The following is a 56763-nucleotide window of genomic DNA, read 5'->3' on the forward strand; positions in this document are numbered from 1 at the left end:
CAAGCATGGCCGCATCGTGCACCTGGTCCATCCGGCGCACACCACCATGGACTGCGCAACATGCGGAGCGAGAACCAAGCACGCTCCCCCACTGCCTTAAAGGCGTGGGGGGACCCCCAGCCGCTGTCCGAACGCACCTACACCTGCACCGCATGCGGAACCGTGTCCCCTCGGGACAAGAACTCCGCCCGCGTGATGCTCCTCCGGGCTGGTCTCAACCCGGCTGGTGTCGAGGGCGTAAGACCTCCGGGAGCGCTGCTCCCTGAGGCAGCCTGAGCCAGGAATCCCCGTCCCTTCAGGAGGGGAGGATTCAAAGCGTGAGCGACATGAGCAGCCGGTGTTCGCCGGGGCCGAAGTAGTCCTTGCGGGGGCCGCCGGGGTCCGGGACGAAGCCCAGGGAGAGGTAGAGGGCGACGGCCGACTCGTTTCCGGGTTCCACGGAGAGCCAGACGGAGTGGGTGCCCTTGGCGCGCAGATGGCTGAGGATCCCCGTCATGAGCAGCCGGCCCAGGCCCTGTCCGCGCATGGTGGGGGCGATGGCGAGGCTGAGGACCCAGCTCTGCGCCTCGTGCGGCGAGGCGGCGAGCACATAGCCGTGCAGCTCGCTGCCCTCCTCCACGAGGAGCAGGAAGTCGGGGAACGCGGTGAGGAGTTGACGCAGGACGAAGAACGGGTATGGACCGTGTGGGAAGGCCTCCTCGTCCAGGCGTGCGAGCTGCGGCAGATCGGCCTCGGTGGCCCTTCGGATCCGTAACCGCGTCGTTCCGGGTATCTGGCCGACTGTCGGACCGGCTGTCGGACCGACCGCCGGACCGGTGGCCGACCGGAAGTGATCTCCGGGAGGTGGAGTCATACCGTCCCCTTGTGAATGTCGACAAATCGAATTGGGGCCTTGTGTGATTTCCGTACCTGATCTCCATCATTGGCCAGGTGTAACCAGCCCTTCAAGACCCCCGCGCCCGGTGCGCCTACGGTAAGGTGAACCATGACTTCTGGAACCACCGCCGACGCGAAACTGAATGCCGACGCACGCTGGGACGACTTCGACCCGGAGGCGTACATCAGGCGCAACTACCTCCACATGCAGGCGGTGGACAAGGAGATCATCTCTCGGGTGCGGGACCACTTCAGTGATCATTTCCGGGGGAGCGGCAGAGTCCCCTCCGGTATTGACGTCGGCGCCGGTCCCAATCTCTATCCCGCTCTCGCCATGCTTCCCTGGTGCGACCGGATCACGCTCCTGGAGCGGTCCGCCGGCAATCTCGCCTACCTCGGCAGCCAGGTCGCCGAGTACGACCAGCACTGGGACCAGTTCTGGGACGTCCTGTGCGAGGACCCGGCATATGCCGAACTCGACGTCACACCAAGGGTCCGCTTCAAGGAAGCCGTCCAGCAGCCCGAGCCCGGCAGCCTCTTCGACCTCTGCTCCGACACCCGCCGCTGGGATCTCGGCACCATGTTCTTCGTCGCCGAGTCCATCACCACCTCGCTCGACGAGTTCCAGCGCGGCGTGGGCTGTTTCATGAGCGCGCTGAATCCGGGCGCGCCTTTCGCCGCCGCGTTCATGGAGCATTCCGAGGGATATCGCGTCGGCGAGGTCGATTTTCCGGCCACCCGGGAAATCGACGAGGAAAAGGTCGAGGAATCGCTCGGTAATTTCGCCCAGGACATGAAGATGTACCGTCTGGACGATCCGCACGATCTCGTGCGCGACGGATACAGCGGAATGATCCTGGTCTGCGGTCGACGGAAAGAATGACCTCGAAATATCGGGAACATCGGAATCCGTGAAGACCGGCCTGTGCGAGGGGAATGGGCATGCAGATCAAGCCGAGACAGAATCTGCTCGAAGTGTGGCAGGCCATCGCCCGCCATTCCTTCGACGACGGCACCTGGGACTGGGGCGAATGGGGCGGCCGCAGCAGCGTCGCCGACGCCGAGCGTCTGCTCTGCCTTCTCTACCCGGCCACCGAAATCGAGCCGTTCCGCCTGGACGACCCCGACACCACCGAGCTCGACGTCGAAAGGGCCCTGCGGAACGCGGGTGACTCCAGCGAGATTCCCGCGAACCTCGTGGAGATCCTCGGCGACTTCATGCAGCAGCACCGCGGCGAGGAGGGCCCCACCTTCGCGGGCGGCTACTACTTCGCACCCGAGGACCCCGAGCACGAACTCTCCAAGGAGCAGCGGCAGGTCGGCGTCGTCGACTCCTACTCCATGTCGATCACGCTGTGCCTGGCCACCCTCGGCTTCCTCAAGGTGTACCGCGGCAAGACCCTGCGCGCCTCCACCCTCGCCCGCATCGACAAGCTACGCGAGGAGACCAGCAACCGGCTCACCGCCGCCATGGTCAGCCTGCTGCGCTCCTTCACGGTCAACGTCGTCGACATCAACTCCGACCAGGGCCAGGCACTCGCCCGGCTCCTCGGCCGCGGCCGGCTCTCCGACCGGCAGGTCCTCGCCCGCTTCCAGGACCGCTTCAAGTCGCTGCGCGCCCTCATCACCGAGAGCGTCACCCTCGGCCTCGACGGCGACGTCACCGACGAACTCCGCAACGAGAACCGCCTCTTCGAGTGCGGCTGGGCCTGGAGCCTGGTGAAGGGCGCCCCCGAGGTCGAGGTCGAACCGGCCACCGCCGAGGGCATCGGCAAACAGCACGAGGGCGTCGCCCGCGCCGTGCCCTACCTGTACTTCACCGTCGTCGCCCTCGACGGCATCCCCGACCTGTCCTCCGAGCGCACCCTCGTCCTCGGTCTGCTCACCGCCGAACAGCAGAAGCTGGCCGACGCGCTGCGGCTGCGCTGGGAGATCACCCAGCAGTACTGGTCCGCCATCGCCCGCTTCGACGACGCGACCTGGCCGCTGGAGGAGATCCCCTGGCGCACCACGCTCCAGCAGCTGGAGTCCGAGTACTTCTCCCTCTCCGTGGCCTCCATCCTCGTCCACGACCTGGTCCGCCGGCGCGCCACCGACGACGACCTCACCCGCACCGTCGCCGTGATGGAACGCCTCGCCGACCGCGGCCGCATCACCAGCCGCCCCACCCGTGAGGACCCGGCGGTCGGCCTGCACAACCCCGGCGTCAGCCTGCCGCTGCTGGGCAGCGAGAAGATCGGCCCCGCCATGAGGTGGACCATGGGCGACTTCTCCGCACAGCTGCTCAAGCGAACCCTGCAACTGTGCGCGCTGTCGCGGAACATCGCCTCGCAGGACCGGCTGCTCAGGCTCGCCGAGGACATCCTCGACCACCTCTGGGCCCGCCGGATCACCGACGGCGAGGGCGTCGGCCTCTGGGACAACGTGCACGCCGTGTACCCCGAATTCCCGGTCCGCGAAGGGCCGTTGTCCTGGAGCATCACCGAGCGCGTCACCGAGTGCATGGTCGTCGCCCGCGGCCTCTACACCCAGAACCCCATCCGCAGCGCCGAGATGTCCACGCTCGCCCAGGCCGCCATCAGCGAGGCCGCCCATCTCTTCGGCAAGGAGCAGCTGGAGCAGCCCGCCCCCGCCCCGAGAAGCTCCCAGGGCGAACAGGTCCGGGCCATCGAGGCCGATCTGCGCCGCGCCCGGCAACTGGTCGACAAACAGCCCGGCACCGCCCACTCCCTGGCCCTCGGCGTCCTCGCCCGGCTCTACGAACTCGACCGCGCCCGGGGCGACTCCGGCCCCCGGGGGGTGTGATCCGTGCTCGTGTTCGCCGCCTCCGACAAGGGAGGCACGGGCCGCTCCGTGACGAGCGCCAACCTCGCCTACCATCTGGCGCTGGGCGGCGACGACGTCTGCTACCTGGACTTCGACTTCGGTTCGCCCACCGCGGCCGCCGTGTTCGACCTGCCCGACGTCCTCACCGAGGCCGAGGGGCACGGGCTGCACTCGTACCTCCAGGGCAAGACCGGCAAACCCTTTCGGGTCGACGTCTGGGCCCGCACCGAACACCCCGACCTGCGCAACCGGCCCGGCGGCTCCGGCCGGCTCGTCCTGCTGCCCGGCGACCGCACCGGCGGGGAATTCGTCACCGACGAGGAGAACCTCCACCGCTGCGTCGATCTCGTCCTCGGCCTGAAACGCGAATTCGACGTCATCATCGTCGACCTGAGCGCCGGACGCAGTTATGCGATGGACCTCGCACTCGTCGCCACCTCGCCCCGCGGCGGGCTCGGCCGGCTCAAAACGCGATGGCTCGTCTATCACCGCTGGACCCGCCAGCATGTGATGGCCGCCGCCGAACTCGTGTACGGGAAACAGGGAATCGCACAGGCCGGTATAGGCATGGGGCACCGGCCCGACGCGCTCAACGGATCGATCCGCTTCGTCCGGGCCGCCGTACCCGATCTCGAGGCACCCCCGTGGTCACAGGTGTCGCCCTCGCAGTACGCGTGGATGCGCAAGTGCGACAAGGAACTCGAACAACTCGCCGCCGGCCGCGGTATCGGCAAGACACGGGTGCTGACCTCCATTCCGCTGGAACCCGTCCTGCAATGGCAGGAACGCCTCATCACCAACGAGGACGTGCACGACCGAAGGATCGCCAACAACGACACCTGGCAGGCCATGGGAGATCTCGCCCAACGGGTGACCGACGACAAGTTCTGGGGGGAGTTGTGAACCAGTCCGCGGCCGTGTTCCGGGAGACCAGCGCCGAACCGCGCACGGAATCCGTTCCGTTCTCCCATCTCTCCCTGGAATTAGGCCACTTGTACATGGAGGACTTCGTCGAGGGGCCCGCCCGGCTGCGCCGGCACTTCACCGCCGTACGGCCCTGGGTCGACGCCGCCCGGGCCGGCCTCGGCCCACTGCTCGCAGGCCGGCGCCCCCGGATCAGCACCTGCTTCCTCATCGACGACTACTTCTCCCGGCTCTCCACCCCCGCCGAGCTGATCCCGCCCCTGCTCCAGGCCGCCGCCGACGCCGGACTCACCATCGACTACCTCGCCCGTGAGTCGGGCTGCGCCGTGGCCGACCCCGCCCACCGGGACCGGGCCGAACTCGCCGAGTCCGTCCTGCACCGGCTCGTGGAGTCACCCCCGCCCGGCAGCAACGGCTTCCGCCCGCCCGTCAGCCGCACCGGCTGGCTCACCAACGGCCGCCGCGCCCCCGCACAGCGCACCTCCGCCGCCCTCGACTCCACCGGCACCGTCTGGCAGCCGCCCAGCGAGACCGGCGCCCGCGGCCACTCCGTCTTCATGGACGTCGAACTGTGGAACGGCCCCGACGACGACCGCACCTGGTCCTGCGCGTTCCTCGCCTCCGTCTGGCAACTGGTCCGCCTCGGCCTCCTCCGCGACAACGGCCGCGCCGTGCTCACCCCCACCCCCTGGGACGACAAGGACTTCCCCGCCGAGTGGGACGAGCTGCCGCCCGTCCTGCGCCTCAACCCGAAGGCCACACCCTTCACCGCGTACGTCACCTGCAGCGTCCTGCCCGCCCGCTTCCTGCCCGTCGAGCACGCCGTACGCGTCATCCTCGACCAGGTCCACGTCGAGGCCCAGACGCTTCTCCAGGTCACCGAGCGGTCCGAGGCGGAGGGCTTCGCCGTACCCGCCGGAGTGGTGGACCGCACCTCCTACGTGTTCCCGCCGGGCCTGTGATGGGCCGCCTGGGCACAGCCGCGGGTCCCGTTCTCGTCTGCGGCGAGGTGCGCACCTGCCTGCTGCCCACCCGGGACGCCGTCGACGAGCGGGCCGCCGTGGCACTGCTGCGGCTGCGTGCCGACGAACGCGTACGGGTCTCCCGGCACCCCAACCGGCACGCCGTCTCCCCGGACGTCCTCACCGGCGTCGACTGCCGGCTGCCCACCGCCACCGGCGCCCGCAGCCGCGCCGTCGGCACGGTCACCGCCCGGGCGGCGCTCACCGAGGGCCGGGTCCTGCAGTCCACGGCGTACTTCTCCGCCGCCGCCTCAGGCCCCGACCGGCGCCGGCCCTGGGGCTACTACCTGGTCCGCCCCGGCACCCTGGTTCCGGTCGGCCGGCTCCCCGAGAAGTCCCTCAACGAGGGCTTCCTGAGCGGCCATCAGCCCGGCGAGCTGGACGTCGGCTCCATCGCCGACAGCCTGCTGGCGAGGATCTCCCGCGAGGACCGGATCCTCGACTACGACCCCCCGCTCACCACCGCCGACACCAGCCTGCGCTGGACGGCGGCCGCGACGGCCGACGGCGAGGAGACGTCCCTGCGGTTCACCAAGGCCGAGGACGGCCTGCGGATCGTCGAACTGCGACTGCCGCCCGGCACCGCGCCCGCCGCCGCGGCCGGACTGTGCGAGGACCTCGCGCTGCACGACTGGCTGCTCACCACCGTCGCCGACAAACTCGACGGACTGCGCGTCGGCTCCGAGGACGGCCGGGCCGTCCTGAAGGTGCTGCGCCCGCTCGTCGACCACCTGCTGCACCTGTGGATGCCGCAGGCCCGCGTCGACGGCACCCTGTACACCGCCTGGCGGGAACTGGAGCAGACCCCGGGCTACAGCCGGCAGTGGAACGCCCTCGCCCAGCGCATCCGCGACCAACTCGTCCTGCAGAACCTCACCGTCCCACGGCAGGCGCTGCCGACACCCTGACGCACGATCCCGACGGCACGATCCCAACGGGGGGAGAAAGAGAGATGCACGCACGGCATGTAACACAGAAGCTCCTGGTCACGGTGGTGGTGGGTGGAGTCGTCTACCTGCTGACCAACGTGATCTCGTCCGACGACGACGGCCCCTGGCAGCTCGTGCTCTCCGTGCTGTGCGGCGGCATAGTGCTGATCGTTCAGTTCCTGGTCTCGTTCGTGAACCAGATGCAGGCCGTGAAGGGCTCCGTCGACCAGCGCTTCGCCGACATCGGCAAGGCCACCAAGCTCTTCAACGAGGTGGAGAAGCTCCGCGACGACGGCGTGCCCCGACTCGCCGAGAACGCCACCAAGGTCGTCTCCACCGGGCCGAGGATCCTGCACGACTTCGCGAACGAGGAGATCAACCGGCTCGCCGGAGTGATGGAGGACCTCGCCGCCCTCACCGCGGAGACGCCGGGCGAGAACCACGACTGGCTCATGACGCTGACCAAATGCACCCACCTCAGCATCGACGCCATCAGCACCAACCTCGTCGACGAGGACTTCTGGTCCACCGAGCCGGCGAACCGCTATCTGACGGCCCAGCGCGACGGGATCAACGAACGGGGCGTCACGGTCAGGCGCCTGTTCATCGTCAAGGAGAACCAGGAGCGAGCCGCGCTGGATCCCATCTGCGAGGAGCAGCGCTACATGGGCATCAAGGTCCGCGTCGTGGCCCTCGACCAGCTTCCGGCACACCTCCGCCGGGGCAAGATGATCGACTTCATCCTCTTCGACAAGGCGCTCTCCTACGAGATCCACCCCGACCAGCTGGGGCTGAACTCGTCGACGGCGGTGAACGCCCGGCCCGAACTCGTACAGCCCCTGTCACGCCGGTTCGAGCAACTGTGGGAGGCGGCCGGTGACCTGCAGCCGCCGCCGAACGGACTCCCCGCCCCGGGCAGCATCCGTTCCCTGACCGGCAGCGGCGACGGGGCCGACACCTGATCCCTCGGACCCCGCCGCATGGGCCAGAATGGGTGCCATGAGCCAGTCCCGCCCCCAGCGGTGCCGCGGCGGTGTGCGATGAGTCTCTTCCGGGACGACGGCATCGTCCTGCGGACCCAGAAGCTCGGCGAAGCCGACCGCATCATCACGCTGCTCACACGCGGACACGGCCGGGTGCGGGCGGTGGCCCGAGGGGTGCGGCGGACGAAGTCCAAGTTCGGCGCCCGCCTGGAACCCTTCTCCCACGTCGACGTGCAGTTCTTCGCCCGCGGCAGCGAACTGGTCGGACGCGGGCTGCCCCTGTGCACCCAGAGCGAGACCATCGCCCCGTACGGCGGCGGCATCGTGAGCGACTACGCGCGCTACACCGCCGGGACGGCCATGCTGGAGACCGCCGAGCGGTTCACGGATCACGAGGGCGAGCCCGCCGTACAGCAGTATCTTCTGCTCGTCGGGGCGCTGCGGACTCTCGCCCGGGGCGAGCACGCCCCGCATCTCGTCCTCGACGCCTTCCTGCTGCGCTCCCTCGCCGTCAACGGCTACGCGCCCAGCTTCGACGCCTGCGCGAAGTGCGGCCTGCCCGGCCCGAACCGCTTCTTCTCGGTCGCCTCCGGCGGCAGCGTCTGCGTCGACTGCCGGGTGCCCGGCAGCGTCGTACCCTCACCGCAGACCCTGGTCCTCCTGGGCGCGCTGCTTACGGGAGACTGGGAGACGGCGGACGCGGCGGAGGCCCGGTACGTGCGTGAGGGCAGCGGGCTGGTGTCCGCGTACTTGCACTGGCACCTGGAGCGTGGACTGCGCTCGCTCAGGTATGTAGAGAAGAGCTAGAGGGAGACGAGAGGCACATGGTCGTACGCGGGTTCCTGGGGCGGCAGCGTCGGGAGTACAAGGCACCGGAGCCGCACCCCTCCGGCGCCCGCGCCCCGAAGCTGCCCGGCGAGCTGGTCCCCGAGCACGTGGCGATCGTCATGGACGGCAACGGCCGCTGGGCCAAGGAGCGCGGGCTTCCCCGCACCGAGGGCCACAAGGTCGGCGCCGAGCGCGTTCTCGACGTCCTCCAGGGCGGTGTGGAGATCGGCGTGAAGAACATCTCGCTGTACGCCTTCTCCACCGAGAACTGGAAGCGCTCGCCCGACGAGGTCCGCTTCCTGATGAACTTCAACCGCGACTTCATCCGCAAGACCCGCGACCAGCTCGACGACCTGGGCGTCCGGGTGCGCTGGGTGGGCCGGATGCCCCGGATGTGGAAGTCGGTCGCGAAGGAGCTCCAGGTCGCCCAGGAGCAGACCAAGGGCAACGACCGTCTCACGCTCTACTTCTGCATGAACTACGGCGGTCGCGCCGAGATCGCCGACGCCGCGAAGGCCCTCGCCGAGGACGTGAAGGCGGGCCGCGTCGACCCGGCCAAGGTCACGGAGAAGACGCTCCAGAAGTACATGTACTACCCGGACATGCCGGACGTGGACCTGTTCCTGCGCCCCAGTGGCGAGCAGCGCACCTCCAACTACCTGATCTGGCAGAGCGCGTACGCCGAGATGGTCTTCCAGGACGTGCTGTGGCCGGACTTCGACCGTCGTGACCTGTGGCGGGCGTGCGTCGAGTTCGCCTCCCGGGACCGCCGCTTCGGCGGCGCGATCCCGAACGAGGAACTGTTGGCCATGGAAGGACGGGACTCAAGCGCCCCGTAAGGGGCGCGGGGCTGTGTTCGATATGCGGCTCCGCCGCGTGGGCGCGACTAGGGCGTGTTTCGAAAGTCCCGCCTGCCCGGCGACGCCTGGCACGCACGCTCGCCGCGTTGTCGGGATCACCCCGATACATCCAGTATCGGGGCGACCCTCCGCCTTGCGATCGCACGCACCAGACGCCGCCGGGCCCGCCCTACGGGCGGACGACGCTACTTTCGAAACACGCCCTAACCCCCACCGGCCCGCAGCCGTACGAGACCTCAGCCCGCCGAGCTCTCCGCACAGTCCGCGCACGTACCGAAAATTTCCACGGTATGCGCCACGTTGACGTACCCGTGCTCCGCGGCAATCGCCTCCGCCCACTTCTCGACGGCCGGCCCCTCCACCTCCACCGCCTTGCCGCAGACTCTGCAGACGAGGTGGTGATGGTGGTCGCCGGTGGAGCAGCGGCGGTACACCGACTCGCCCTCGGACGTGCGCAGGACGTCCACCTCACCGGCGTCGGCGAGGGACTGGAGGGTGCGGTACACGGTGGTCAGGCCGACCGAGTCGCCCTTGTGTTTGAGCATGTCGTGGAGGTCCTGCGCGCTGCGGAACTCGTCGACCTCGTCCAGTGCCGCCGCGACGGCGGCGCGCTGCCGGGTGGCGCGGCCCTTAACGGGCGGTCCAGCGGTCGTCACCGTTGCCTCCTCACGTCTGCGGCTTGCCGGGCCATTGTGCCAGCCCGTGCTGTGCCGGGTCAGACGCCAACTCCGTCGCCGGCCCCTCTTGTGGCCGGAACAGCGCACTCCGCCGGGTCTCCGGCCGGGTGGGCGGCGGCTGCCGCGCGGGCGCGGCGGCGGGCCAGCGGCGCGGCCAGCACGCTGAGCGCGACGAACGCGGCGATGGTCAGCAGCACGATCGTCGCGCCGGGCGGGACGTCCTGGTAGTACGAGGTGACCGTGCCGCCGATGGTCACGCTCACGCCGATCGCGACGGCGATCGCGAAGGTCGCGGCGAAGCTGCGGCTGAGCTGCTGGGCCGCGGCCACCGGGACCACCATCAGGGCGGACACCAGCAGCAGGCCGACCACGCGCATCGCGACCGTCACGGTCACCGCGGCGGTGACCGCGGTGAGGAGGTTCAGGGCGCGGACCGGGAGACCGGTGACACGCGCGAACTCCTCGTCCTGGCTGACCGCGAACAGCTGGCGGCGCAGGCCGACGGTGACGAGGACGACGAAGCCGGCCAGCAGGCAGATCGACGTCACGTCGGACTCGCTCACCGTCGAGAGGGAGCCGAAGAGGTACGAGGTCAGGTTGGCGTTGGAGCCGCCCGGCGCGAGGTTGATGAACATCACGCCGCCGGCCATGCCGCCGTAGAAGAGCATGGCGAGGGCGATGTCGCCGCGGGTGCGGCCGTACCAGCGGATCAGTTCCATCAGCACCGCGCCGAGGACGGAGACCGCGGTCGCCATCCAGACCGGGGACGCGGAGAGCAGGAAGCCGAGGCCGACGCCGGTCATCGCGACATGGCCGATGCCGTCGCCCATCAGGGCCTGGCGGCGCTGGACGAGGTAGATGCCGACGGCGGGGGCGGTGATGCCGACCAGGACGGCGGCGAGCAGCGCCCGCTGCATGAAGGCGTAGTCGAGGAAGTCCATCAGCTCAGCAGTCCTGTGCGCATCGGTTCGGCACCCGCCGGGGCGTGCGGGTGTACGTGGTCGTGGCCGGGTAGCGCGTGCTGGCCGACGGCCTTCGGGGGCGGGCCGTCGTGCTGCACACAGCCGTCGCGCAGGACGACCGCCCGGTCGATCAGCGGCTCCAGGGGGCCGAGCTCGTGCAGCACGAGGAGGACCGTCGTACCGGCCGCGACCTGGTCCTTCAGGGTCCGCGCCAGGACCTCCTGGCTGGCCAGGTCGACGCCCGCCATCGGCTCGTCCATGATCAGCAGCTCGGGCTCGCAGGCCAGGGCGCGGGCGATCAGGACGCGCTGGTGCTGGCCGCCGGAGAGCGCGTCGACGTTGTCCTTCGACCGGTCCGCCATGCCGACGAGGTCCAGGGCGTGCCGTACGGCCTCCCGGTCGTCCTTGCGGAAGACGCCGAAGCGGGTGCGGGAGAGGCGGCCGGAGGAGACGACCTCGGTCACGGTGGCCGGGACGCCGCCGGCGGCGGTGGTGCGCTGGGGGACGTAACCGATCCGCGCCCAGTCCCGGAACCGCCGGCGCGGGGTGCCGAACAGCTCGATCTCGCCGGAGCCGACCGGCACCTGTCCGATGATCGTCCGCACGGCCGTCGACTTGCCGGAGCCGTTGGCGCCGAGCAGCGCGACGACCTCACCGCGGTGCACGGTGAGGTCGATGCCCCGCAGGACGGGGCGCGATCCGAGATCGGCGCGGACGTTCCGCAGGGAAATGACGGGCTCGGTCATGCCGCTCTCCGATCGGCTGGTCACTTGGCTCCCAGGGCCGTCTGCAGCGCCTTGAGATTCGCCCTCTGGACCGAGAAGTAGTTGTTGCCCCGGGACTTGTCCGTGATGCCCTCGATCGGGTCGAGGACGTCCGTCTTCAGTCCGGCGTCGGAGGCGATGGTCTTCGCGGTCTTGTCGCTGACGAGCGTCTCGTAGAACACGGTGGTGACGCCGTCGGCCTTCGCCATCTTCTCAAGCTCCTTCACGCGCGCGGCGCTGGGCTCCGACTCGGGGTCGAGGCCGTTGATGGCCTCCTCGGTCAGGCCGTAGCGCTCGGCGAGGTAGCCGAAGGCGGCGTGGGTGGTGACGAAGACCTTGGTCTTCGTGTCCGCGAGCCCGTCCTCGAACTCGGTGTTCAGGGCGTCGAGCTCCTTCACGAGGGCCGCGGTGTTGGCCTTGTAGTCGGCCGCGTGGTCCGGGTCGGCCTTCTCGAAGGCCTTGCCGACGCCCTCGGCGACCTGGGCGTAGCGCACCGGGTCGAGCCAGATGTGGGGATCGAGGCCGGAGGACTCCTCGTCCTCGTGGTCGTCGTGCTCGGCCGCGTGGCCGCCGACCTCGTTGCCGTGCTTCTCCAGGGAGGTGAGGGAAGCGGCGTCGATCTTGGTCTTGATCTCGGACTGGGCCACCGCGTCGTCGACGGAGGGCTGGAGGTTCTTCAGGTAGAGCACCGCGTCGGACTCCTGGAGCTGCGCGGTCTGCTTCGCGCTGATCTCCAGGTCGTGCGGCTCCTGGCCGGGCTGGGTGAGACTGGTGACGTGGACGTGGTCCCCGCCTATCTCCTCGGCGAGGAAGGCCATCGGGTAGAAGGACGCGACGACGTCGAACCTGTCCGTGTTGCCGGCGGCACTGGCCCCCGAGCACGCGGTGAGAGTGCCGAGCCCGAGAGCGGCGGTGGCCGCCATGGCTATGCCGGATATGCGCTGTCGCCGTACGTTCATGACAGTCATTTTCAACAAATATGGAAACCGTTGTCAACAAGCCGGGTCAGGGCCGGTAAGAGGGCTGGGCAAGGGAACCGATTTGGTTCAGGGGGAGCCCCCGCCGGTACCCTGAATCATTCGCTGGAAGCATCTCGCTTCGTCGCCCGTCGTCGTTATGAAGAGAGCACCGTGGCCGCCGACAAGATCGACACCATCGTCAGCCTGAGCAAGCGCCGTGGCTTTGTATTCCCCTGCAGTGAGATCTACGGCGGCCAGCGTGCCGCCTGGGACTACGGACCGCTGGGTGTCGAGCTCAAGGAGAACCTGAAGCGCCAGTGGTGGCGCTACATGGTGACGTCGCGCGAGGACGTGGTCGGCATCGACTCGTCCGTCATCCTGGCCCCCGAGGTCTGGGTCGCCTCCGGTCACGTCGCCACCTTCACCGACCCGCTGACCGAGTGCACCTCCTGCCACAAGCGGTTCCGCGCGGACCACCTGGAGGAGGCCTACGAGGCCAAGCACAACCGCCTTCCGGAGAACGGCCTGGCGGACGTGAACTGCCCCAACTGCGGCAACAAGGGCCAGTTCACCGAGCCCAAGCAGTTCTCCGGCCTGCTCTCCACCCACCTCGGCCCGACCCAGGACAGCGGCTCCATCGCCTACCTGCGCCCCGAGACCGCCCAGGGCATCTTCACCAACTTCGCCCTGGTGCACACCGCTTCCCGCAAGAAGCCCCCGTTCGGCATCGCGCAGGTGGGCAAGTCCTTCCGCAACGAGATCACGCCCGGCAACTTCATCTTCCGCACCCGCGAGTTCGAGCAGATGGAGATGGAGTTCTTCGTCAAGCCGGGCGAGGACGAGACGTGGCAGGAGTACTGGATGGAGCAGCGCTGGAACTGGTACACCGGCCTGGGCCTGCGCGAGGAGAACATGCGGTGGTACGAGCACCCCAAGGAGAAGCTCTCCCACTACTCCAAGCGCACCGCTGACATCGAGTACCGCTTCCAGTTCGGCGGCAACGAGTGGGGCGAGCTGGAGGGTGTCGCCAACCGCACCGACTACGACCTCGGCGCCCACTCCAAGGCCTCCGGCCAGGACCTCTCCTACTTCGACCAGGAGGCCGGCGAGCGCTGGACGCCGTACGTCATCGAGCCCGCGGCCGGTGTCGGCCGCGCGATGCTGGCGTTCCTCCTCGACGCCTACGTCGAGGACGAGGCCCCCAACGCCAAGGGCAAGCTGGAGAAGCGCACGGTCCTGCGCCTCGACCACCGCCTCGCCCCGGTGAAGGTCGCGGTCCTGCCGCTCTCCCGCAACGCGGAGCTGTCCCCGAAGGCCAAGGGCCTCGCCGCCGCGCTGCGCCAGCACTGGAACATCGAGTTCGACGACGCGGGCGCCATCGGCCGCCGCTACCGCCGCCAGGACGAGATCGGCACGCCGTACTGCGTCACCGTCGACTTCGACACCCTCGACGACAACGCCGTCACCGTGCGCGAGCGCGACTCCATGAAGCAGGAGCGCGTGTCCCTCGACCAGATCGAGGGCTACCTGGCGGGCCGCCTGATCGGCTGCTAGGCGCTTTCCGTACGCGCGAGGCCGGTTCCGGCGGGGAGACCCACCGGAACCGGCCTCGCGCTATGAGGTGGCGTGCTGCTGCCGCTGGTGGCTGCGCAGCATGACGTTGGCGTCGGTCTCCGCGCTGTAGTCGTGCGCGGCCCGTGCCTTCTCGCGGCGCGCCGCCAGTTCGTCGCACTCGGCGCAGTCCGGCACCGGCGCGGGCGGGCGGGGAAGGCCGACCATGAACGGCCCGTCGGTCCGCGCGAGCCCGTTCGCCGCGCGCACGCGGGCGCGGAGCCGTTCCCGGTCGGTGGCCGGCCGCAGCGCCGCCGGATCGGCCTGCCATTCCCGGCCCCCGCCGACGGGGCGGAGCATCGCGTAGGGGCCGGAGCGGTCCTGGTACTCGCCGACCTTGTCCGTGGCGGGGTCGTAGAGGAGGGCGCCGGGCTCGTGGTGCATGTTCATTCGCTCCTTTCACCCAACTTCCATACTAAATGTGAGGGTTGGGCTACTCTGGGTGGTGGGGGCTGTCGTCAGGATGTCCCTGGAGCGGGGTCGGCACGCCGTTGGCGAGGGGTTTTTCGTCGTCGGGCGCCGTAAATTCCACAAATTCCACGGAGGGACGCGATGCGATGCCGCCGAGGCGAGTGATCACGGGACGGAGCCAGGAGCCGCGGCAGCGGTTCGCGGAGGAGCTGCGGTTACTGCGGCAGGAGAAGGGGGTGAGCCTGCAAAAGCTGGCGGAGGTGGTCGGCTGGGATCCCTCCCAGTTCGGGAAGCTGGAGACCGGGCGCACGCTGGGCAGCCCAGAGGTCGCCCAGGCGCTCGACCAGTACTACGGGACGCCGGGGCTGCTGCTGGCGCTGTGGGAGTTGGCGGTCGCCGACACGTCGCAGTTCAAGGAGCAGTATCGGCGGTACATGACGTTGGAGGCCGAGGCGGTGGGGCTGTGGCAGTACTCGGTGAGCGCGCCGCCGGGTCTGCTCCAGACGGACGGGTACGCGTGCGAAGCGCTCACGGCGGGTGGGCTCAGGGGTGAGGAGCTGAACCAGCAGGTCGAGGCGCGTACGAGTCGGCGGAAGCTGCTGGAAGGGCAGGATGCGCCCCCGTTCCGGGCGATCCTCTCCGAGGCCGTGCTGCGGACAGCGATGCGCGACGCTCAGGAATGGCGGCGGCAGTTGGAGTACCTCTTGGAGGCGGCGGAGCGCCCGAACACCACCCTCCATGTGCTGCCGTTCGGCGCTGGTCCGCATGGCCTGATGAACACCGACACGATGTTCCTGCGGCTGCTGGATGGCCGTACCGTGGCCTATACCGAAAACGACGTACGAGGTGAACTGGTCGAGGAGACAAGCAGGGTTGAGCGCCTACATCGCACATATGATGCGGTACGTGACCTGGCGCTGAAGCCTGCTGAGTCGCGAACGTTCATCTTGCGTATGTTGGAGGAAGTGCCGTGCGAGCCATCGACTTGAGCAACGTGACGTGGCGCAAGAGCAGTTACAGCAACACGGATGGCGGCAACTGCGTCGAAGTCTCCGACGACCTCCTCGGCGCCGCCGCCTGGCGCAAGAGCAGCTACAGCAACCAGGACGGCGGCGCCTGCCTCGAAGTCGCCGACAACGTAACCGCCCTCGTCCCCGTCCGGGACAGCAAGGCCCCCGCCCTCGGCGTGCTCGTCTTCGAGGCGGCTGCCTGGGAGGACTTCGTGGGTGCCGTGAAGCACGCACGCTTCTCCGCCTGAACTGACCCACCCTCCTCGACAGTTCGTCCGCGCTGTTCACCCGTTCGGCGCTCACGCGGATGCCGACCGCCGGCGTCCGTGTGAGCCTGAAGGCCGGTACGTAGGAGGAGGAACAGCAACGATGGCAACAGCGAAGACCGCACGCTCCGACCAGGATGCCGCCCCGTTCCATGGGTGGGTCACCCAGCCGCCGTCCCGGGCGGCCCTGCTGTTCAACGACGGTTATCCGTCCAACGCGCTGGAGGCGGGCAAGTTCTTCCCCGCGACGCAGGCGGGCCTGACCGACCCCCTGCAGCCCTCCGACGTCGCCAGCGCCACGCCGCCGCCGGACGGGAAGATCGCCAGTGCGGGCTACACCGATGGTGGTGCCCCTCGGCTGGACGAGGTGCGGGACTGGCGGAAGGTCGATCTCGCGTCGGGTGCGCAGCAGAAGGTCGTCTGGAACTTCTCGATGCGGCACAAGACGCGTCGCTACAACTACTTCGTCACGAAGAACGGCTGGGATCCGTCGCAGCCGCTGTCGCGGGCGCAGTTCGAGGCCGAGCCGTTCGCGCGGCTGGAGCCGAACGGGGACACGCCGTACTGGGACCTGCCGGATCCCCCGCAGGTTCCGGTGGAGCACACGATCACGCTGCCGCAGCGCGAGGGCTATCACGTCGTTCTCGGCGTATGGGAGGTGGCGGACACCGGTAACGCCTTCTACCAGGTGATCGACGTGAACTTCACGTAGTGCGCCCAGGGCAGTGAAGGGTAGCGGCCTGACGACTGACAGATATTGAAATCTGTCAGTCGTCATGCCATGCTTCCTCGTATGACGATGCGAACCCGTTCCCTCGGCACCACCGGCCCCCAGGTCTCCGCCCTCGGCCTCGGCTGCATGGGCATGACCGCGCTGTACGGCGACGCGGACCGGGGCGAGTCGATCGCGACCCTCCACGCCGCCCTGGAGGCGGGCGTGACCCTGCTCGACACCGGCGACTTCTACGGCATGGGCAGCAACGAGCTGCTGATCGGGGAGGCCCTGCGCAGCGCGCCCGCCGCCCGCCGCGAGCAGGCGCTGCTCAGCGTCAAGTTCGGCGCCCTGCGCGGCCCCGACGGCACCTGGGCGGGCTACGACGGCCGCCCGGCCGCCGTGAAGAACTTCGCTTCCTACTCCCTCCAGCGCCTCGGCGTCGACCACATCGACGTCTACCGGATCGCCCGGCTCGACCCGGACGTACCGATCGAGGAGACGGTCGGCGCGATCGCCGAGCTGGTCGAGCAGGGGCACGTCCGGCACATCGGCCTCAGCGAGGTCGGCGCCGAGACGATCCGCAGGGCCGCCGCGACCGCCCCGATCGCCGACCTCCAGATCGAGTACTCGCTGATCAGCCGAGGCATCGAGAGGTCGATCCTGCCGACCACCCGGGAGCTGGGCATCTCCATCACGGCGTACGGCGTGCTGGCGCGGGGCCTGATCTCCGGGCACTTCACGGCCGACCGGCAGCTCGCGGCGAACGACTTCCGGGCCTACTCGCCCCGCTTCCAGGGCGAGAACCTCCAGCACAACCTGACCCTGGTGGAGGCCCTGCGGAAGATCGCCGAGCAGAAGGGCGTCTCCGTCGCCCAGACCGTGATCGCCTGGGTGCTGGCCCAGGGCGAGGACATCGTCCCGCTGATCGGCGCCCGCACCCGGGAGCGGCTCACGGAGTCGCTGGGCGCCCTGGACGTCGTACTCGACAAGGCGGACCTCGCGGCGATCGAGGAGGCCGTACCGGACGGCTCGGCGGCCGGTGAGCGCTATGCGCCGGCGGCGATGGAACACCTCGACAGCGAGCGCTGACCCCCCTCCCGGGTACCGTCTGACCATGGCCCCGCCGCAGACCTCCGAGATCCTGACCCCCGAGCGCATCCTCGAAGCGACCGAGGAGGTGCTGCGGCGCCACGGCCCGGCCAAGGCCACCGTGGTCGACGTGGCCCGTGCGCTCGGGGTCAGCCACGGCAGCGTCTACCGGCACTTCCGTACCAAGGCGGCGCTGCGCGCGGCGGTCACCAAGCGGTGGCTGGACCGTACGTCCGAGGCTCTCGCGGGCATCGCCGCCGACGAGACGCGCCCACCGGAGGCCCGGCTGCGGGACTGGCTCGCCGCCCTCTTCGAGGCCAAGCGGCGCAAGGCGGGCGACGATCCGGAGCTGTTCGCCACCTACATCGTGCTGACCAAGGAGAGCGGCGAGGTCGTCGGCGAGCACGTCGCCGACCTGACCGGCCAGCTCGCGACGGTCATCACGGCGGGCGTCGCCTCCGGCACCTTCACCGTCCCCGACCCGGCCGTCGCCGCCCGCGCCGTCTTCCAGGCCACCGGCCGCTTCCACGACCCCGACTACGTCACCGTGTGGGAGCGGCCCGAGGCACAAGAGGACTTCGCGGCGCTGGTCGACCTGGTGGTGAGGGGGCTGGGCACCGGACAGACAGCCGTCACCCCGGCGGACTAGAGTGTGCGGCCGACCACGCGCGACACCGACACGAACCGGGAGAGACCCAGATGCCTCCGACGATCCGCAGGGCCGTGATCCCCGCCGCCGGACTCGGCTCCCGTCTGCTGCCGCTGACCAAGGCGACCCCGAAGGAGATGCTCCCGGTCGGCGACAAGCCGGTGATCGAGCACACCGTGCGCGAGCTGGTGGACTCCGGCATCACCGACATCACCATCGTCGTCTCCGGCGGCAAGTCCCTCATCCAGGACCACTTCCGCCCCAACCCCGCCCTCGTCGACCAACTGCGCGCCGACGGCAAGCCCGCCTATGCGGACGCCGTCGAGGAGATCGCCGAGCTGGCCCGCAAGGGCCACATCACCTACCTCGACCAGCGCGGCCCCTACGGCAACGGCACCCCCGTCCTCAACGCGGCCCGCTCCTTCGGTGACGAGCCGGTACTGGTCCTGTGGCCCGACGACGTGTTCGTCGCCGAGGTCCCCCGCGCCCAGCAGCTGATCCGCGCCTACGAGCAGACCGGCTGCCCCGTCCTCGCCCTCATGCCGATGGACCCCGCAGACTCCCAGCGCTACGGCGTCCCCATCGTCAAGGAGGACCTCGGCGCCGGCACCCTGCGCATCACGGGCCTGGTCGAGAAGCCCGACCCCGCCGCCGCGCCCTCCTCCTACGCGGCCATCGGCGGCTATGTCATCACCCCCGGCATCGTCGACGAACTGCGCGAACAGACCCGCCGGTGGTACGAGCACCGCACCGGCGAGATCTACCTGACCGACGCCATCAACGCCTACGCGTCGACCCGGGCGGTGTACGGGCAGGTCATCCAGGGCCGCTGGTACGACACCGGCAACCCCGCCGACTACCTGGTCGCCCAGATGGCCCACGCCCTCGCCCACCCCGAGTACGGCCCGCTCCTGCGCGGCCTGGTCAGCGACCTCGACGCGGCGGGCTGAGCCGGAGCGTTCCGAGCGAACCGCAGGCCCCGTACCCGGTCGGCGAACCGGCCACCGGCTACTGAGCCCGGTCAGGCCCCGGCGAACTCATCGCTGCGGCGCGCCCTCCGACGGATCCACCGTCGCCTGATGAGCCTCCGCCAGATGCTCGGCCGCCTTCAGCCAGGGCAGGAACTGGGCGCCCTTGCGCCAGCCACAGGTGTCGCAACTGAGGGTGCGCTGCACTCCCGTCCGCTGCACCCGGACGACGTGCTCACGCCCGTGCTGGTCCCAGCGGCTCACCTTGCTCGAGTCGATCGACGGCACGATGCCTCCCCTTCCCCGTCCGTCCCTTCCCTTACCCCGGCAGGCATGGAGTGTGCCGCAAGAACAACATCAACGGGGGATTCTCACCCCACCTTGCGAGGCAGCCGCAGGCCGCACGGTGGCCGGCACTTTGGCGGTCAGGCGTTCACGCCCGCTGCCGCCTCCCTGACGTCCGTCGTCTCCTCCTCCAGGCGGCGGGCCGTCCGCTCCGCCGTGCGGCGGGCCCAGGGGCCGGTCGTCAGGGTGCCGAGGACGAGGACGAGGAGGCCGCAGGCGGTGAGGATCCACCAGCCGGGGACGGCCGCGGGGACGAAGGTCTCGCGGTACGACGTCACGCTCACGCCCGCCGCCAGCACCGCGCCGACCACCGCGACGCCGAGGGTCTGGCCCAGCTGCCGGCTGGTGGAGGCGACCGCCGCCGCCACCCCGGCCTGGCTGCGGGGCATCCCGGAGACCGCCGTGTTGGTGATCGGCGCGTTCACGAAGCCGAAGCCGATCCCGAAGAGGGTGTAGCCGAGGAGCAGCGTGACGTTCGAGGTCTCCGCGTCGAAGACCGCGAACAGCAGGGCGCTCGCCGTCATCGCGAGGCCCGCGATCACCAACGGCAGCCGGGGGCCTCGGCTGCCCACCAGGCGGCCGGACAGCGGCGCGCACAGGAACGTCGGCAACGCCATCGGCAGCATCCACAGGCCCGCGTGCAGCGCGTCCAGACCCCGTACGTTCTGGAGGTAGAGGGTGGAGAGGAACAGGAAGCCGCCCAGCGCGGCGAACGCGCTCACCGCCACCACCGTCGCCCCGCTGAACGGCGCCGAGCGGAAGAAGCGCAGGTCGATGAGGGGTTCGGCGCGGCGCGGCTCGTAGAGGAGGAGTCCGGTCAGGGCGGCGAGGGCGAGGGCCGCGAACGGGCCGCTGGTCGCCGGGCCCGCCCCCGGCGCCTCGATGATCGCGTACGTCAGGGAGCCGAAGAGCGTGATGACCAGCAGCTGGCCGACCGGGTCGGGGCGGCGGGCCTTCGGGGCGCGGGACTCGGGGACGAACCGGAGGGTGAGGAGCAGCGCGGCGAGGCCGACCGGGAGGTTGACCCAGAAGATCGCACGCCAGCCCACCGCCTCCACCAGCAGTCCGCCCAGCAGCGGACCGGCCGCCATCGAGATGCCCACGACCGCGCCCCACACGCCGATCGCCCGGGCCCGCTCGCGTGGGTCGGTGAAGGTGTTGGTGATGATCGACATGGCGACCGGGTTCAGCATCGAGCCGCCGACCGCCTGCACCATCCGGGCCGCGATCAGCAGGTCCAGGCTCGGGGCGAGGGAGCACAGCAGCGACCCGAGCGAGAACACCACGAGGCCCGCCATGAAGACCTTGCGGCGGCCGATCCGGTCGGCCGTGGAGCCCGCGAGCATCAGCAGCGCGGCCAGCACCACCGTGTAGGCGTCGATGGTCCACTGCAGTCCGGCGGTGGAGGCGTGCAGATCGCGCTCCATCGCGGGCAGGGCGACGTTCAGCGCGGTGGTGTCGAGGCTCACGATCAGCAGGCTCATGCAGCAGATCGCGAGGACGAGCCGACGGCGGTGCGGGCTGAGCTCGGGCATGCGTTAATAGTACGCCTAACTAATGAATATGGCTCGTGTGCCGTGGCGTACGTGAGAATGGGGGGATGCCCACGACCGCGCCCACACAGAACACGACCCTGCGGATCGGCCCGCACGCCGTGCAGCCGCCCGTCGTCCTGGCCCCCATGGCCGGGATCACCAACGCGCCCTTCCGCACCCTGTGCAGGTCCTTCGCCGCAGGCGAAGCCTTCGCCGGAGGCGAAGCAAAGGATGGAGCCAGTGGTGGCAAGGGCCTGTTCGTGAGCGAGATGATCACCACCCGGGCGCTGGTCGAGCGCAACGAGAAGACCATGCAGCTGATCCACTTCGACGAGAGTGAGAAGCCCCGGTCCATTCAGCTGTACGGCGTCGACCCGGCGACCGTCGGCAAGGCCGTCCGCATGATCGCGGAGGAGGACCTCGCCGACCACATCGACCTGAACTTCGGCTGCCCGGTCCCGAAGGTGACGAGGAAGGGCGGCGGCTCGGCGCTGCCGTACAAGCGCAACCTGCTCCGCGCCATCCTGCGGGAGGCGGTCGGCGGCGCCGGGGACCTCCCGGTGACGATGAAGATGCGCAAGGGCATCGACGACGACCACATCACCTACCTCGACGCCGGCCGCATCGCCGTCGAGGAGGGCGTCACCGCCATCGCGCTCCACGGCCGCACCGCCGCCCAGCACTACGGCGGCACCGCGGACTGGGACGCCATCGCCCGCCTCAAGGAGCACGTCCCGGAGATCCCGGTCCTCGGCAACGGGGACATCTGGTCCGCCGAGGACGCGCTGCGGATGGTGCGGGAGACCGGCTGCGACGGAGTGGTCGTCGGGCGCGGGTGCCTCGGGCGGCCGTGGCTGTTCGCGGACCTGGTGGCGGCCTTCGAGGGGCGTACGGCCGACATCGCGCGGCCGTCCCTTCGTGAGGTCGCCGAGGTGATGGTCCGTCATGCCACGCTGCTCGGCGAGTGGATCGGCGATGAGTCGCGCGGTGTCATCGACTTCCGCAAGCACGTCGCCTGGTACCTCAAGGGGTTCGCGGTCGGCTCCGAGATGCGCAAGCGGCTCGCCATCACCTCCTCGCTGGAGGAACTCCGGTCCGGGCTCGACGAGTTGGACCTCGACCAGCCCTGGCCCGTGGGCGCCGACGGGCCCCGCGGCCGTACGTCCGGCAACAACCGGGTGGTGCTGCCGGACGGCTGGCTGAAGGACCCGTACGACTGCGCGGGCGTGAGCGAGGAAGCGGAGCTGGACACCTCCGGCGGCTGAACTTCCCGCTCAACTCCCTTGCGCGGATCAGCCGTTCTTGGGGTGCGGGGTCGAGCCGTAGGCCGTCAGAAAGCGGTCGCGGAACGAACTCATCTTCCACACCGGTGCGTTGTCGGCGGGCTTGAGACCGTCGGTCCAGTTCCAGCTCGCGATGCTGTCGAGGACCTTCGGGTCCTTCGCGACGATCGAGATCGGCACGTCCCGGCTGGCGTTCTGGCCGCTGACCCGGGAGATCGGCTGGTGGTCGCCGAGGAAGACGAGGACGGTGTCGTCGGTGCCGTAGCGCTCCAGCCACTCGGTCAGCGCGGTCACCGAGTACTGGATCGACTTGCCGTACTCCTGCTTGGACTTGGTGGAGTCGGCGATGATGTCGGACGCCTTCTTGCCGGCCGCCTCGATGCCGTTGAAGATCGAGCCGTCGCCGAGCTCGTCCCAGCCGACCATCGTCGGGATCGGCGCCCACGGCTGGTGGCTGGAGGTCAGGATGATCTCCGACATCAGCGGCTTGTCGCGCTTCTTGCCGTGCTCCAGCTTCTGGAACGCCTCCAGCGTGTACTGGTCCGGCATGGTCGACCAGCTGAACTTCGGTCCCTGGTACCCCATCTTGAAGGCGTTGTACACCTTGTCCAGGCCGTAGTACTTCGCCTCCGGCCAGCCCTTCTGCACACCCGGCATGACGCCGACGGTGTCCCAGGCGCCCGTCTTCTGGAACACCTTGGTGAGGGAGAGATGGTCGCTGGCCATCACCGTGCGGTAGCGCTGCTGGTTGTCGACCCACAGCCCGGACAGGGTGGTGGAGTGGCCGAGCCAGCTGCTGCCGCCGTACGTCGCCGAGGTCAGCCAGCCGCTCTTCGCGTGGAAGCCGGCCTTCGCGAGGGCCTCGGTGCGGGCCTGAAGGGTCGCGTCGACGCCGGGCGCCACGACCGGGTCCTCGATGGCGCTGCGGCCGTAGCTCTCGATGAACGTGAAGATCATGTCCTTGCCGCGCAGATCGGGCACGAGCTGGTCGGCCGGGGTGTTGCCGAACGTGTCGTTCCGGGCCTCCTTGCGGAACGCGGCCTCGTCCCGGATCGTCGCCCGCACCTGCCGCGCCTCGGACTGAAGCCGGTTCGCCACCCGGTCCGAGGCGACCGGGATACCGGCGTACTGGAAGCCCAGCACCGAGCACGTGATCCAGGCGGTGCCCGCGATCAGCGTGCCGCGGGTGGCCCGCCGGGTGTCGCGCACCAGGATGTTGCTCAGCCGGACCGTCGCCAGCGCCATCACCGTGATCACGAGGACGACGAGCAGGACCACGCCGATCGCCGCCGCGAGGGCGACGGTCTTCCCCAGGGTGTCCGCGAGGTACGACTGAGCGTCGTCCAGCAGGCCCCAGTCGAGGACGAGGTTGAAGTCCCGGCCCAGGTACTCCATGAAGTAGATGTCGAGCACGTTCAGCACGGTCAGCGCACCCAGCGCCGCCCCGCCGAGCGCCGCCAGCACGATCCGCGCCCGGCGCGGCAGCGCCAGCAGCACCGCCGCCCCGATGATCGCCTCACCCGGCAGCCTGACGAACCGGTTGGCCTGCAGCGCGGCCATCCGGTTCGGCAGCAGCAGCGCCCCGATCACCAGCACGAGCGACAGCACGGTCACCGTCCACCACACCACCCGAGCGGCTTCGGGGTGCCGGGTACGCCAGGCGCGCAGGTACGCGAGACGGGACAGGGGCTTGGCGGCGGACTCCTCCACGGCGGCCTCGGCGTCAGGATCCGGGGCGTCCGCGGGGTCCTCCGGGGCCTCCTTCACGGAACCCTCGACGGGCTCCGACTCCACCGGCTTCTCGGCCCCTGCCGACTCTCCGGCCCCTGCCGACTCTCCGGCCCCTGCCGACTCCCCGGCCCCGGCCCTCACCCGCTCCTGATCACCCGTCAATTCATCGGCGGACGTGCGTTCCTCGGGCGCGGGGGAGGTCACCCCGGTGTCCTCGGGTTCTTTCGGAGCCGGTGGCTGGGTGGAGCGAGTGGAGACAGGCACCCGAGGGTCCTTCCGTACGAAGCCCGGTGGTTCGGCGGACCCGGCGCGGGAAGCCGGATCCGCCTCAGTTTCGTACGGCCTGCCCCCGGCCCGCGTTCAGCCCCCTCGGCCAGTGCTCGGCAAACACCGCGCAAACGTCACGCCAAGCGCCCCGCCCGGGCAGGGCTACGCACCGCCGACCGCCGTGAGCAGCGCCAACGGGGCCGCCGCCGCGCGGGACTCCCGTACGCACGCGTGCGGGTAGGGAACCGGTTCGGAGTGCGTGTCGCGGCCGTAGCCGGCGAGCACCTCGGGGAGCCGGTGCCCGGTCGCCGTCGCCGCGTCGACCAGGGCGCGGGCGACCGTACGGGCCTCGTCGTGCAGGCCGTACCGGGCGAGCCCGAGCGTGATCAGCGCGTTGTCGTGCGGCCAGACCGAACCTCGGTGGTAGGAGAGCGGGTGGTACGCCGGCTGCCCGGCGGCGAGGGTGCGTACGCCCCAGCCCGAGAAGAAGTCGGGCTCCAGCAGCCGCCGGCCGACGATTTCGCCGTACTCCTTGTCCAGCAGCCCCGACCACAGCAGATGCCCGGCGTCCGAGGCGAGCGCGTCGACCTGGCGGCCCTCCCCGTCCAGCGCGAGCGCCGGGAACGACTGCTCCGGCATCCAGAAGTCCCGCTGGAAGCGGTCGCGCAGATCGGCGGCCGCCTGTTCGAGGAGGGCGGCGTACGTGGTGTCCTCCCACACCGTGCGCGCCACCCACGCCGTGCGGCGCAGCGCGTCGTACGCGTACCCCTGGGCCCCCGCCGCCGTCACCGCTCCGATGGCGCGGGTGCCGTCGGCGGAGCAGATGGCGCCGGGGGAGTCCTTCCAGTTCTGGTTGGCGAGGCCGCCCTGGTCCGCGCGGTAGATCAGATAGCCGCGGGAGGTCAGTCCGCCGTGGTCGAGCATCCAGGCGATCGCCGCGCGGGCGTGTGGTTCCAGGCGGCGGGCCAACACCGTGTCGCTGGTGTGTTCGACGTACGCCCCGAGGACGACGAGGAAGAGCGGCGTCGCGTCGACCGAGCCGTAGTAGCGCCCGAACGGGACCTGCCCGAAGTGGGCGAGCTCGCCGTGCCGCATCTCGTGGACGATCTTGCCGGGCTGGGACACCGAGGAGGAGTCGGTTCTGGTGGCCTGGGCGGCGGCGAGGGCCGACAGCGTGGCGGCGGCGAGCTGCGGACGGTAGGGGAGCGCGAAGAGCGAGGTGAGCAGGGCGTCACGGCCGAGCAGCGCGAGGAACCAGGGTGCTCCCGCGGCCGGTACGCGCAGCTCCTCACCCTCCGTACCGGTCGCCTGCACCTGGAGCACGGCGAGATCGGCGAGCCCTCGAACACAGGCGGTCGCCAGTTCGGGCCATTCCGTAGGAAAAGCGACACCTTCCATGAACTCGCCCTCATACGCAAGTAGCTTTTCGGCCATCGCGGAAGGGGAGCGGGGAACCCGCAGCGCACGTTTCTCGCCATGCGGCCGGGCCATCACGCGCAGGATCAGCTCGGCGCTGCCGTGCGCCTCCAGTTCCAGCTTCCACACCAGCCGGCGGGCCCCGGTGCCGGTCTCCTCGACCGCGTCCGGGGCGGGCTCGGCGCTCACCGTCGTACAGGACCGCCACTCCCCGCGCCGGTAGCCGAACTCCACGCCGTCGTCGAGGACCTCGCGGCTGCGCACAGCGCCGGTCTTCGCGTACGTCCGGTGGTCGGAGCGCAGCTCGAACTGGTCCGTGAAGTCCGCGTCGACGGTCAGCGCGAGCCGGACCACGGTCGGCACCGGGCGGTTGCTGACCACTCGCACCGACTCCACGAACGAGCTGTCCCCGACGGCCTGTTCACGGAAGAGCGTGCAGGACGGCGGTTCGTTGCGCCCGCCGCGCGGGACCAGCACACAGCGGGTGGTGTCCCCGCCCGCGACCGGCGCGAGTTCCTCCGGCACCGCGCCGTCGACCGTCAGCTGCCAGCGGCTCAGATGCCGGGCGTCCCTGACGAATAACCCCTGCGGGGAGGAGCCGGAGCCCCGTACGCCACTGATGTCCCCGCGCTCGCCGACGGCGGCGAACGTCCCGCCGTACACGAGCAGATGATGCCGGTCCGTCATCCCCGGTCCCCTCCCTTGTCGGTCGTGGTGTCGTTCTGGTGGAGCAGGTCGAGCGTGAGCGCGGCGGTCCAGCTGAAGCCGGTCGCGCCGCAGGCCTCGCCGGTGTACGGGTCGACGTACTCGGCGAAGTCCGAGGTGAGCGCGGTGTCCAGCACGGCCGCGCGCAACGCGTCCGCGTCCGCGAGGTGGCCGTGCAGCCTGAGCCCGCGCTCCAGGAGCCAGGCCGTGTTGAACCAGGCCGGGCCGCGCCAGTAGCGGTGCGGGTCGAAGGCCTCGCCGAGCAGGTCGTAACTGGGGACGAGACGCGTCGTCGTACCGACCCCGAAGTGCGGGCCCCTGAGCGTGCGCACGACGGCCGCCACCACCTCGCGCGGCAGGTCCGGCAGAAGCAACGGCACAAGCCCCGAAACCCCACGCTCACGCACCAGGCCGCCCCCGTGCACGTCGCGGCAGAAGAACATGCCCTCCGTCGGGTCCCACAGCCGTTCCACCAGCGCCGCCGTCAGTCGCTGCGCACGCGCGTGCCGGGCGGTCGCCGTCGCGCCCAGTTCCCGCGCGATCCGGGCGAGGGCGTGCTCGGAGGCGATGAGCAGCGCGTTGAAGGAAGGATCCTCCACGGCGAAGCCGCCGCTGCCGTCGGCGTACCCGGCGTCCCGGTAGTCCGCCGCCAGCCGGACGTACCGCCCGTAGTCGAGATCCGTCGGCCGGTCCTCGGCCGCCCCGTGGTCGAGGTCGGCGCGCCGGAAGGAGCGGGCCGGGGCCGGGGCGACCCGGGCGAGCGGGGCGTCCCAGCTCGGGGCGTTGTCCATCCCCTGCTCCCAGGGGTGGACGACGGAGACGAGCCCGCCCCCGCCGAGGTCGCGCCGGTGCAGCAGATAGCGGTGCCAGGCGGCCAGCCGTGGGTAGACCCGGGCCAGGAAGCCCCGTGCCCGGGACAGCCCCGGGTCGGCGCGGTGCACCAGCCAGGCCGCGAGCGCGTGCACCGGTGGCTGCACGATGCCCGAGGTCTGTACGGTGCGCGGGGCGCCCGCAGCGCGCCCCGCGGTCGAGGAGCGCCAGAAGTCGGGGCTCGGGAAGTACGCGTCGAGCGGTACGGAGGGGTTGAAGACGATGTGCGGGATGCGCCCGTCACCCCACTGGGCGGCCAGCAGCGTCTCCAACTCGGTCTGCGCCCGCAGCGGCGAGACATGCCTGAGGCCGATCGCGACGAACGCCGAGTCCCAGGACCACTGGTGCGGGTACAGCCGGCGCGAGGGCACCGTCGAGCTGCCGGTCCAGTTGTCCTCCAGCACCCTCACCGCGCCCCGCCGCACCGCTCCGAGGTGCGGCGGACCCGGCGGAGCCGCCGGATCGTATACGGCGGTGTACTCCACCGGGCGGGCGATGAGCTGGGCGGTGCGATCCACTCGGGGCTCCCCGAAAGACGTCAAGGCGGCCCCCTGGTTCGGCAGGGGCTACCGTAGGGTTACGTCTATTTAACACGCAAAACTCAATATGTAATGCAGGCTGGAGAAACACAAGGGGGTGCGCATGACTCGGCGTCCGGGACGGACCGGCAGGGCGGGCGGTCAGGCCAGCGCCGGAGAGCTGCTCGAACTGGTGCGCAGTGGACGGGCGACGACACGCGGTGCCCTGCAGCAGGTGACGGGCCTCTCCCGCGCGACGGTCGGACAGCGGCTGGACCGGCTCTTCCGGGCGGGCTGGCTGCGCGAGGGCGCCGGCGGGCCGGTCGACTCACCGCTGGGCGGCCGCCCCTCGATCACCCTGGAGTTCGACGGCGCCCATGCCGTGGTGCTCGCCGCCGACCTGGACACCCGGCACGCGCGCGCGGCCGTGCTGACCCTGACCGGCGAGATACTCGCGGAGCACGCCGGCACGCTGGTCGTCGAGGACGGCCCGGACGCCGTGCTGGACGAGCTGGGCGGCTGGTTCGCCGAGCTGCTGGACAAGGCGGGCCACGGCGCGCAGGAGGTCTGCGGCATAGGCCTGGCCGTGCCCGGCCCGGTGGACAGCGAGACGGGCCGGGTGGTGCAGCCGCCGATGATGCCCGGCTGGGACGGCTACGACATACGAGGCCGCCTCGCGCGAGCGTTCACCGAGCGCACGGGCCTGCCCGGGACGCCCGGCGCACCCGGGGTGCCCGTCCTCGTCGACAACGACGCGAACCTGATGGCGTACGGCGAGCAGCACGCCGGATACCCCGACTGCTCGGCGTTCGTGCTGGTCAAGGTCTCGACGGGCATCGGCGCCGGGGTCGTGGTCGACGGCTCGCTGTTCCGGGGGATCGACGGGGGCGCCGGGGACATCGGCCACATCCGGGTCGGCGCGGAGGCGCTGTGCCGGTGCGGTTCCTACGGCTGTCTCGCCGCCGTAGCCAGCGGGGGTGCCGTGGCCCGCAAGCTGGCCGAGAGCGGGGTGCCGGCGGCCTCCGGCTCGGACGTACGGGACCTGCTGGCGGCCGGGCATCCGGCGGCGTCGGCGCTGGCGCGGGAGGCGGGGCGCCGGGTGGGGGACGTCCTGGCGACGGTGGTGACCCTGCTGAACCCGGGGGTGCTGATGATCGCCGGGGACCTGGCGGGCACCCCCTTCCTCACCGGGGTGCGCGAGCTGCTCTACCAGCGGGCGTTGCCACGCTCCACCGCCCATCTGGACGTGGTGACCTCCCGGCTCGGGGACCGGGCGGGGCTGGTGGGAGCAGGTGCGCTGGTCGTGGAGCACCTCTACGCACCCGAGCGGGTGGAGGAGCGGTTGCTGGCCCTGGGGGTGTGAGGGACGCTCGTAGGCAGACGGGCTCGTACGACAGGCGAGCTCGTACGGCAGGTGGGCTCGTATGACAGGCGGGTTTCGTTCCTGAGACCCGTCCGCATGGTGGAACCGGGCCCCGGCGTGGAGCGTGATTCTCGCCACCCTTGAGGGGGGTAATGCTCAGATGAGCGGATCATGGATCGAATGCACTTCTCCAAGGGGTGGCACTGCGTGCCACCCCTTGATCGTTCATCGATCGAAATCAGACGTGCCGTACGTCGCTCATGTGAGCGTAGATACGTCCGTCTGGAGGTGTTCGTGTTCAAGAAGTGAAAACATCAGCTGCCCTGCGCTTGCCAAGCCTTGACTTTCGATCCACTGGCTGACGACGGGTTACGGGCGTATGACGCGCAAGTGGACGTACCCAGGCGCCTTCGATCTGGGTATGTTCCTCGCCGTCAGGGCAGCCACCGCGTCCTCGAGGAGTCGAGACCCGTGTCGGAAAACAAAGATCTCCCGGTAGCCGAGCAGGCCGCGAGCGTTGAGGGCGTGAAGTTCGTTTACGACTTCACCGAGGGCAACAAGGACCTCAAGGACCTCCTCGGTGGCAAGGGCGCCAACCTCGCCGAGATGACCAACCTGGGCCTCCCGGTCCCGCCCGGCTTCACGATCACCACTGAGGCCTGCAAGGTCTACCTGGAGAGCGGCGCGGAGCCGGTGGCACTGCGTGACGAGGTGAGTGCGCACCTCGACGCCCTCGAGGAGCGGATGGGCAAGAAGCTCGGCCAGGCCGACGACCCGCTGCTCGTCTCCGTCCGCTCGGGCGCGAAGTTCTCCATGCCCGGGATGATGGACACGGTCCTCAACATCGGCCTCTCCGACAAGTCGGTCCAGGGCCTGGCCAAGCAGGCCGGCGACGACCGCTTCGCCTGGGACTCCTACCGCCGTCTCATCCAGATGTTCGGCAAGACCGTCCTCGGCGTCGACGGCGAGCTCTTCGAGGAGGCCCTCGACGCGGCGAAGGCCGCCAAGAAGGTCACCGTCGACACCGAGCTGGAGGCGGCGGACCTCAAGAAGCTGGTCACCAAGTTCAAGAAGATCGTCAGGACCGAGGCCGGCCGGGACTTCCCGCAGGACCCGCGCGAGCAGATGGACCTCGCCATCAAGGCGGTCTTCGACTCCTGGAACGGCGACCGCGCCAAGCTCTACCGCCGCCAGGAGCGCATCCCCGGCGACCTCGGCACGGCGGTCAACGTCTGCTCGATGGTCTTCGGCAATCTGGGCCCCGACTCCGGCACCGGTGTCGCCTTCACCCGCGACCCCGCCTCCGGCCACCAGGGCGTCTACGGCGACTACCTGCAGAACGCCCAGGGCGAGGACGTCGTCGCGGGCATCCGCAACACGGTCCCGCTCGCCGAGCTGGAGCAGATCGACAAGAAGTCGTACGACCAGCTCCTCGGGATCATGGAGACGCTGGAGAACCACTACAAGGACCTCTGCGACATCGAGTTCACGATCGAGCGCGGTCAGCTGTGGATGCTCCAGACCCGCGTGGGCAAGCGCACCGCCGGCGCCGCCTTCCGCATCGCCACCCAGCTGGTGGACCAGGGCCTGATCGACGAGACGGAGGCGCTGCAGCGCGTCAACGGCGCCCAGCTCGCCCAGCTGATGTTCCCCCGCTTCGACGAGGACGCGAAGGTTCAGCAGGTCGGCCGGGGCATCGCGGCCTCGCCGGGCGCGGCGGTCGGCAAGGCGGTCTTCGACTCGTACACCGCCGTGAAGTGGTCCCGCTCGGGCGAGAAGGTCATCCTCGTCCGCCGGGAGACCAACCCCGACGACCTCGACGGCATGATCGCGGCCGAGGGCATCCTGACCTCGCGCGGCGGCAAGACCTCCCACGCGGCCGTCGTCGCCCGCGGCATGGGCAAGACCTGTGTCTGCGGCGCCGAGGAGCTCGAGGTCGACACCAAGCGCCGCCGGATGACGGTCCCCGGCGGACACGTGGTGGAGGAGGGCGACGTCATCTCCATCGACGGCTCCTCCGGCAAGGTCTACCTGGGCGAGGTCCCGGTCGTCCCGTCCCCCGTCGTGGAGTACTTCGAGGGCCGGATGCACGCGGGCGCCGACGACGCCGACGAACTCGTCGAGGCCGTCCACCGGATCATGGCCTTCGCCGACCGCAAGCGCCGGCTGCGCGTGCGCGCCAACGCCGACAACGCCGAGGACGCGCTGCGCGCCCGCCGCTTCGGCGCCCAGGGCATCGGCCTGTGCCGCACCGAGCACATGTTCCTCGGCGACCGCCGTGAGCTGGTGGAACGCCTGATCCTGGCGGACACGGAGACCGAGCGCGAGGAGTCCCTCAAGCAACTCCTCCCCCTCCAGAAGCAGGACTTCGTCGAGCTCTTCGAGGCGATGGACGGCCTGCCCGTCACCGTCCGCCTGCTCGACCCGCCGCTGCACGAGTTCCTGCCCGACATCACCGAGCTGTCGGTGCGCGTGGCGCTCGCGGAGTCCCGCCAGGAGCCGCACGAGAACGAGCTGCGCCTGCTCCAGGCGGTCCACCGCCTGCACGAGCAGAACCCGATGCTGGGGCTCAGGGGGGTGCGGCTGGGCCTGGTCATCCCGGGTCTGTTCACCATGCAGGTCCGCGCCATCGCCGAGGCCGCCGCCGAGCGCAAGAACGCCAAGGGCGACCCGCGCGCCGAGATCATGATCCCGCTCGTCGGCACCGTCCAGGAGCTGGAGATCGTCCGCGAGGAGGCCGACCAGGTCGTCGCCGAGGTCGAGGCGGCCACGGGTGTCTCGCTGAAGCTGTCGATCGGCACGATGATCGAGCTGCCGCGCGCCGCGCTGACGGCCGCCCAGATCGCCGAGGCCGCCGAGTTCTTCTCCTTCGGCACCAACGACCTCACCCAGACGGTGTGGGGCTTCAGCCGGGACGACGTGGAGGCCTCCTTCTTCACGGCCTACCTGGAGAGGGGCATCTTCGGGGTCTCCCCGTTCGAGACGATCGACAAGGACGGCGTCGGCTCCCTGGTCAAGGCGGCGGCCAAGGCGGGCCGCGAGACCCGCCCCGACCTCAAGCTCGGCGTCTGCGGCGAGCACGGCGGCGACCCCGAGTCGGTGCACTTCTTCCACGAGGCCGGGCTCGACTACGTCTCCTGCTCCCCGTTCCGGATCCCCGTGGCCCGCCTGGAGGCGGGGCGCGCGGCCACGCAGTCGGCGGGCAGCGACCACCGCTGATCCCCTGAGGGGGCTCTGAGCCCCGGAGCCGCCGTCGGTCCCCGACCCTCAGTACCGATCGGCGGCGGCTCCGGCATGCAAGAGGAGGGCGGCACCCTGTGCGGGGGTGCCGCCCTCTTGCGCTGCTCGGGCCGCTTGCGCTGCTTCCGCTGATCGACTGCGCTGGTCAGCGGGCATCTCCCATTCAACGCCAAGGAAATCCCAAGGTTTTCACAGCTTCATTTCCGGCTCTTAATTCTTGGTTTTCTCTTCCCCTTCTGATGGGTCGTGTTAAGTTCTTTCTCATCGGGCGGCGGGATCGCCCAGGGTGACGACCCTGATCCCCATCCGTCCGTGCGGAATTCCCTTCCCGCAGATACTGGAAACTCAGAAGGAGTCAGTATGAGCTTCAGGGTGATCGCACCGCTTACCCCCCGCCGCAACGCGAACGCGGACCCCAACGCGAACGCCGGCCAGGTCCCCCCGCCCCCGCAGCCGCAGCAGCGCCGCCGCCCGCGTCCCGGTGATCCGGCGCCCCAGCAGCGCGGCGCCTGACGCCAAAACGCCTGGTGGGAGGGAGGGTCGCCGGTTTTCCGACGACCCTCCCGGGTTGTGTACAGCCTGTGGATCCACCCCGAAACACCTGGCAATCAGGCAAAGTCATGAACGTGCAGCATCCTCGCTTCGTAAATTATCCATGCGTGGGAGAAATATGCGCGCGCCCAAGAAGTCTTCAGGGGTCGAATTTCCCCGGCATGTCCCGGCAGGTCTCGAACTATCGGAATACGGCTTGCCGATAATGCGCGATACCGAGGATGCGACGGATTTCGTATTCTCGGGACCCGCAGAACACGACGACCCGGAACCCACCCCCTCCGGGGAACCCAACACTCTCCCTGCCCTCTCCCCCCGCGATGCCTTCCGCCGCTTCTGGCCCATGACCAAGGGGCTGCGCCGCTGGCTGGTGGGGGTCTGGCTGTGCACCGTGCTGGGCGCGCTCGCGGAGACCTCCGCGATCCTGCTGTTCAGCAGCCTCACCGACAACGCCCTGCAGAAGGGCTCACTGGACGCGTTCTGGAGCCCGGCGATCCAGTGGCTGGTCATCGCCATGGTGGGCGGGGTCATCGGCTACGCGGGCGGCTCCCTCGCGGTCTGGGTCTCGGAACGCTTCGTGATGCGGCTGCGCGAGCACGTCTTCGACCACGTACAGAAGCTCCCCCCGCACTTCTTCCAGCACCACCGCCAGGGCGACCTCCTCTCCCGGCTGACCGGAGACGTCGAGGCCATCGAGCAGATGGCGGTGTCGGGCCTGATCGGCACGGCCTCCGCGCTCTTCAGTGCCGTCTTCTACGCGGCGGCCGCGTTCTGGCTGCGCTGGGACCTGGCGGCGGCGACCTTCGTGCTGGCCCCGTTGTTCTGGCTGGCGGCCAAGAAGTTCTCCGCCGGCGTCAGGTCGGTCGCCCGCGAGGGCCGCGTGGCCGACGGCGCGGTCACCTCCGTAGTGGAGGAGTCCCTCGGCAACCTCGTCCTCACCCAGGCGTACGGTCGCCAGGACGCGGAGCGGCGCCGACTGAGCCAGGAGGCGACGGCATGGTTCCGGGCGGCGGTCCGCTCGGCCCGCCTGAACCAGGCGTACGGCCAGCTGGTGCAGGTCATAGAGACGGTCTGCGTTCTTGCCGTGATCGGCATCGGCGTCTGGGAGATCTCGGAGGGCCAGATGACCCTGGGCCAACTCCTCGCCTTCGCGGCCCTCCTCAGCTACCTCTACCCGCCCATCCGCAGCCTCGCCCAGCTGGGCCTGCTGATCACCGCGGCCACGGCAGGCGCCGAACGCCTGGTGGAAATCCTGGACACGCGCCCCGCGGTGGCCGACCCCAAGGGATCTTCGGACCGCTCCTCGGGCCGCCCGGACGGCGTGATCGAGGTTCAGGACGTCTCCTTCCGCTACCCCGGCACCGACCGCGAGGCCCTCCAGAACCTGTCCTTCACGGCGAACCCCGGCGAGCTGGTCGTCATCACAGGCCCGAGCGGCGCAGGCAAGTCGACGGTCTCCAAACTCCTCCTCCGCTTCTATGACCCCGACTCCGGCACGATCGCCCTGGACGGCGTCCCCCTGCGCGACTTCCCCCTGGACCGCCTCCGCGAATACGTCACCCTCCTCCCGCAGGAGACCCTGGTCCTGCACGACACGGTCCGCGCGAACATCGCCTGCGGCCGGCCGGGAGCGAGCGAGCAGGCGATCGTCGACGCGGCGAAGGCAGCCGACGCGCACGACTTCATCACCGCGCTGCCGGACGGCTACGACACGACGATCGACCCCGGAACGGCCCGCCTCTCCGGCGGCCAGCTCCAGCGCCTGGCCATCGCCCGCGCGGTCCTGCGCGACGCCCCGGTCCTGGTCCTCGACGAACCCACCACCGGCCTCGACGCCATCGCCACCCGCCGCATCATCGAACCCCTCCGCCGCCTGATGACCGGCCGCACCACCATCATGATCACCCACGACCTCACCCTCACCCCCGAGGCCGACCGCATCCTCGTCATCGACCAGGGCCACCTCACCGAAACAGGCCGCCACCACGACCTCCTGTCCTACGGCGGCGTATACACCCGCCTGTACGGCTCCCAGAACCCGGGGGTTACGGCGGATGCGGGCGCCGGCAACGCCCCGGAGGCATACGCGTACGCGGGGCAGGCCCAGGGCGGCGCGTACGACTGGAGCGAGGCTTGGGCGGGGCCGGTGGCTTGAGGGGCGGCGCCCCTGTGGCGGTTTTCCGGTGTCTGGATTTCGATCACCTGATGTGGTGGAGATCGGCGACTGAAGGTTTCGCCTCGTAAATGATCCATTACCTTCTGTGATTGCCGGAGGTCATCCGGCTTTCAGCTGTCGGAAGGCGAGGCATGAAGAAGGTACTGACGGGCGTGATGGCGGCAGCGGCGTTGCTGGCGGGGGCCGGAGCGGTGTGGGGGGCGGGAGACTGGGCGAACATTCCCAGGTTGAATTCTGGAGGTGTTCTCTTCCTTGAAGGTGAGAGCCGTTTCAATCCGGCAGGTCAGAACCACGGGGCCTTCGAGTGGAAGGGCAAGCTGAAGGACGCTGCCCCGGGGGACGGGCACAACGTCTACATGCAGGTCCGCGTCGAAGGACATACCTGGGTGCGTTACAACGGCAAGCAGGGGAAGACCGTCTTGCTGCACCACTCGAACTGGGACGGCGCCCAGCGCTACACCACCAGGGCAGAGATCAGGGCCTGCCGTGATCGAGGCAGTCTGCACCCTGACAACTGCTCCCACACCGCCAAGTTCTTGGCTGCCCGCTAAGCCTTCTGTACCCAGAGCCCAGATGCCCGCATCTGGGCTCCCGCTCGTCATAGGGGAGCCATCATCAACACGTCAGAAGTCTTGTCTGCCGTGGGCGTCGATCTGTTCTACGGTGAGACGCCTGCCGTGAGGAACGCCCAAATCACCCTGCGTCGCGGCGAAGTCGCGGCTATCACGGGGCAGAGCGGATCCGGAAAGTCCTCATTGCTGTACTGCCTTGCGGGGGTCCTTCCCGTGGCGCGGGGTGAGGTTCGCTTCGAGGGGCGCACCCTCGGCGAACTCGACGATGAGGAACTCAGCGCGCTGCGCCGTGAGCGCTTCGGGTTTGTCTTTCAGTACGGCGAGCTTCTCCCGGAGCTGACCGTGGAGGAGAACACGGCCCTGCCGCTGCGTCTGGCCGGGCAGCGCAAGGCGGAGGCGCTTACTGCCGCTGGGAAGGTTCTTGGTCGGCTGGGTCTCGCCGACCTGCGGCAGCGCCGCCCCTCTCAGGTGTCCGGAGGGCAGAGCCAACGCGTGGCGGTTGCAAGGGCGTTGGTGCATCAGCCGGCCGTTGTCTTCGCCGATGAGCCAACCGGATCGCTCGACAGCGCAAACGCCACGGCCGTACTGGAGGAGTTTCTGTCCCTGGCACGGTCGCAAGGGACGGCCGTAGTGCTTGTCACGCACGATGCGGACGTGGCCGCCCGTGCTGACAGCCAGTACGCGATGCGCGACGGTGTTCTCTCGGCATTGTCGGAGGAGAGGGCGTGAAGGAACTCCTGCTGGGCCTGCGACTGTTGCTGGGCAGCGGGCCGGGTAACCGCGTGCGGTTCTTCCTCATGGCGGGGGGAAGCGCCGTCGGAGTGTGCTGCCTGGCCATGGTGCTTGCGATTCCTGGAATCCTGGCAGCACAGGACGGACGCAAGGCTGCACGTGAGGCCGACTGCCCCCTAAACGATCAGCGAGTCTGCGCTGGCGCCAAAAGAGCTCCCCTTGAACTCGAGCTGACTGATCCATACGGTGCTCGGCCCATGACCCGCGTCTTCCATGCGCCGGGTGCTTCCGCCATCGATCCACCGCCCGGTTTGAACGAACTGCCTTCGCCTGGCGAGATGTTCGTATCGCCCAGACTGCATGAAGCGCTGAAGAAGGAACCTGCTCTCGCTCAACTGGTGCCGGGGCGGGAGAGGGGGCTCATCGGCGCGCAGGGGCTGGCCCACCCCGATGAGTTGTACGCGTACATCGGCGTGGCGCGGGACGATCTGAAGGATGGTCGGCCCGTAACGTCATACGGGAAGCCCTATACACATGATGAAACGGTGGAGCCCTCGACGCTGGACATCGTCCGATTCACCCTTGCAGGTGTCGTGCTGCTTCCATTGGCCGTCTATCTGTCCGTGTGCGCGCGGTTGTCCGCTGCCGCGCGGGCTCGTCGGCTTGCTGCCCTGCGGTTGGTCGGGCTGAGCAAGAAGGGCGTTCAGCGCGTCAACGCGGCCGAGACGGTCGCTGCGGCTCTGCTTGGAGCGGTACTCGGCCTGGGGAGTTATGCGGCGGTCAACCAACTCATCTCCCGCGTCGGTCTTCCTGGTTTCCGGTGGTATCCGTCCGACGGATCGTTGTCCCTGTCCGCCACCCTTGTCTGCCTGATCGGTTGTCCAGCGCTTGCTTGGGTCGCCGGAGCGGTCGGAGCCAGAAAGGCTGCGGCGAACCCGCTGGCTGTGAGGCGTAGCGGGGTTGAGAAGCCGCCGGCCAAGTGGGGGCTCCTCCCACTCCTTCCAGGACTGGGTATCGTCACCGGATACTGCGTGGCGGGCGCGACAGGGCACGCGCCTCGGGACACCTCACTCTCATCGATCTTGATGCCGCTCGCGGTTGTCCTGGTAGGCATCGGACTCGTGCTGTCGCTCCCGATCCTCTCCCGGAGCCTGGCCCGGAGGGTGGCGCACACCAGTCGCTCGCTGCCACTAGGTCTGGCGATGAGACGCAACGAGGTGGAACCGGGTGGCGTCCTGAGGGTTGCGACGGGACTCGTGCTACTGGTGTACGCCGCGTCGCTGGCGCAGGGTGTACTGATCGAGCTGGACCAGGTCTCCAAGAACACCTCGCCCGTTCAGTCGTACGAACTCTCTTTGCACGACGTCACCCAGGAGCGGCAGAGGGCCTTCGAGGCCGTAGCGGGTGTGCGTGGGCACGGGATGCATACCCATTCTTGGTCTGACCCGGAAGTCGAATTTCCACCTGTGATCTACGCCATGGTCGCCACGTGTGATCAGCTTCGCGGGATGGTTCCCGGTATCGGACAGTGCCTGGAGGGGCGACCTTTCCGGGTGGTGAACCCGCAGGAGCTCTACAACGATGACAGCAGGCCCGGTGCAAACTTTCCGTTCCATCTCAGGAACGCGGCTGGCGAACGGCATGTGACGACTGTTCGGGTACCGAATGCGCAGGTGATCTTCCATGATGAAGCCGGAATTTCGCCACTGAGTAGCGGTGATGTGATCATCCCTCCGTCCTACCTGCCTGATGGTTTCCGGCCTGAGGACGCCACCCTCATTCTGGCCAGCAGCTCGGCTCCTGATACCGTCCGCTCGGTCTTGGACGGTATCGGCGGGGTCGATCCGACCGCGAAGGTCGATACGCCTGGCGTCGTGGTGACCGCCCTTCAGCAGATCACCGTGGTCAAGACGATCCTCGCCATGGGTATGGTTCTCGGTCTGATCATCGGTATGGCCGCATACCTTGTTGCCGCTGCTGACCGTGCAGTTGAGCGCCGACCGCAGGTCACCGCCCTCGCCTTGCTCGGCGCGCGGCCCCGTACACTACGAGCCGTGCAGGTGACACAGGTCGTCTTGCCGCTCGCCGTAGGTCTGGCGCTGGCGGTCGTCGCCGGCAAGGCGGCCGAGTCCAGCTATCTCGTCACCGGTGGGGGAGCGGTTTTCTGGGACGGGGCCGGGGTGCCATTGCTGCTGGCCTGCGCCCTTGGGGCCGTAGTGATCGCCGCCCTTGGGTCCCTGCCGTTGATCGGACGGCGGATCGACCCCGAGCTGATCCGACGGGACTGACGGCCGGGAGACGCGGGGAGCAGAGGGACGGCACTTGCATAGTGTCGTGAGAGTCTCAGCGACACGCCGCCGGCACGGCGTGTCGCTGAGACTGTGCGCACACTTTGCGCCCCGCCCGCTTTCCTGGCTGGTCAGACCCGGTCCAGGGGGCGGTGCGGACCGTTGGGGAGTTCCCATTCGATCGCGTCGCCGGGGCGCACCACGCCGCCTTCCCTCACGATGCTCATGATTCCGGCCTTGCGCACGATGTTCCCCGCCTCGTCGCGGCCGACGACCTGCTTCAGCAGTCCGCCCTGGAAGTTGTCGATCTGCAGGCAGGGATTGCGCAGGCCGGTGACTTCCAGGACCGCGGAGTCTCCGATGCGCAGCAACGTGCCGACCGGCAGACCGAGCAGATCGATACCGCGCGTGGTGATGTTCTCGCCGAGTTCGCCGGGCGCGACCTCGAACCCTTCTTCGCCGACCTCGGCGAAGAGCTCCTCATGAATGAGGTGGACCTGGCGCAGGTTCGGCTGGGTGGGATCCTGCGCGACGCGCGAGCGGTGTTTGACCGTCACACCGGCGTGCACGTCCCCCTCCACACCGAGCCCGGCGAGCAGTCTGACGCTGTCCCGGTTCGGCTTGGTGAACGAGTACTCCCCGTTGCTGCTGACCGCCGTCACTCTTCCGCTCATACCTCGGAACCCCCCTCGTAGGTAACCGTGATCAACCACGAGCCTAGCCCCAGCCCCCTCAAAGCCTTCCTGAGTAACCCGGTGTGTACTCCTCCGGCATGGGGGTCGTGTCCAGGTAGAACCACTCGGCGGTCGGGCCGGGGGTGGTGGCGGGGGGAGGGGACCAGTCGGTTTTCGGGTCGGAGGGCCAGGGGGTTTCCTCGGGGGCGGGCGGTGGGGGTTGTTTGGCAGGGCCCGGCATCAGGAGTTCTACCCGTAGGCCCTTGGCGCGCTGCTGGGCGGTGAACTGTTCCACCTGGCTGCGGCAGGCGTGGTCCAGGTGGGTCACGCCGGTGAGGTCGAGGCGGATGCGGGGTCTGCCGGACTCGGCGGCGGACTCCAGGGCCTCGATGACCTGGGGGAGTCGCAGGAAGGTCGCGTTGCCCGCCATGACCACCTTCGCTGTGTCCTCCTCGAGGTGCTGGCGGATCACTGTCTGCGACATGCGGATCGCCGCCAGGACGATGCCCGCCGCCAGGCCGATGAGGACGCCCTCCAGGAGCGCTGTCGCCACGATGACCAGGGTGGTCACTGTCATGACCGCGAACTCGCCTCGGTCCTGCCGCCACATCTTCGGGAACTCCTCGGGGGCGAAGAGTTTCCAGCCGCTGTGGACGAGTACGCCCGCCAGGACCGAGATCGGGATCAGGGCGAGGACCTGGGGGAGGAGGAGAGCGAAGGCCAGCAGCCACAGGCCGTGCAGGGTGCGGGAGATACGGGTCTTCGCACCCGCCTGGACGTTCGCCGAGCTACGGGCCACCACCGCCGTGATGGGGAGCGCGCCGAGCAGACCCGCGACCGTGTTGCCGGCGCCCTGGGCGATCAGCTCGGGGTTGTAACGGGTGCGCGCACCGTCGTGCATACGGTCCACCGCGGCCGCCGTGAACAGGGACTCGGCGGAGGCGATCACCGTGAAGGTGAGGACCGCCGTGATGATTCCGGCGTCCGCCAGGCCCGCGAACTGCTCCGGGCCCGGTACGGTCACCGAGGCCAGCAGGTTGCCCACCTGGAGCGTTCTGATCTCGACGCCCGGGATCGCCGCGATCCCGATGCCGATACCGACCGCGACCAGGGCCGCCGGGATCTTCTTGACCGGGCCCGGTGCTTTCTTCCACAGGAAGCTCAGGACGACCGTGACGGCGGCGAGGCCCGCCGCGATCAGTGCCTGCGGGTCGGCGAAGGTGTCCGTGAGGAGACCCGGGATGCCCGCCATGTTCTCGATCGGGGAGCCGGGCGCCTTCGCGTCCATCGCCGGGTACGCCTGGCTGAACATCAGCGGCAGACCGATGCCGGCCAGCATGCCCTGGACTACGGCGAGCGAGATCGCCTGGAAGAAGCGGCCCAGTCTCACCACGCCCAGCACCATCTGCAGGAGGCCGGAGAACAGGACGATCACGCCCAGCATCGCCACGCCGTACTCCAGCACCGTCTCCGCGACCAGCGCCGCGAGACCGGCGGCCGGACCGCTCACCTGGAGCGTGCTGCCGCGCATCGCGCCCATCACCAGACCGCCGATGACACCCGAGATGATGCCCAGCTCGGCGGGGACACCGGAGGCGACGGCCACACCGATGCAGAGGGGGAGCGCGACCAGGAAGACCACCAGGGACGCGGTGATCTCCGTGGCCAGGTCGGGTTTCGGGCCCTTTTCCTTCCCCTGCCCCTTCCCGGCGGACGGTCCCTTTCCGGCCGTTGGCGCCTTGGCCGTGTCCGTCGTACGGTCCCTCGGGGCGAACGCCCTTGTGTCGCGGGCCCTCGCTCCGCGCGTCCTCGTCGCGTGTGCGCCGCTCATGCCGCGTGCACCCGGAACAGGCCGTCCTCGTCCAGCTCGTGCACCCGGCCGGTGTCCACCTCGTAGTACCAGCCGTGCAGCCGTAGCCGTCCGCTGACGAGCCGTCGGCGTGCGGCCGGGTGACTGCGCAGTACCGCCAGCTGGTTGACGACGTTCAGCTTCGCGACGTCCGGCAACCGGGGATCCTCCATGGCGCCGTCCAGGACGGGGGCCAGTCGCGGCCGGGCCAGTTGCAGCCAGGCGTCCACGCCGGGCAGCTTCGCGGACAGGTCGTCGCCCGACTTGATCGCGCCCATCGCACCGCAGTGGGAGTGGCCACACACCACGATGTCCTGAACGCCGAGCACCTCCAGCGCGTACTCGATGGTGGCGGCCTCGCCCGAGGCGCTCTTCCTGCCGTGCGGCGGAACGATGTTTCCCGCGTTTCGCAGCTCGAATATCTCACCGGGTCGCGCACCCGTTATCAGGGCTGGAATCACCCGTGAGTCGGAGCAGGTGATGAACAATGCCTCGGGGTATTGTCCTTCGGCCAGTCGCTGGTATTCGCCGCTTTCGAAGTCGACCCGCCGTTGGAACGAGCGGGCGCGGTCCAGCAGTGCCTTCATGAATCCTCCCGGTGCTTGCGTCCCAGGTCAACACCGTAGAGGGGGCTGTGCCAGGCGAAGGTTAGAGGAACACTAAACCGCCGACAAAAATGGGACAGTTTTCGTCTCGTGTCATCCCCGGCTGAGCCGCTTCTCACAATCCTCGGATCGATACGGCGTTTTATCGGTCGCTCTTGTAGCGTGGCCTGTCCACGGAACACGGGAACACGGGAACACGCTAATTCGGTTCACGGGAGAGACGGGAACGCATGGGCGTACGAGTCCTGCTCATCGAGGACGACCACACGATCGCCGAACCGCTCGTCGAGGGTCTCGGACACTTCGGGCTGACGGTGCATCACGTCAGCACCGGGAACGAGGGGTTGAGAGGTCCGTACGGCGATGTCGTCCTGCTCGACCTGGGGTTGCCCGACGTGGACGGCATCGACGTGTGCCGCGGGATCCGGCAGACCTCCGACGTGCCCATCATCATCCTCAGCGCGCGGGGCGAGGAGGCCGACCGGGTGCTGGGTCTCGAACTGGGCGCCGACGACTACCTCGCGAAGCCGTTCAGCATGCGGGAGCTGGTGGCCCGTGTGCGTGCGGTGACCCGGCGGACCCATCGGGGGCTGGCGGAACGGGAGTTCGCGCCACCGGCTCCGGCTCCGGCAGCGCCGCCTGCAGCGCCACCTGCAGCGGGAGTGGAGCCTCTCGGCGGTGCCGTCGGCCCGCTCGTCGTCGACCGGCGGACGCGGCAGGTGTGGGTGGGGGAGCGGGCCGTGACACTGACGCCCAAGGAGTTCGAACTGCTCGCGCTGCTCACCGAGGATCCGGGCGCGGTGTACTCGCGGCAGCAGATCCTCGACCGGGTCTGGGATCCGCACTACGAAGGGCCGACCAAGACACTCGACGTGCATGTCGCCACCCTGAGGCGGAAGCTGGGCAACCCGGCCTGGATCCAGACCCTGCGCGGGGTCGGCTTCCGGCTGGCGGTCCACACCCGGCCGCCCACCCCCGATGACTCACAGCAGTACCAGCCCTCCAGCTACCAGCCCTCCGGCTACCAGCCCTCCAGCTACCCGCTGCCCTCCGACTACGAGTCCTCCGGCTACCAGGACCCGTCCCCCTATCCGGACCCGTACCAGCAGCCCCAGTACGACCACCCCCGCCCCTTCACCCGCCCCCTCCCCACCCCCCACCCCTCGGCGGCCTACTGATGACCCGCCGGCTGCTCCTCAGCTACCTCACGCTCGCCGCTCTGCTCCTGCTCGCCCTGGAGATCCCGCTCGGCTACGTCTACTCGCGGGCCGAGCGCGAGCGGGTGATCAACGCGGCGAAGGACGAGGCGGAGTCGGTGTCGGCGTTCGCCTCACTGTCGGTCTCGGCGGGCCGGGCCGCACAGGATCTGCCCGAGCGTGCCGCGCACTGTGCCGCGCGCATCGGCGGAAAGGTGCTGATCGTCGACCAGGACGGCGTGCTGCTGGCCACCTCGCATCCGCTCGGCGCGGCCGAGGAGTCCCGCCTCGCCGACTGGCCGGGCATCGCCGCCGCACTGCGCGGGACCGCGACGGCTGACGTGCGGACGTCGACCATCGGCGGGGTGGAGTACCTGGCGGTGGCCACCCCCGTACGGCACGGCGCCGAGGAGCAGGGTGCCGTACGGATCACCGTGCCGACGAGGATGGTGGCCGACCGGGTACATCACGTGTGGCTGCTGCTGGGCCTTGGTGGCCTCGCCGCGCTGACCGCCGTCGTCGTGGTCGGGTTCGGCATCGCCCGCTGGACCGGCCGACCCATCCGTGAACTGGAGTACGCCACCAACGAGTTGGCCGTCGGCGGCACCGCCGTACCGGTGGCGATCACCAAGGGGCCGCCGGAGGTGCGCAGTCTGGCCGCCACCTTCAACCGCACCGCCGCTCGTCTGGAACACCTGCTGGCCTCCCAGCGGGCCTTCGCCGGTGAGGCCTCGCACCAGCTGAAGACCCCGCTCGCGGCGCTGCGGCTGCGGCTGGAGAACCTGGAGAACGACATCGCCCTGAACGCCCGGGGCTCGCTCACCGCCGCGCTCACCGAGACCGACCGGCTGGCCCGGATGGTCGAGGGGCTGCTGGCGATGGCCCGGCTCGACGAGAGCGCGGCCGAACGCGAGCCGGTGGACCTGGGGCAGGTGTGCGCGGAACGCCATCGCGCCTGGACCCCGCTGTACGAGCAGCACGGTGTGTGGCTCGCGCTGGCCGGGGACTACACCGGCGAGGTGCTGGCGTTGCCGGGGGCGGTGGAGCAGATCCTCGACAACCTGCTCTCCAACGCCCTGCGGGTGTCGCCGCCGGGTTCCACGGTCTCCGTCGACCCACGCCGGCCCGCGCTCCAGGAGCGCCGTTTCCCGCACCGTACGTCGAGCCCGGGCTGGGTCGAGCTGCACGTCATGGACGAGGGGCCCGGGATGTCCGAGGAGCAGCGCCGGCGTGCCTTCGACCGGTTCTGGCGTGCTCCGGACGCCCCGAAAGGCGGTACGGGGCTGGGGCTGGCCCTGGTGCAGCGCCTCGCGCACGCGAGCGGGGGCGAGGCGGTCCTACGGCGGGCGCCGCTCGGCGGTCTCGACGCGGTGATCCGGCTGCCGGCGGCACCGGCCCGGGCCGGTGGCGGTAGCGGTGGCGGGGGCGGTGGCGGGGGCGGAGGTACGGCGATCCCCGCACAGCGCCCTGGAAGACCCCTCCAGACGGCGGCACCCGGCGGACGGTGACCCCGCCCCGTCCCGAAAACCGACGGTGACCCGGGTCGACGCTGACCCGGGTCACCGTGGGGCTTCAGAAGTACGCGGAACTCAGGCCGCCGCCCGCACCTCGTACGTCGCGATGCGTACCGTCTCGTCGTCCAGGCACTCGCCCGACACGAGGTCGAAGCGCTGCTTGAGCAGCGGCGAGGCGACGAACGGGCGGCCCTGGTGGGTGCCGGTCAGGCCGCGGGAGAGGACCGCCGCGCCGCCGAACGGGTCGCGGTTGTCGACGGCGTACAGCTCGCCGGCGCGGTCGCGGAAGAGGGCGACCTGGCGGCCGTCGGGCAGCAGCGCGGCCACGCCGCGGCCCGGGGTCAGCGCGGTCAGGTCGCAGACGGTGAACCAGTCCTCGTCCAGGCGCAGCTGGATCTTCAGGTCGGTCGTCTCGGGTGCCAGGGTCATCGCTGGGCGCTCCCTTCCAGGGGACGGTGGCCGATGGTCAGCAGCGGCAGGTCGGGCTTGATCTGGTCGCGCTCGGGGACGAAGCCGACGACCGGGTCGGGGGTGTCCGGGGCGTTGACGAAGGACACGAACCGGGCGAGCTTCTCGGGGTCGTTGATGGTGGTGGCCCATTCGTCGGCGTAGTGCGCCACGTGGGCGGTCATCAGGGACTCCAGCTCCTCGCAGATGCCGAGGGAGTCCTCCACGACCACGTCACGGACGTGGTCCAGGCCGCCGGGGATCCGCTCCAGCCAGGTGGAGGTGCGCTCCAGACGGTCCGCGGTGCGGATGTAGAACATCAGGAAGCGGTCGATCAGGCGGATCAGCTCGGCGTCGGAGAGGTCCTGGGCCAGCAGGTCCGCGTGGCGCGGGGTGGCGCCGCCGTTGCCGCCGACGTACAGGTTCCAGCCGTTGGAGGTGGCGATCACGCCGAAGTCCTTGGACTGGGCCTCGGCGCACTCGCGGGCGCAGCCCGAGACGGCCGACTTGAGCTTGTGGGGGGAGCGCAGTCCCCGGTAGCGCAGCTCCAGGTCGATCGCCATGCGGACGGAGTCCTGGACGCCGTAGCGGCACCAGGTCTGGCCCACGCAGGACTTGACGGTCCGCAGCGACTTTCCGTACGCGTGGCCGGACTCGAAGCCCGCGTCCACCAACCGGGTCCAGATGAGGGGGAGTTGCTCGACCCGGGCGCCGAACATGTCGATCCGCTGGCCGCCGGTGATCTTCGTGTAGAGGCCGAAGTCGCGGGCGATCTCGCCGATCACGATCAGGCCCTCGGGGGTGATCTCACCGCCGGGGATGCGAGGGACGACCGAGTACGAGCCGTTCTTCTGCAGGTTGGCGAGGAAGTGGTCGTTGCTGTCCTGAAGGGCCGCCTGCTCGCCCTCCAGGACGTAGCCGCTCGCGCCGATCGTGGGAGCGAGGGAGGCGATGATCGACGCCACCGTCGGCTTGCAGATCTCGCAGCCGTCGCCGCCCCGGGCGTCCTCGCGGCCGTAGCGGTCGAGGAGGCCCTGGTAGGTGTTGATGCGCAGGGCGAGGACGATCTCGTACAGCTCCTCGCGGGTCTGCGAGAAGCAGCCGCACAGGCCCTTGTCGACCTCGACGCCGGACGCCTCCAGCTCGGCGGTGACCAGCTGGCCGAGGACCTTGACGCAACTGCCGCAGCCCGTACCGGCCTTGGTGCACTTCTTGACCTCGGGCACGGTGGTGCACCGGTGCTCGGTGACCGCGCTGCGGATCGCGCCCTTGCTGACGTTGTGGCAGGAGCAGATGACCGCCTCGTCCGGGAGGGCGGACGGGCCGAGCTGGGCGCCGCCGCTCGCACCGGCCGGCAGGACCAGCGACTCGGGGGAGACCGGCGGGACGGAACCGGTGAAGGCCTTCAGCGTGCCGTACGCCTCCGCGTCGCCGACCAGGATGCCGCCGAGCAGCGTGCCGTCGCGGCCGATCACCAGCTTCTTGTACAGGCCCGCGCGGGAGTCGGAGTAGACGACGTCGAGGCAGTCGGAGGTGGTGCCGTGCGCGTCGCCGAAGGAGGCCACGTCCACGCCGAGGAGCTTGAGCTTGGTGGACAGGTCGGCGCCGGTGAAGGCGGCCTCGTCGGCGGCGATGGTTGCCGCGGCCGTCTCCGCCTGCTCGTAACCCGGGGCGACCAGGCCGTAGACCCGGCCGTCCGCCGCCAGCGCGCACTCGCCGATCGCGAACACGTGCGGGTCGTTCACCGTACGGCACTGCTCGTCGACCGCGATGCCGCCGCGCTCGCCGACCGACAGGCCGCAGTCGCGGGCGAGTTGGTCCCTCGGCCGGACACCGGCGCTGAACACCACCAGGTCGGTGGCGAGTTCGGAGCCGTCGGACAGCTTCATACCGGTGACGGCACCGGCGTCGCCGACCACGATCTCCTGCGTGCCCACGCCCGTGTGGACGGTCAGGCCCATCTCCTCGATGGTGCGCAGCAGAGCCGCGCCGCCGCCCTCGTCGACCTGCACCGGCATCAGCCGGGGCGCGAACTCCACGATGTGGGAGGTGAGTCCGAGGCCCTTCAGGGCGCCGGCCGCCTCCAGGCCGAGCAGACCGCCGCCGACCACGGCACCCGTCGTCGCGGTCTTCGCGTACTCCTCGATCGCGAGGAGGTCCTCGATCGTGCGGTAGACGAAGCAGCCCTCGGCGTCCTTGTTCGGGACCGGCGGCACGAAGGGGAACGAGCCGGTGGCGAGGACGAGGATGTCGTACTCGAAGACCTGACCCGACTTGGCGGTGACCTTCCGGGCCTCACGGTCGACGCCGACGGCCGGGTCGCCGACGTACAGCTCGATGCCGTGCGTCGCGATGAACTCCATGTCGGTCATCGAGAGGTCCTCGGGGGTCTTGCCCGAGAAGTACGAGGTGAGCGCCACACGGTCGTACGCGGGGCGCGGCTCCTCACAGAGCACGACCACGCGGTGCGTGGCGGTCAGGCCGCGCTCGGCGAGCGCCTCGAGGAAGCGCTGGCCGACCATGCCGTGGCCGACGAGCACGATCGTGGGGGTGGGCCCCGGGGTGGCGGTCATCAGGAGCCTCCATCGTTGGTGAGCAGGTGGAGCAGGGGGCCGCCGTCGGACGGGAGCGGCTCTGCTCCCTCCCAGGCGCGCGCCAGCGCGCCGACGGTGCCGAGTTCGCCGACGAGGACCCCGCCGACCAGGCGGTCGTCGCGGACGACGACCTTGCGGTAGGTCCCCCGGGTGGCGTCGGCGAGCTGCACGACGTCGTCGCCGGGGCGCGGTTCGGTCTCGCCGAACGCGGCGAGGTCGAAGACGCTGTTCCCGGAGAGGGTGAGCCGGGTGAGGACGCGGGTGCCGCCGTAGCGGGCGGCCGGGTCGCCGGCGAGCGACTCGGCGAGGGCGTCGGCCTGTTCGAGCGCCGGCGCGGCGAGGCCGTACACGGTCCCGTCGTGCTGGGCGCAGTCGCCGATCGCGCGGATGTGCGGGTCGGAGGTGCGCAGTTCGTCGTCGACCAGAATGCCCTTGTGGACGGCGAGCCCCGCCTCCTTGGCGAGACCGGCGCGCGGGGAGACCCCGCAGGCCAGCACCACCAGATCGGCGTCGAGGGCGTAGCCGTCGGACATCTCGACGGAGCGGACCGCGCCGCCGACGCAGCGCACGTCGCGCACCCGGCACTCGGTGTGGACCTCGACGCCGAGGTCCCTGAGGTGGCGCAGGACCAGCGCGGAGGCGCCGGGGTCGAGCTGGCGTTCCATGAGCCGCTCGGACTGCTGGGCGAGGACGACCTGCGCGCCGCGCATCGCGAGGGCACGGGCCGCGGAGACCCCGAGGAGCCCGCCGCCGATGACGACCGCGCGCACGCCGGGCCGTACGGCCTTCGACAGGCCCAGGCAGTCGTCCATGGTGCGGAACGCGTGGACGCCCTCGGGCAGCACGTGGTCGGGGGTGAACAGTCCGCGCAGGGGCGGCAGCACCGGGTTGGAGCCGGTGGCGAGGACCAGCGTGTCGTATGCGATCTCCGAGCCGTCCGCGCAGGCCACGGTCTGCCGGGTACGGTCGATGCCGGTGACCTTGGCCCGGACCAGTCCGGCGGGCGCGGGCAGCGCGATCACCTCGGGGGCGTACCGGCCGGCCAGCACCTCGGCGAGCAGGACCCGGTTGTACGGGCGGTGCTCCTCGTCGCCGACGAGCAGCGCGGGCCTGCCCAGCTCACCGAGCCGGCGGGCGAGTCGTACGCCCGCGAGGCCGGCGCCGATCACCACCACACGCGAATTCGAGGTCATGCCATTGAGCGTGCGGTGCGGAGGTTACCCGGTCGCATCACGGTTGTTTCCCGCGAGGAACGCTGCCCTCAGCGGGGGGCGGGGGTGGGTGTGAGGGTTTCCGGGGCCGGTGGGAGGGGGTGTGTGAGGTCACCCGTGGGGTCCTGATCATGCCCTTCGGCGTGAGGTGGTCAGCAGGTCAGGCCCGTCGACAGGGCTTGGCTGATGGCCGCCGTGTGCCGGTAGGCGCGTTCGGCCGCCGTGAGGACCTGGTCCTGGGCGTCGGGGGCGGTGAGCGTCTCGTCGAGGCGGGCGGTGAGGCGGGTCCAGCGGGCGCGGTCGCCGCTGCCGTAGTAGGCGAGTCCGTCCGTGCCGGTCAGCCGGTAGGCGGCGCTGACGTAGCGGCGCAGGAACAGCGCGCCCAGGGTGGAGCCCTCCAGGACGTACAGGAAGCCGAGCAGCTCGCGGGGGGTGTCCGCCGCGGTCCGCCGTATCTCGTCCGCGAAGGAACGGGACTCCTCGGCCGCCCATCGCTCCGGTGCGGTGCACGACCCGCCGAAGTGGCGCAGGTCGCGTTCGACCAGGGGGAGTTTGACCAGGTCGGGGGACCACACCCGGGTGACGGCGGGGTCGGTGGCGCGGGAGAGCTCGTCCTCCAGGGCCTTCAGCACCGTCCGTTGGGCCGCCAGCTGGCCGACGTACCGGTCCAGGGGGAGGGTTCCGGCGAGCATCGCGAGCGCGAAACCGGTGGCCTCCAGGGCGTCGTGCCACGCGCGCGTGCCGGAACGCAGACGCTCGGCCGCGGTGGCCCTCGCGGGCTGGTCTGCCGGTGCGGGTTGGTCCGGCCTCGTGGGTCGGTGTGCCGTCATACGGGGCTCCCGCGCCGGACCGTCTCCAGGAGGCGGTCGATGAGATGGCCCTTGCGTTCGATCGTCAGGTCGAAGTAGGCGGCGCTCGGCTCGGACCGGCACACACCGTGCACGGCGTCCTTCGCCGTCCGCTTCAGCTCGACCGCCTCGGCGGCCAGCGCGCCGACGGTCTCCCGCAGGCGGGGATGGCCGAGCACGAAGCCCTTCAGGTCCCCGCCGTCGGGTTCCCGGGAACCGAGCAGCTCCAGGAACACCCGGTTGCCGAGCGCGTCGAAGTCCTCGTGGGTGTTCGCGCCGCCGAACTCCGGTACGACGTCGGTGAGATCGTTGAACAACTGGCTCGCCAGTCCGAGCCGACGCATGGCCGAGTCGAGGACGTGCCTGTCCTCCTCGATCACGCCCAGGCCGGCGATCGCCGCGTCGAGCGGCATCCAGAACAACGTCCCGGTCTTCAGGGCCGCCATCGACTCCCAGTACCGCACCCGCTCCTCGTGGGGCGCGGCCAGCAGACCGGCGCGGATGTGCGGCGACCGGGTCGCCAGGTCCGCCGCCTGGCCGGTGAAGCCGTCCGCCACCGCCCGCAGCAGCCGGTCCACCACCGCCGGCTGCGCCGCGTGCCGCAGCGCCGCCGCCACCAGCCAGGAACCGGTGTTGAGCGCCATCGGCACCCCGTGCGTCACATGCAGCGCGGCCTCGCCGTACCGGACGTCGCTGCCGTCCTGGATGTCGTCCAGCGCGACGGCGGCCTTCAGCAGGACCCGGACGGCCACGGCCGCCCGCCGGATCACCGCCAGGTCCGCCGCGGCCGACTCGTCCCCCGGATCACCGGGAAAACCCCGGTAGTTGCGGTAGGCCCAGTACACCATCGACGGCCGCAGCGGGGCCCTGCCGCCGGGTGCGTCCGCGGTCGGCGGCAGCGCCTGCTGGCCCACCTTGGAGCCGAGGGCGTCCGCCACCGGTTCGTACAGGGCGTGCCGCAGCGCCGCCTCGTACACCGCCTCCGGCGCGCCTCCCGGGACCGGCCCGAGGGCCGGTGAACGGAGGAACTCGCGCAGATCCTCCTCCAGTAGCGCGGCGTCCTGGCGCACGACCGCGTCCACACGCGATAAGTCCATGCTCGATGAGTCCATGCTCCATAAGGCCACGATTGAATGTTGAACATTTCGTGGCTTCTGGTCAAGATTGTCTTCTGAACATGTGGATGAGATATGTGGCGGTTCCTGACCGGTTCCTGACCGGTTGGGCCCGCGGTGCCTCAGTGGCTGCCCGTGAGATGGGCGAACACGACCACGTTGCCCTGGTAGCCGGTCTCCTTCGAGTAGCTTCCGCCGCAGGTGATCACCCGTAGCTCGGGGCGGGCGGCGGCGCCGTAGACCTTCGTGTCGGGGAAGCGGCGGGCGTCGTAGACCTCGACCGCGTCCACGGTGAAGACGGCGACCGTGCCGTCCCGGCGGTCCACCTCGATGGCGCTGTGCCTGCGCAGGGCGCCGAGGTCGTAGAAGACGGCCGGGCCGTCGGCGTTGTCGACGTGGCCCGCGACGATCGCGGTGCCCCGCTCGCCGGGGGTCGTCCCGGCCTCGTACCAGCCGGCCAGGTTCTTCCGGTCGGCGGGCGGGGCGTCGAGACCACCGGCCGGGGTCAGCGCGAGACCGGTCAGCGGGGCGTCGACATGGAGGGCGGGGATGCGGATCCGGTCGGGCGGGGACGGGGGCAGGGCCGGGTGCGGGGCCGGGGAGGACCGTATACCCGTAAGATCCGTAATACCCGTATCGTCGTCGCCCGTGTGCGCCTGCGCGGCGGACGGCTGGGGCGGGGCGTGCGTCTCGGCGCCGCTGTGCAGCAGCCACGCGCCCGCGCACAGGGCGGTCACGGTGACGCCCGCTATGAGGGTGTTGCCGACCCCGCGCATCGCAACCCTCCTATCCCGTACGGGCCCTTCTCCTACGGGTCGCCCCGTACCCCCCTCCGGGCCGCGAGGGGCGTCGGGCCCGGAGGGGGAGGGGACATGCGGTACCGGTGGACGGACAGCGGAGGGTGTCCGTCAGATCCCGTCGCCTCTCGCCCGGCGATGCAGGAGCCAGGTACCGCCCGCGGCGGCGACGGCGAGTGCCGCCACACCGGCCGCGGTCTGCACGGGGTCGGGGCCGAGTGCGCCGCCGACCCCCGTCTTCACACTTCCGCGCGGAGCCACCGGCTGCCGTGCCGAGGCCAGCGTCACCACCAGGTCCCCGGTGAGCCGCCGACCGCCCCGCGCACACTGCGCGACGATCTCGTACGTCCCCGGCTGCGCGCTCGGCGGCACCCGGAACCCCCCGATCGCCTCGCCCCGGTGCGCGCTCTGTACCAGCGTGAACCGTCCGGCGCCCACCGCGCCCGCGTCGCCCGACGCCGTCCCGTCCGCGCCGCACGCCGCGGTGTTCACCGTGACCGGGTCGCCGGGGACGACGCCGACGGGGTGGATCTCCAGGGTCCCGCCCGCGCCCCGCGCTCCGTACACCGGGACGGCGATCCCGCCCGCGACGGCGACGGCGAGCGCGGTGCCGGTCAGCAGACGGGTGGTACGTCGCATCTGTGCTCCCTCGATCGAGCGCCTCGGATCGCGTTGCTGCCCTTCCGAGGTAAGTCCCCGCACGGCGAGCGCGCTTCCTGAGGGGCCGTCAGGAATGGGATGAACGGGTGTCGGGGCGTGCGCGGGCCGACGGCCGTTTCGGCAGGTCACCGGGGTAGGGGCGGGACGCGGTGGAAAAGCGCCCGGAGGGGGTGTGAACGGGTGACCGTTCAGCGCCGCGCGAGCCAGTCGCCGCCCTCGACCAGTCGTCCCCGGGCGCGCAGCCGGGCGACCACCCGCGGGGCCGCCACGTAGACCCAGGCGAGCGCGGGACCGGCGTCGGCCGTCGTCACCTCGCGGGCCACTCGCTCGTACAGGTTGCGCGGATCGCCGGGCGTGTACTCCTCCAACCGGTCCAGTTCGGCCACCAGTCGCGCGAACGTCCCGGGGCGGGCGGTGACGAGTTCGCCGGCCACGACCCCGCCGGGCTCCTCGACGGCGTACGGGTAGCCGGGGCCGTCGTAGAGCACGGCGCCCGTCAGCCGGGCCGGTTCCTCGCGCAGGGTGCGGCCGCGCAGGAAGAGGTCGTGGTTGACCTCGCCGGGGCGGAGGGTGCCGTAGACGAAGAACGGGAGGCGGGAGTGGGGCGGGGTGGTCGGGGTGCTCACGGAAACGATTCTCTCCTCTCACCGGCCCCTCACGGCTCCTGACCAGAAGCGCTATGGACATGAAATGTCATGCCCACTTAAATCTCACCACGGCTTCATGAGCCTCCCCCACACGCGCCCACCCGGCGCCTTTCCGAGGAGACCGAGCAGACCGATGAGTCGGATACGGCAGCACGTCCGAGGTTCCCGTCTCGCCACCGCCGGCATCGCCGTCACCACGGCGACCCTGCTGGCCGCCGTACTCTCCCCCGCCGCCGACGCGGCCGGCAGACCCACCCGCGCCACCGCGCTCGACCACGCCGCGGCCGCCCTCGCCGACCACGCCGCGAGCCTGGGGCTGACCACCACCCAGGACACCGCCGTCCGGGACGTCGTCATCGACAAGGACGGCACCCAGCACGTCCGCTACGACCGCACCTACCGCGAACTCCCCGTCCTGGGCGGTGACTTCGTGGTCCACCTCGCGCCCGACGGCACCTACCGCAGCGCGAACCGGGCGACGCGGGCGGCGATCTCGCTGCCGACCATCACCCCGAAGCTCTCCGCGCCCAAGGCCGCCGACGCCGCCGTGAACGCCCTGCGCGCCGCCCACCTCGGCGAGACCCTCAAGCAGGTCAAGGCCAAGCCGCAGCTGGTCGTCGACGCCCTGCACGGCACCCCGAAACTGGCCTGGCGGACGAACGCGGTCGGTCTGGACTCCCTCGGCAACCCGGTCGCCCGCACGGTGCTGACCGACGCGCGCACCGGCGACCGGATCGACGCCTGGGACTCCATCGAGACCGCCACGGGCGACGGCAAGTCCCTGTACGGCGGCACGGTCCCGCTGGAGACCACGCTCTCGGGATCCACGTACCAGCTGAAGGACCCGACCCGCGGGAACACGTACACCGGTGACGCGGCCAACAAGACCGACCTGTGCATCTTCGGCATCTGCATCAGCCGCGCCCCCGCGACCCTCTTCACGGACACCGACAACCACTGGGGCACGGGGACGACGTCCGACCGCTCCACCGCCGCGGTCGACGCGCAGTACGGCACCGGCGTGACCTGGGACTACTACAAGAACGTCCACGGCCGCAACGGCATCGGCAACGACGGCAAGGGCTCCTACAACCGCGTCCACTACGGCAACAGCTACAACAACGCCTTCTGGGACGACAGTTGCTTCTGCATGACGTACGGCGACGGCGACGGCACCCAGCTCGGCCCGCTCGTCGGGCTGGACGTGGCCGGCCACGAGATGTCCCACGGCGTGACGTCCAAGACCGCCAACCTGACCTACTCGGGCGAGTCCGGCGGCCTGAACGAGGCCACCTCCGACATCTTCGGCTCGCTGGTGGAGTTCTACGCGAACAACTCCTCCGACGCCGGTGACTATCTGATCGGCGAGAAGATCGTCCGCTCCGGGTTCGGCCGGGACGCCCTGCGCTACATGGACAAGCCGAGCAAGGACGGCAACTCCGCGGACTCCTGGAGCAGTTCGGTCGGCAACCTCGACGTCCACTACTCCTCCGGCGTCGCCAACCACTTCGCCTACCTCCTCGCGGAGGGCAGCGGCTCCAAGACCATCAACGGAGTCACCTACAACTCCCCGACGTCCAACGGCTCCACGGTCACCGGGATCGGCCGGGACAAGCTGGGCGCCATCTGGTACCGGGCGCTGACGGTCTACATGACCTCGTCGACGAACTACGCGGGCGCGCGGACGGCGACCCTCAACGCCGCCCGTGACCTCTACGGCTCCGGCAGCACCGAGTACAGCACGGTCGCCGCGGCCTGGAGCGCCGTGAACGTGAACTGAGCCCGGGGGGTTGGCCGTTCGACTGCGGCCGGTGTGCGGGGAGTGCGTGAAGAGGGTGTGAAAACTACTCGCTTTGCCGCGCACCGGTCACCCGTTAGGCTCCCCCAGCGCGCAACTGGCGCGACCAGGGGGAACCGGGGGTAACAGGGGACATGGCCGAGGAAGCCGAGACAGTCAGGGTGGCCGAGAGGGGCCCGAACGCGTGGGTGCAGATCACCTCGGCGTTCGTCGTGGTGGCGGCGCTGATGGCGGGCCTGTGGAAGCTCCAGCAGATCGAGCGTGTGGAGCAGAGCGCACCCGCCGCGCCCACCGGACCGATCTCCTGCTCGGCGGCGACGCCCACAGGGATGCCGACGATGGTGCGGGCGGGCGTGAAGTACGTCTCCGCGAACCAGCTCTGCCAGGCGCTGAACCGTCCGGACCTGGCCACGCTGCTCGGCACACCGGGGGAGAAGGCGCTGTCGTACGGCGGCGGTGACGAATCGGTCGCCCTGGGCGGCGCCGACATCCCCGCACCGGAGATGAACGTCACGCTGACCACGTACTCCGTCCAGCTCTCGGCGTCCTTCGACCACTTCGCCGTCAAGGACATGGCGGACCTGGTGGGCGGCGACGCGCGGGAGCGCACATTCCTCGGGCGCCCGGCGGTGCTGTACTCGGACCGGACCTACGCCTTCCTCTTCGGCCTCCGTCCCGACGACGCCAGGACCTCCAGCGCCCCCGGCCACCCCACGCGCAGACTGGTGGTCGCCCGGGACCCGAAGGACGGCGGCGGTTCCTACGACATCGCCATCTGGCGCCAGGACTCCACACCCCCGGACGACGCGGTGCTCCTCCGGCTCGCCCAGCGCATCCTGCCGACCCTCCCGGGGTGGACCGGCTCCTGAGAGCCTGTGGGCCGACGCCGAGTGCGGCGAAGGACCCGGCTACGGCGCGGCGATCTCCACCCGCACCGCGCACACCTTGAACTCCGGCATGCGCGAGGTCGGGTCCAGGGCCGGGTTGGTGAGGGTGTTGGCGCGGCCCTCGCCGGGCCAGTGGAAGGGCATGAAGACCGTGTCCGGGCGGATCCCGGTGGTGATGCGGGCGGGGGCCACGGCCCGGCCGCGCCGGGACACCACGGCCACCGGATCACCCTCGGCCGCCCCGAGCCGCGCCGCGAGCCGCGGGTGCAGCTCCACGAACGGGCCGGGCGCGGCGGCGTTCAGCTCGTCCACCCGGCGGGTCTGCGCACCCGACTGGTACTGCGAGACGACCCGTCCGGTGGTGAGCAGCACCGGGTACTCGTCGTCCGGCTCCTCGGCGCTCGGACGGTGCGAGACCGGCACGAACCGGGCCCGCCCGTCCGGGGTCGCGAAACGGTCGAGGAAGAGACGGGGGGTGCCCGGGTGGATCGGCTGCGCGGACGCCGGCGCTCGGCCCGCAGTGCCGGGGCGCGCCGCCTCCGCGAGCTCGGCGTCCTGGGCCGGGTCGTCGGGGAGCGCGTCCAGCGCGGCGTCCTCGCAGTCCTCCGGCGAAGCCGAGGCCGAGCCCGAAGCCGAAGCCGAGCCCGAAGCCGAAGCCGAGCCCGAAGCCGAGCCCGAGCCCGAAGCCGAGCCCGAGCCCGAAGCCGAGCCCGAGCCCGAAGCCGAGCCCGAGCCCGAAGCCGAGCCCGAGCCCGAAGCGGAGCCCGAGCCCGAAGCCGAGCCCGAGCCCGAAGCCGAGCCCGAGCCCGAGCCCGAGGCCGAGCCCGAGCCCGAGCCCGAAGCCGAGCCCGAGCCCGAGCCCGAAGCCGAGCCCGAGCCCGAGGCCGGGATCGCCGTCGCCGTTGCCGTCGCCGACGCCGGGATCGTCGCCGACGCCGAAGCCGGTGACGGGTCTGTCACCGACGCCGGGTCCTGCGCCGGGCACGGCCAGAACACGCC

The 56763-nt window shown here is 70.2% G+C and carries 50 protein-coding genes and 1 pseudogene (1 of these 51 only partly in view); 28 read left to right on the plus strand and 23 right to left on the minus strand.

Annotated features, from left to right (window positions below):
- A pseudogene (locus ACLZN2_RS41875) lies at positions 1–276 on the plus strand (zinc ribbon domain-containing protein); the annotation flags it as partial.
- Between the two features lie 34 nt (positions 277–310).
- Here the strand turns inward: ACLZN2_RS41875 and ACLZN2_RS41880 are convergent.
- On the minus strand, positions 311–853 hold the full coding sequence (locus ACLZN2_RS41880) for a GNAT family N-acetyltransferase (protein ID WP_416984985.1): 543 nt from the start codon (positions 851–853) through the stop codon (positions 311–313).
- Positions 854–985: 132 nt separating this feature from the next.
- Here ACLZN2_RS41880 and ACLZN2_RS41885 point away from each other — a divergent pair, with 132 nt between their 5' ends.
- The 8 genes from ACLZN2_RS41885 (at position 986) to ACLZN2_RS41920 (ending at position 9227) form a co-directional block, all read left to right on the plus strand.
- A complete protein-coding gene (locus ACLZN2_RS41885; RefSeq protein ID WP_416984987.1) occupies positions 986–1759 on the plus strand; it encodes an SCO2525 family SAM-dependent methyltransferase in 774 nt (257 codons plus the stop codon).
- A gap of 59 nt (positions 1760–1818) precedes the next feature.
- Positions 1819–3681 (plus strand): SCO2524 family protein, encoded by a 1863-nt coding sequence (locus tag ACLZN2_RS41890; RefSeq protein ID WP_416984988.1) that lies wholly within the window; start codon positions 1819–1821, stop codon positions 3679–3681.
- Positions 3682–3684: 3 nt separating this feature from the next.
- On the plus strand, positions 3685–4605 hold the full coding sequence (locus ACLZN2_RS41895; RefSeq protein ID WP_416984989.1) for an SCO2523 family variant P-loop protein: 921 nt from the start codon (positions 3685–3687) through the stop codon (positions 4603–4605).
- Positions 4602–5588 (plus strand): SCO2522 family protein, encoded by a 987-nt coding sequence (locus ACLZN2_RS41900; RefSeq protein ID WP_416984990.1) that lies wholly within the window; start codon positions 4602–4604, stop codon positions 5586–5588. The genes ACLZN2_RS41895 and ACLZN2_RS41900 overlap by 4 nt, the downstream gene beginning before the upstream one ends.
- A complete protein-coding gene (locus tag ACLZN2_RS41905; protein WP_416985040.1) occupies positions 5588–6556 on the plus strand; it encodes an SCO2521 family protein in 969 nt (322 codons plus the stop codon). Before ACLZN2_RS41900 ends, ACLZN2_RS41905 begins: the two co-directional genes overlap by 1 nt.
- 44 nt (positions 6557–6600) lie before the next feature.
- A complete protein-coding gene (locus tag ACLZN2_RS41910; protein WP_416984991.1) occupies positions 6601–7539 on the plus strand; it encodes a DUF6879 family protein in 939 nt (312 codons plus the stop codon).
- A 78-nt stretch (positions 7540–7617) separates the two neighbouring features.
- A complete protein-coding gene (gene recO, locus ACLZN2_RS41915; protein WP_416984992.1) occupies positions 7618–8367 on the plus strand; it encodes a DNA repair protein RecO in 750 nt (249 codons plus the stop codon).
- 17 nt (positions 8368–8384) lie between these two features.
- On the plus strand, positions 8385–9227 hold the full coding sequence (locus ACLZN2_RS41920) for an isoprenyl transferase (protein ID WP_416984993.1): 843 nt from the start codon (positions 8385–8387) through the stop codon (positions 9225–9227).
- 257 nt (positions 9228–9484) lie between these two features.
- Here ACLZN2_RS41920 and ACLZN2_RS41925 read toward each other — a convergent pair whose 3' ends face one another.
- From ACLZN2_RS41925 to ACLZN2_RS41940, 4 genes are read right to left on the minus strand one after another with little or no spacing between them, the layout of a single operon-like run.
- The gene (locus tag ACLZN2_RS41925; RefSeq protein ID WP_416984994.1) at positions 9485–9904 is read right to left on the minus strand and encodes a Fur family transcriptional regulator; all 420 of its coding nucleotides are present in this window, start codon (positions 9902–9904) and stop codon (positions 9485–9487) included.
- A gap of 59 nt (positions 9905–9963) precedes the next feature.
- Positions 9964–10866, minus strand: coding sequence for a metal ABC transporter permease (locus ACLZN2_RS41930; protein ID WP_416984995.1), 903 nt, complete (start codon positions 10864–10866; stop codon positions 9964–9966).
- Positions 10866–11633 (minus strand): metal ABC transporter ATP-binding protein, encoded by a 768-nt coding sequence (locus tag ACLZN2_RS41935; RefSeq protein WP_416984997.1) that lies wholly within the window; start codon positions 11631–11633, stop codon positions 10866–10868. Before ACLZN2_RS41935 ends, ACLZN2_RS41930 begins: the two co-directional genes overlap by 1 nt.
- Positions 11634–11653: 20 nt before the next feature.
- Positions 11654–12610, minus strand: a complete 957-nt coding sequence (locus ACLZN2_RS41940) for a metal ABC transporter substrate-binding protein (RefSeq protein ID WP_416984998.1) — start codon at positions 12608–12610, stop codon at positions 11654–11656.
- A gap of 171 nt (positions 12611–12781) precedes the next feature.
- On the opposite strand from ACLZN2_RS41940, the gene ACLZN2_RS41945 reads away from it, so the two are divergent.
- A complete protein-coding gene (locus tag ACLZN2_RS41945) occupies positions 12782–14164 on the plus strand; it encodes a glycine--tRNA ligase (RefSeq protein WP_416984999.1) in 1383 nt (460 codons plus the stop codon).
- A 60-nt stretch (positions 14165–14224) separates the two neighbouring features.
- On the opposite strand, the gene ACLZN2_RS41950 is transcribed toward ACLZN2_RS41945, so the two are convergent.
- A complete protein-coding gene (locus ACLZN2_RS41950; protein ID WP_416985000.1) occupies positions 14225–14605 on the minus strand; it encodes a hypothetical protein in 381 nt (126 codons plus the stop codon).
- A 173-nt stretch (positions 14606–14778) separates the two neighbouring features.
- On the opposite strand from ACLZN2_RS41950, the gene ACLZN2_RS41955 reads away from it, so the two are divergent.
- The 6 genes from ACLZN2_RS41955 (at position 14779) to ACLZN2_RS41980 (ending at position 19311) form a co-directional block, all read left to right on the plus strand.
- Positions 14779–15621, plus strand: a complete 843-nt coding sequence (locus ACLZN2_RS41955; protein WP_416985001.1) for a helix-turn-helix domain-containing protein — start codon at positions 14779–14781, stop codon at positions 15619–15621.
- Positions 15603–15890, plus strand: a complete 288-nt coding sequence (locus ACLZN2_RS41960) for a DUF397 domain-containing protein (RefSeq protein ID WP_416985002.1) — start codon at positions 15603–15605, stop codon at positions 15888–15890. The genes ACLZN2_RS41955 and ACLZN2_RS41960 overlap by 19 nt, the downstream gene beginning before the upstream one ends.
- A gap of 121 nt (positions 15891–16011) precedes the next feature.
- Positions 16012–16620, plus strand: a complete 609-nt coding sequence (locus ACLZN2_RS41965; protein WP_416985003.1) for a lytic polysaccharide monooxygenase auxiliary activity family 9 protein — start codon at positions 16012–16014, stop codon at positions 16618–16620.
- Between the two features lie 81 nt (positions 16621–16701).
- Positions 16702–17712, plus strand: coding sequence for an aldo/keto reductase (locus ACLZN2_RS41970; RefSeq protein ID WP_416985004.1), 1011 nt, complete (start codon positions 16702–16704; stop codon positions 17710–17712).
- A gap of 25 nt (positions 17713–17737) precedes the next feature.
- Entirely contained in the window at positions 17738–18361 is a 624-nt protein-coding gene (locus ACLZN2_RS41975; protein ID WP_416985005.1) for a TetR family transcriptional regulator, read from the plus strand.
- A 50-nt stretch (positions 18362–18411) separates the two neighbouring features.
- Positions 18412–19311 (plus strand): UTP--glucose-1-phosphate uridylyltransferase, encoded by a 900-nt coding sequence (locus ACLZN2_RS41980; RefSeq protein WP_416985007.1) that lies wholly within the window; start codon positions 18412–18414, stop codon positions 19309–19311.
- Between the two features lie 87 nt (positions 19312–19398).
- On the opposite strand, the gene ACLZN2_RS41985 is transcribed toward ACLZN2_RS41980, so the two are convergent.
- On the minus strand, positions 19399–19617 hold the full coding sequence (locus ACLZN2_RS41985) for a hypothetical protein (protein WP_416985008.1): 219 nt from the start codon (positions 19615–19617) through the stop codon (positions 19399–19401).
- 137 nt (positions 19618–19754) lie between these two features.
- On the minus strand, positions 19755–21209 hold the full coding sequence (locus ACLZN2_RS41990) for an MFS transporter (RefSeq protein WP_416985009.1): 1455 nt from the start codon (positions 21207–21209) through the stop codon (positions 19755–19757).
- A gap of 65 nt (positions 21210–21274) precedes the next feature.
- Between ACLZN2_RS41990 and dusB the strand changes: the two genes are divergently transcribed.
- On the plus strand, positions 21275–22474 hold the full coding sequence (gene dusB / locus ACLZN2_RS41995) for a tRNA dihydrouridine synthase DusB (protein ID WP_416985010.1): 1200 nt from the start codon (positions 21275–21277) through the stop codon (positions 22472–22474).
- A 27-nt stretch (positions 22475–22501) separates the two neighbouring features.
- On the opposite strand, the gene ACLZN2_RS42000 is transcribed toward dusB, so the two are convergent.
- The 3 genes from ACLZN2_RS42000 to ACLZN2_RS42010 form a co-directional block, all read right to left on the minus strand.
- Entirely contained in the window at positions 22502–24487 is a 1986-nt protein-coding gene (locus ACLZN2_RS42000) for a CDP-alcohol phosphatidyltransferase (protein ID WP_416985011.1), read from the minus strand.
- A gap of 165 nt (positions 24488–24652) precedes the next feature.
- Positions 24653–26593 (minus strand): glycogen debranching N-terminal domain-containing protein, encoded by a 1941-nt coding sequence (locus tag ACLZN2_RS42005; protein WP_416985012.1) that lies wholly within the window; start codon positions 26591–26593, stop codon positions 24653–24655.
- Positions 26590–27999, minus strand: coding sequence for an MGH1-like glycoside hydrolase domain-containing protein (locus ACLZN2_RS42010; protein ID WP_416985013.1), 1410 nt, complete (start codon positions 27997–27999; stop codon positions 26590–26592). The genes ACLZN2_RS42005 and ACLZN2_RS42010 overlap by 4 nt, the downstream gene beginning before the upstream one ends.
- Before the next feature lie 124 nt (positions 28000–28123).
- Here ACLZN2_RS42010 and ACLZN2_RS42015 point away from each other — a divergent pair, with 124 nt between their 5' ends.
- The 7 genes from ACLZN2_RS42015 to ACLZN2_RS42045 all read left to right on the plus strand — a co-directional run bounded on the left by ACLZN2_RS42015 (position 28124) and on the right by ACLZN2_RS42045 (position 38922).
- Entirely contained in the window at positions 28124–29362 is a 1239-nt protein-coding gene (locus ACLZN2_RS42015; protein WP_416985015.1) for an ROK family protein, read from the plus strand.
- A gap of 471 nt (positions 29363–29833) precedes the next feature.
- A complete protein-coding gene (gene ppdK / locus ACLZN2_RS42020; RefSeq protein ID WP_416985016.1) occupies positions 29834–32581 on the plus strand; it encodes a pyruvate, phosphate dikinase in 2748 nt (915 codons plus the stop codon).
- Between the two features lie 381 nt (positions 32582–32962).
- A complete protein-coding gene (locus ACLZN2_RS42025) occupies positions 32963–33115 on the plus strand; it encodes a hypothetical protein (protein ID WP_416985017.1) in 153 nt (50 codons plus the stop codon).
- 382 nt (positions 33116–33497) lie between these two features.
- Positions 33498–35309: an ABC transporter ATP-binding protein gene (locus ACLZN2_RS42030; protein WP_416985018.1), complete on the plus strand. Its 1812-nt coding sequence runs from the start codon at positions 33498–33500 to the stop codon at positions 35307–35309.
- Between the two features lie 152 nt (positions 35310–35461).
- Complete coding sequence (locus ACLZN2_RS42035; RefSeq protein WP_416985019.1) at positions 35462–35881, plus strand: hypothetical protein; 420 nt, start codon at positions 35462–35464, stop codon at positions 35879–35881.
- A gap of 102 nt (positions 35882–35983) precedes the next feature.
- Positions 35984–36631 (plus strand): ABC transporter ATP-binding protein, encoded by a 648-nt coding sequence (locus ACLZN2_RS42040; RefSeq protein WP_416985042.1) that lies wholly within the window; start codon positions 35984–35986, stop codon positions 36629–36631.
- Entirely contained in the window at positions 36628–38922 is a 2295-nt protein-coding gene (locus tag ACLZN2_RS42045) for an FtsX-like permease family protein (protein WP_416985020.1), read from the plus strand. The genes ACLZN2_RS42040 and ACLZN2_RS42045 overlap by 4 nt, the downstream gene beginning before the upstream one ends.
- A gap of 131 nt (positions 38923–39053) precedes the next feature.
- Here the strand turns inward: ACLZN2_RS42045 and ACLZN2_RS42050 are convergent, their stop codons facing one another.
- The 3 genes from ACLZN2_RS42050 to ACLZN2_RS42060 are packed head-to-tail and all read right to left on the minus strand — an operon-like array spanning position 39054 to position 42032.
- Positions 39054–39596 carry an MOSC domain-containing protein gene (locus ACLZN2_RS42050; protein WP_416985022.1) on the minus strand — a complete coding sequence of 181 codons (543 nt, stop codon included), beginning with the start codon at positions 39594–39596 and terminating at the stop codon, positions 39054–39056.
- A 58-nt stretch (positions 39597–39654) separates the two neighbouring features.
- A complete protein-coding gene (locus ACLZN2_RS42055) occupies positions 39655–41427 on the minus strand; it encodes a SulP family inorganic anion transporter (protein WP_416985023.1) in 1773 nt (590 codons plus the stop codon).
- On the minus strand, positions 41424–42032 hold the full coding sequence (locus ACLZN2_RS42060; RefSeq protein WP_416985024.1) for a carbonic anhydrase: 609 nt from the start codon (positions 42030–42032) through the stop codon (positions 41424–41426). The genes ACLZN2_RS42055 and ACLZN2_RS42060 overlap by 4 nt, the downstream gene beginning before the upstream one ends.
- 248 nt (positions 42033–42280) lie before the next feature.
- Between ACLZN2_RS42060 and ACLZN2_RS42065 the strand changes: the two genes are divergently transcribed.
- Together ACLZN2_RS42065 and ACLZN2_RS42070 are read left to right on the plus strand one after the other, a co-directional pair.
- Positions 42281–43228, plus strand: coding sequence for a winged helix-turn-helix domain-containing protein (locus ACLZN2_RS42065; RefSeq protein WP_416985025.1), 948 nt, complete (start codon positions 42281–42283; stop codon positions 43226–43228).
- The gene (locus ACLZN2_RS42070; RefSeq protein ID WP_416985026.1) at positions 43228–44754 is read left to right on the plus strand and encodes a sensor histidine kinase; all 1527 of its coding nucleotides are present in this window, start codon (positions 43228–43230) and stop codon (positions 44752–44754) included. The genes ACLZN2_RS42065 and ACLZN2_RS42070 overlap by 1 nt, the downstream gene beginning before the upstream one ends.
- 81 nt (positions 44755–44835) lie before the next feature.
- Here the strand turns inward: ACLZN2_RS42070 and nirD are convergent, their stop codons facing one another.
- The 8 genes from nirD to ACLZN2_RS42110 all read right to left on the minus strand — a co-directional run bounded on the left by nirD (position 44836) and on the right by ACLZN2_RS42110 (position 53058).
- Positions 44836–45189 (minus strand): nitrite reductase small subunit NirD, encoded by a 354-nt coding sequence (gene nirD, locus ACLZN2_RS42075; protein ID WP_416985028.1) that lies wholly within the window; start codon positions 45187–45189, stop codon positions 44836–44838.
- Positions 45186–47780 carry a nitrite reductase large subunit NirB gene (nirB, locus tag ACLZN2_RS42080; RefSeq protein ID WP_416985029.1) on the minus strand — a complete coding sequence of 865 codons (2595 nt, stop codon included), beginning with the start codon at positions 47778–47780 and terminating at the stop codon, positions 45186–45188. The genes nirD and nirB overlap by 4 nt, the downstream gene beginning before the upstream one ends.
- Positions 47780–48994, minus strand: coding sequence for an NAD(P)/FAD-dependent oxidoreductase (locus tag ACLZN2_RS42085; RefSeq protein ID WP_416985030.1), 1215 nt, complete (start codon positions 48992–48994; stop codon positions 47780–47782). Before ACLZN2_RS42085 ends, nirB begins: the two co-directional genes overlap by 1 nt.
- Before the next feature lie 170 nt (positions 48995–49164).
- Positions 49165–49842 carry a biliverdin-producing heme oxygenase gene (locus tag ACLZN2_RS42090; RefSeq protein ID WP_416985031.1) on the minus strand — a complete coding sequence of 226 codons (678 nt, stop codon included), beginning with the start codon at positions 49840–49842 and terminating at the stop codon, positions 49165–49167.
- Complete coding sequence (locus ACLZN2_RS42095) at positions 49839–50957, minus strand: polyprenyl synthetase family protein (RefSeq protein WP_416985032.1); 1119 nt, start codon at positions 50955–50957, stop codon at positions 49839–49841. The genes ACLZN2_RS42090 and ACLZN2_RS42095 overlap by 4 nt, the downstream gene beginning before the upstream one ends.
- 140 nt (positions 50958–51097) lie before the next feature.
- Positions 51098–51751, minus strand: a complete 654-nt coding sequence (locus tag ACLZN2_RS42100; protein WP_416985033.1) for a class F sortase — start codon at positions 51749–51751, stop codon at positions 51098–51100.
- A 132-nt stretch (positions 51752–51883) separates the two neighbouring features.
- Positions 51884–52411, minus strand: a complete 528-nt coding sequence (locus ACLZN2_RS42105; protein WP_416985034.1) for a hypothetical protein — start codon at positions 52409–52411, stop codon at positions 51884–51886.
- 209 nt (positions 52412–52620) lie between these two features.
- Positions 52621–53058 carry a gamma-glutamylcyclotransferase family protein gene (locus ACLZN2_RS42110; RefSeq protein WP_416985036.1) on the minus strand — a complete coding sequence of 146 codons (438 nt, stop codon included), beginning with the start codon at positions 53056–53058 and terminating at the stop codon, positions 52621–52623.
- A gap of 154 nt (positions 53059–53212) precedes the next feature.
- On the opposite strand from ACLZN2_RS42110, the gene ACLZN2_RS42115 reads away from it, so the two are divergent.
- Both ACLZN2_RS42115 and ACLZN2_RS42120 read left to right on the plus strand, forming a co-directional pair.
- The gene (locus ACLZN2_RS42115) at positions 53213–54859 is read left to right on the plus strand and encodes a M4 family metallopeptidase (protein WP_416985037.1); all 1647 of its coding nucleotides are present in this window, start codon (positions 53213–53215) and stop codon (positions 54857–54859) included.
- A gap of 152 nt (positions 54860–55011) precedes the next feature.
- On the plus strand, positions 55012–55746 hold the full coding sequence (locus tag ACLZN2_RS42120) for a DUF6215 domain-containing protein (protein WP_416985038.1): 735 nt from the start codon (positions 55012–55014) through the stop codon (positions 55744–55746).
- Positions 55747–55785: 39 nt separating this feature from the next.
- On the opposite strand, the gene ACLZN2_RS42125 is transcribed toward ACLZN2_RS42120, so the two are convergent.
- On the minus strand, positions 55786–56763 hold the 3' end of the coding sequence (locus ACLZN2_RS42125) for a molybdopterin oxidoreductase family protein (protein WP_416985039.1). The gene runs 1578 nt beyond the window's last position; only the last 978 of its 2556 coding nucleotides appear in the window; its start codon lies beyond the right edge, outside the window; it ends in the stop codon at positions 55786–55788.

This window comes from Streptomyces sp. T028, from assembly GCF_048159505.1.
Classification (GTDB): Bacteria; Actinomycetota; Actinomycetes; order Streptomycetales; family Streptomycetaceae; genus Streptomyces.

Excerpts from the sequence above, each read along its gene's own strand:
- ACLZN2_RS41955 (WP_416985001.1), top strand. The coding sequence starts at position 14,779 with ATGCCGCCGAGGCGAGTGATCACGGGACGGAGCCAGGAGCCGCGGCAG.
- nirD (WP_416985028.1), bottom strand. The coding sequence starts at position 45,189 with ATGACCCTGGCACCCGAGACGACCGACCTGAAGATCCAGCTGCGCCTG.
- dusB (WP_416985010.1), top strand. The coding sequence starts at position 21,275 with ATGCCCACGACCGCGCCCACACAGAACACGACCCTGCGGATCGGCCCG.
- ACLZN2_RS41935 (WP_416984997.1), bottom strand. The coding sequence starts at position 11,633 with ATGACCGAGCCCGTCATTTCCCTGCGGAACGTCCGCGCCGATCTCGGA.
- ACLZN2_RS41920 (WP_416984993.1), top strand. The coding sequence starts at position 8,385 with ATGGTCGTACGCGGGTTCCTGGGGCGGCAGCGTCGGGAGTACAAGGCA.
- ACLZN2_RS41880 (WP_416984985.1), bottom strand. The coding sequence starts at position 853 with ATGACTCCACCTCCCGGAGATCACTTCCGGTCGGCCACCGGTCCGGCG.
- ACLZN2_RS42090 (WP_416985031.1), bottom strand. The coding sequence starts at position 49,842 with ATGACGGCACACCGACCCACGAGGCCGGACCAACCCGCACCGGCAGAC.
- ACLZN2_RS41910 (WP_416984991.1), top strand. The coding sequence starts at position 6,601 with ATGCACGCACGGCATGTAACACAGAAGCTCCTGGTCACGGTGGTGGTG.
- ACLZN2_RS41980 (WP_416985007.1), top strand. The coding sequence starts at position 18,412 with ATGCCTCCGACGATCCGCAGGGCCGTGATCCCCGCCGCCGGACTCGGC.
- ACLZN2_RS42105 (WP_416985034.1), bottom strand. The coding sequence starts at position 52,411 with ATGCGACGTACCACCCGTCTGCTGACCGGCACCGCGCTCGCCGTCGCC.
- ACLZN2_RS41905 (WP_416985040.1), top strand. The coding sequence starts at position 5,588 with ATGGGCCGCCTGGGCACAGCCGCGGGTCCCGTTCTCGTCTGCGGCGAG.
- ACLZN2_RS41930 (WP_416984995.1), bottom strand. The coding sequence starts at position 10,866 with ATGGACTTCCTCGACTACGCCTTCATGCAGCGGGCGCTGCTCGCCGCC.
- ACLZN2_RS42085 (WP_416985030.1), bottom strand. The coding sequence starts at position 48,994 with ATGACCTCGAATTCGCGTGTGGTGGTGATCGGCGCCGGCCTCGCGGGC.
- ACLZN2_RS42030 (WP_416985018.1), top strand. The coding sequence starts at position 33,498 with ATGACCAAGGGGCTGCGCCGCTGGCTGGTGGGGGTCTGGCTGTGCACC.
- recO (WP_416984992.1), top strand. The coding sequence starts at position 7,618 with ATGAGTCTCTTCCGGGACGACGGCATCGTCCTGCGGACCCAGAAGCTC.
- ACLZN2_RS42055 (WP_416985023.1), bottom strand. The coding sequence starts at position 41,427 with ATGAGCGGCGCACACGCGACGAGGACGCGCGGAGCGAGGGCCCGCGAC.
- ACLZN2_RS41990 (WP_416985009.1), bottom strand. The coding sequence starts at position 21,209 with ATGCCCGAGCTCAGCCCGCACCGCCGTCGGCTCGTCCTCGCGATCTGC.
- ACLZN2_RS41885 (WP_416984987.1), top strand. The coding sequence starts at position 986 with ATGACTTCTGGAACCACCGCCGACGCGAAACTGAATGCCGACGCACGC.
- ACLZN2_RS41890 (WP_416984988.1), top strand. The coding sequence starts at position 1,819 with ATGCAGATCAAGCCGAGACAGAATCTGCTCGAAGTGTGGCAGGCCATC.
- ACLZN2_RS42070 (WP_416985026.1), top strand. The coding sequence starts at position 43,228 with ATGACCCGCCGGCTGCTCCTCAGCTACCTCACGCTCGCCGCTCTGCTC.
- ACLZN2_RS42100 (WP_416985033.1), bottom strand. The coding sequence starts at position 51,751 with ATGCGCGGGGTCGGCAACACCCTCATAGCGGGCGTCACCGTGACCGCC.
- ACLZN2_RS42035 (WP_416985019.1), top strand. The coding sequence starts at position 35,462 with ATGAAGAAGGTACTGACGGGCGTGATGGCGGCAGCGGCGTTGCTGGCG.
- ACLZN2_RS42050 (WP_416985022.1), bottom strand. The coding sequence starts at position 39,596 with ATGAGCGGAAGAGTGACGGCGGTCAGCAGCAACGGGGAGTACTCGTTC.
- ACLZN2_RS41975 (WP_416985005.1), top strand. The coding sequence starts at position 17,738 with ATGGCCCCGCCGCAGACCTCCGAGATCCTGACCCCCGAGCGCATCCTC.
- ACLZN2_RS42005 (WP_416985012.1), bottom strand. The coding sequence starts at position 26,593 with ATGACGGACCGGCATCATCTGCTCGTGTACGGCGGGACGTTCGCCGCC.
- ACLZN2_RS42060 (WP_416985024.1), bottom strand. The coding sequence starts at position 42,032 with ATGAAGGCACTGCTGGACCGCGCCCGCTCGTTCCAACGGCGGGTCGAC.
- ACLZN2_RS42120 (WP_416985038.1), top strand. The coding sequence starts at position 55,012 with ATGGCCGAGGAAGCCGAGACAGTCAGGGTGGCCGAGAGGGGCCCGAAC.
- ACLZN2_RS42015 (WP_416985015.1), top strand. The coding sequence starts at position 28,124 with ATGACTCGGCGTCCGGGACGGACCGGCAGGGCGGGCGGTCAGGCCAGC.
- ACLZN2_RS42025 (WP_416985017.1), top strand. The coding sequence starts at position 32,963 with ATGAGCTTCAGGGTGATCGCACCGCTTACCCCCCGCCGCAACGCGAAC.
- ACLZN2_RS41965 (WP_416985003.1), top strand. The coding sequence starts at position 16,012 with ATGGCAACAGCGAAGACCGCACGCTCCGACCAGGATGCCGCCCCGTTC.
- ACLZN2_RS42115 (WP_416985037.1), top strand. The coding sequence starts at position 53,213 with ATGAGTCGGATACGGCAGCACGTCCGAGGTTCCCGTCTCGCCACCGCC.
- ACLZN2_RS42095 (WP_416985032.1), bottom strand. The coding sequence starts at position 50,957 with ATGGACTTATCGCGTGTGGACGCGGTCGTGCGCCAGGACGCCGCGCTA.
- ACLZN2_RS42065 (WP_416985025.1), top strand. The coding sequence starts at position 42,281 with ATGGGCGTACGAGTCCTGCTCATCGAGGACGACCACACGATCGCCGAA.
- ACLZN2_RS41970 (WP_416985004.1), top strand. The coding sequence starts at position 16,702 with ATGACGATGCGAACCCGTTCCCTCGGCACCACCGGCCCCCAGGTCTCC.
- nirB (WP_416985029.1), bottom strand. The coding sequence starts at position 47,780 with ATGACCGCCACCCCGGGGCCCACCCCCACGATCGTGCTCGTCGGCCAC.
- ACLZN2_RS41950 (WP_416985000.1), bottom strand. The coding sequence starts at position 14,605 with ATGCACCACGAGCCCGGCGCCCTCCTCTACGACCCCGCCACGGACAAG.
- ACLZN2_RS41940 (WP_416984998.1), bottom strand. The coding sequence starts at position 12,610 with ATGAACGTACGGCGACAGCGCATATCCGGCATAGCCATGGCGGCCACC.